We start from the raw sequence: 55,745 nt of genomic DNA on the forward strand, positions 1-55,745 counted from the left end.
CAATGCAACTCTGCCCCTGCTGCTGCCGCGACGCTTACCGCGTCGCAGCCACTCGGCGAGGCTGCGACTAAGGAATTCATCCTCAATCACATCTTCCGCATAAGCCCCTACGTAATCCCTCGTCCTGAGGATTTCTGGCGAGAAGCTCTGCGTCTGCATTACCGCGGATCCGGTCTGCCAAAAATGCTTGCTGACCATGTCGCCGGAATCCTGAGAGACAGCGCACTTGGAGAACTCCCCGTTTCTGAGCTGCTCTCCTCGAAGAGCTACATGGTGCGCATCGTGCAAGAATGCTGGGGGCGATTTCTAGATCGGTTCGGCATTTGCAGCACTCGTGCTGCGGATACAGGATCTCCGGAGGCGCTCGGCGCGATCTCGATCCCGTTCGAGCATCCGGATGTCAGGGTCATCGTCGATACTATGTTCCTTGAAGGTACGCTTCAGCCTGTCACCATCGAAGGCTCTCCCACGGGAATGCCGGCCTGGGTCAAAGTCGGATTAGTTGAGGATCCCGGTACACTCGGCGACCTTGTCCGCGAGGGCATCAAGAAGATCGCTGAGGATCTTCCCGGCATGGATTCGTCCCACCGCAATTGGGCTGACCTCGCGCGCCGTATGGGAGAGGTTAGCTTCCGGTTCCACGGTCTGAACGCAGCCATCGCAGCACCACTTCTACAACAGCTCCGGCAGCTGCAGCGCGACGCCGACGAGCGTTTGAAGGGCTGGCTTTTCGCTCATTTTGCCGATCTGCCGTCTCTCCCAGCCGCGAAGGGGCCAGTCATGGTTCATCACGTGCCTCGGTTTCTTTCGTTGCGCCGCAACGCCGGGGAGGAGCGCATTGCGCTCCTCGTGTTCGACGGCCTCGCGATGGACCAGTGGATCCAGATCCGCGAGTACCTGGCAGGACGCGTTCCTGGATTTGCAGTGGATGAGGGGGCGTGCTTTGCGTGGTTGCCCACACTCACGTCGGTCTCGCGGCAGGCATTGTTCTCTGGCCTTAAGCCGCGTGAATTCGCAAGTTCCATCGAGACCACCTCGCAGGAGGCATCACTGTGGGCGCGCTTTTGGCAAGACAACGGCCTGCGTAAATCGGAAGTCTTCTATCAGAAAAGCCTCAAGCGAACTGAGCAGTTGCCTGAGCTGGAGGCCGCCATTTCCAGGCCGACCACGAAAGTCGCCGGCATAGTCATCGACATGATCGACGAAATCGTCCACGGGGCGATGCTGGGCAAGAGAGGCATCACCGGTCAGATTGGCGCGTGGTGCGACACCGGCTTCGTCGAGACGCTACTCCTCCTGCTGGCTGAGCACGATTATAAGATCTATCTCACCGCCGATCATGGCAACGTCGAGGCCAAAGGGATCGGCCGGCTTAGCCAGGGAGTTATATCAGAGATCAGGGGCGAACGAGTACGAACGTATCGCAGCGAAGCCCTCGCGGCATCGGTGCCAGCAGAATTTGGGGCCTTTCGATTCGATATCCCTGGACTACCTCCCGACTTCTTGCCGCTATACGCCCGCACCGGGGAGGCATTTGTTCCAAAGGATGATCAGATTGTTGCGCACGGCGGACTTTCGGTGGAGGAGCTGGTCGTCCCGTTCGTTAAAATAAATTTCACGCGAGATGCTTCATGAGTCCATCTGTGAGTCAAATTGGATTTGACCGTTTCATTCAGTTGGACTGGGCCGCAGCCGCACTTCGCGTGAGGGCTGGCATTGCGACGCTCAATGACCTTACTGAGCTTCTAGATGCGTCGCATGTAGGTCTCGCTGCCAAAAAAAAGACCCGAACGGTGCTGAATCGGTTGTGGCTAGAACCACGCCAGGACTTGGTTCAGTTCGCAGATCGAGGTGTACAAATCTATCGACAGGAACCCGACACTTCCATTCCCGCTCTCACTTGGGGCATGGCCATCGCCACGTATCCTTTTTTCGGGAAAGTGGCTGAGATCGTAGGTCGGCTGACAGCGCTGCAGGGCGACTGCACGTCTGCAGAGGTTCACAGGCGGATGGCCGAAATCTATGGTGAGCGTGAAGGAACTCGTCGTATGACGAACATGGTTCTCCAGTCTCAGGCGGACTGGGGCGCGATCGAGAGAATGAACCAGGGCAAGCGGATTGTTCGCAGCAATGAGATCGATCTGCACGGATCGGCGGTTGCTGCGTGGCTTGTTGAGGCGTGCCTGAGAAATGCCGGTCATGCGATGAACGTCGCCAAATTCGACTCGGCTCCGATCATTTACCCGTTCGCGCTTGGCAGCTCGACCTCATACGTCCTGTCGATGTCTCGAGAGCTCGAAATGCGGATGGATAGCACCGGCAACCGAGTCATCGGTCTGGCGAACTGACTGAGCGGCCAGGCAAAAACCCGAACTGATTGCAGTGCCAGCATCACCTGGGTGTCGAGTGCAGATCGAATTCTCTGGTTGCAGCATACTACCAATGGCTTGTTATTCCAGGTTCTTCCGTGCTGTCGTTCCGGAGTTGGGACGCCCAACCATCTGATTATATTAAGCAAATCGCTAATCTGGCGATCGTGGAAAGTGGCATAGCATCATTACGAAATAGGTGAGCTGCTTCCTGAGGCGCCTCAACCACTTACCCATTTCCGTTGGGGGTCTGGGAGCACGGAAAGTGCGGGAGAACCTTATTCCAGGACATTTTCGCCCGTGTTAAACCGCCCAAGTCAGGAGGTTCGGATAGAAAGGCGCTCCGGAGAGCGATTTTTCCCCGTCTCCGCGGCAGGTCAGTCAACAGGTCTGCCCTGAAAACCCCACGAAACCTGCCACTCAGCGCGGCGGTTGGTGAGGCGGAGAGCCCGGCTCGTATGGGAACTGGCGGAGCAGCAGCGATTCGAATCGACAGTACGCTTTCATGGCCGCCGCCTCCCGTCGGGTGCACACCCCGTCCCGCGATTGCATCCACGGGCGCTCGAGCGCTGCCGGTCACGAGGTCGTCCGCTTCCAGACGCTGCCGACCGCGCGCTTGCGTTGGGACGAACGTTGGGACGAAGCAGAGGGGACCATCCAGGAGTGTTGCTCTTCTGCGGCTTTCCTGCCGACTACTGGCGGAGAGGGTGGGATTCGAAAATTGCGTAGGGACGCCGCTGAGCCGATCCGCCAAATGTGACTCGCGCCAATCTGAATCTCCGGAGCTCACGATCCAAGCAAAATCAAGGTTAGCTCGAACGGTATATTAGGCGTTATCGCTGCGTCTGCGCGCGCAAACAGACTGATATTTCAGCGGCTTAACGGCCGAAGGCGGTTCCGCCCCTGGGCTCCATTTTGTTTTCATTGAACAATTTGACTTGCACGGCGCCTCGGAAAAGGCGCCATTTTTGCGTCAGATTTTCTGTGCGGACTCATCCAGCCTGATTTGGCTGCCGCGGAATCTCATCATCAAAAATATCAAACCGAGGAATTGCTGGGAAAGCGCCACCCCACAGTCATGCGCTTCGGCCCCCCGTATCTGCCGAAGCCGCGGGGAGGACCCAATGGGGGCGGCTGGCGCAACCTGGGCTTGCAGCCTGAACCGGTTGCTGGGGTGCACTTAACCTGTTGCACCCTTCTGCAACGGCACCCACTAGCGAAGGCGCACGCCTTTGCCTGCCGTACCTCAGGAATAGCCGGAGGGACCCCAGCCCGACGGGCGCCGCGATGCGCTCAGCAGGCCGGCGACCATCCGTCGTTGTTCCGCTTCCATGCGTGCTGCCTCCACCGAACCCGGCGGCGGCAATAGCGGCTCCACCTGAATTGCCTCCCGCTCGGCGACCTCGACAGGATCGACACGATCCGCGTTGGCCTCGCCGCTGGTACAGAATGACACTTCGGCTTGGGCAACCTGGGCACCTTGAGCAATATTAGGTGCAAGACTCTGATATTGTGCAGGAATTTCTAGGCCTTGTCGGTTGCCCTCTGCCTCTCCCGCCTGGGCAACCGGGCAACCCGCGGCCAGCGCGCCCAACAGTGCCGCCGCCCAGGCTGCCGGCGGCACCGGCTCACCCATCGGCGAAGATCGCTGGCAGGATGTGATAGGCGCGGGCACCCTTGGGCCGACCGGGCAGCGAACACCGGCAGGCGGGCTTGCCGTCGCCCGGATCGGCGCGGAGGTACCCCCGCGCCACCATCTCCCGCGCCAGCGCGCCGGCATCGAAGCCGGTGGCGACCTCGGCCTTCCATGTCTCGGGCAGGATGAAGAATTCAGTCCCGTCGCCGGATGGGGCAGGGCGCCGAAAGCCGGCTAGATAGACCCGCTCGGCCCCGGTTGCCGTCTCTCCAGCCTCATCGCTCCCCAGCAGCCGGAAGCGACCTTCAGCATTGCGTTCGAGGAAAGCCCGCACCTGGGCAATCCCGGCCTCGAACTCGGCCGGACCGTCACCACCCCGGCTGCGCCGCCAGTCGACAAAGCATCGCGCCGCCGCCCACACGGCCTCGCTCTCGGGCCAGGGCAAGATGCCCAGCACCCGCGCCAACTCCCCGCCCGCGGCGATGATGGCGAAGCGACCGGCGACCCTGGCAACTTGGCCGTCCGCGCCCTTCGGCACATGGGCGGCGAGGAACACCCGGCGGAACTCCGCCACCGCCGCCGCCGCCGCGCCCGGATCGGCCAGGATACGCCGCAGGAATTCCGGCCCGGCCGTGCCGTAGCAACGCCCCGCATCCGCCTTCATGCGATCCGCGAAGGCGCGGCCATCTGGCGCATCGTGCAGCGCCTCGAACACGCCGATGCCGGCGCCGGCATCGGCGGGAAGATCGACCACGCGCACCGCCATGCCCGCTGCAGCGCGCAGCCGCGTGCCGGCCTCGGCCATCTTATCGGCAATGCCGACTTCACCGGAGGACAGGAACAACACCCGCCATTCCGCCGATCTTCGGCCGCCGCCGTCGCGCTGCGCCCGTGCCTTGCCGCTGCCATTCGCCAGCATGTAGGCGATGGCGCCCACCGCGCGCGGATCGACCTCGCCCATTTCGTCCAAGGTCAAAAGCATGTCGCAATGCGCTGCGGCCAGGGCTTCCAAGCCGTTGTCTGTAGCCCGCCAGCGTTGCAGCCAGCCACGAACCCCGCCGCCGCCCCATACGCTGCCCGCCGCCACCAACGCAGCGGACTTGCCCTTGCTGGATGCGCCCCGGAAATGGACGCCCCCACCCTCCGCCCCAATCAAGCCCAGCAGCGGCGCGGCGAAGGCAGCCGACACCGCCAGCACCAACCGGGAGTTTCCGGCGCTATGCGCGGCGACGCTCGCGCGCCAATCGTCCAGGGTTCCGGCCGCGGCGACCGGCGGCAGCACTTCGGGCCTTTCCGTTTGCAGCCGCACCGGCTCCGATCCGGCGAAGCCGATGGTTTCCCGCGGCAGGACGAATACCCGCCCCGCTGGCGTCTCAAGCCAGCCCAGCCGGGCGACGATGCGGACCCGTGCCGCCGGGCGGGATCGCATGAGATAGGTCGCCAGCCCTTCCCTTGCCCGCCTGGCCGTAGAGATGAACAGCCCGCCGCGCAGCAGCCGCGCGCGGACCTCGGCGCAGTCACCGGCCAGCAGCGCGCGAGGCATCGCCCATTCATGGGTGCGGCCATCATCATCCCGCCAGCGCAGCAGCGCGCCCCAATCCTCGCCCTCCCCGTCGTGGGTGCCGGCGATGACTTCCAGCGGACCGCAGACATGCACTGGCGGCTTGTCCTCATCATCGGCGGCGAGGAACACCCCATCCCGCTGCATGGTGAAGCCGGGCGGCAGCGTCGGCGGCTTCACCGGCTCGGCTGCGGCAGCGGCGACCATGGCGCGCAGCCGATCAGCCGTCACGTCCGGCGGTGGTGCATCGGCCAGGTCCCACTTCGCCGGCCAACTCCCCGGCACGCCGACCACACCGACCCGCCGGGCACCGGCAGTCCGTGCCAGCCGCGCAACCTCCGCGGCATAGGCCGCGCCTTCCGTGTCATTGTCAGGCCAGACGATGACAACCCGCCCGCGCAGCGCCGACCAGTCCGCCTTCGCTGCCGCCTTCGCGCCGCTCGGCGAAGTGATCGCCACATGCTCGGGAAACAGCGCCGCCGCCGCCTCCGCTGCCTTCTCCCCTTCCGTCACCACCACGGGCGCCGCTGGCCGCGCTGCCAACGCATCCAGACGGAATAGCGGGCGCAACACGGGCGGGGCAGCCCATTGCCAGCCCTCCCGCTTGCCGCGCCGCCCAAAGGTGAAGGGCAGCACTTCCTTGCCGGCTTCCGTCTTGAATCGGCACACCGCAAACAGCAGGGCGCCGGCCGCATCGTGGTAACGCCACACCGCGGCCGGCTTGCCCAGCCGATGATGCCGGATCGCGTCCGGCAGCGGTGCCGGCGCGGGAAGGATGGCGGCGAAGGCTTCCCCCCGGCCGGCGGGAGGATCGGCGGCCGTGGGGGGCTTCCCGCCGCCATCTTGGGCACCTGGCAGCGGCGCGAAGGGGTCCGCCTCATCCATGGCCGCGATCCTCCACCGCGATGCCCAGCATGGCGGCGATGCGACGTGCCGCTTCGGCTTGCGGGATGCGGAAGATGGCGGCGGCGAGGCTCACCGGATCGCCGCCCTTCTCCCCCGTAGCGAAGTCCTGCCAGGCGCCGGCCCGCGCGCCGAACAGCCGGACGCCCAGGCTGCCGCCGGCCTCGCCGCCCAGGCTGCCGCAGCGCCATTCCGGGCCGATCCGCCGGCCGCCTGGCAGCCAGCGGGCGCAAAGGTGTTCGAGGTGCGGCAGCGCCGCGGCATTGATCGCGGTGAAGTCCAGGGGGGTGGGCATCAGGCGCCGTCCTCCGAATCGCTCGGCACCACCACTGCCAGCAGGCGCGGCGGGAAGCGATCGGCGCCGGCCGCGCGGATCATGTCGGCGCCCAGGCGGGAACCGTAGGTCTCGAATACCGCCAGCAGGTCCGCGCCGGCCGGGTGGGTTTGGGCGACCTCCGCCACCGCCTCTGCGAAGGCACGAGCGCCCAACGCGTGCAGGCGCGCCGCCGCGCGGTGCCAGCGCATCTGCGACAGCGCGTTCATCGGGCGCCACCGTCGCGCATGGCGGGGGCGGCGATCGATTCCCACGCGCGGACATTCCCACGATACCGGCGCAACAGAGCGCCGGAAGCCATGCCGGCGAAGCGCAGCGCGTAGCCCTCCGCGGGGCTACGGTCGGGCGGGCAGTGCGGCGCGCGGTGCCCGGCCTCGGCGCTATGAACGTGCAGCCCGCCACAGAACGGGCAGGGCACCATCCAGCGCGCGGGATCACCGGGCACGCCGTCGGCGGCGAGGACCGGCGCGCTACGCATCGGCGCTGCCCTTTACCGCCGCGGCCAACTCTGCCGCGCGGTGTGCGAAGGTGCGCCCGGCCGCCCAGGCTTCCACGTCCAGCCGCCGGTAGAGGATGCGCCGGGCACCCGCCCGGATGAAGGCGGGACCCGTGCCTTCGGCCCGCCACCGCTGCGCCGTGCGGGACTTCACCCGCAGCAGTCGGCACAACTCCGCCTCGTCGAGAAAAGCATCGTCACTCATTGTCGGACCTCGCGTTGACGCGGCAAAAGTCGCCGCTGGGCGCAAGGTCAGGGCAGAGAGGACACGGAAATAGCCGACACGATTTAATCGGCGCGGTGATTCGATTTCTTTCGGCCCGGCTTTTTCCAGGCATCGGGCGCCACGGCGCCCCAAGCCCGGTCGAACGCCCGATCCGACGCGCCAATGGGCATTGTCGCTGCCTCGTTCCGCAGGAGAGCCTTGGGCCGCGGTGGCGATTCGGGATGCTGCACCGCCAGGTCATGAATCCATTGGCGGCACCGTGTTTCAGCCGCTGCGGTGCCTACTGAAATGGATGGCGGCTTGCGGACCTCGATCATCGCGTAGTGCGGCAGCGGGCCAGGCGCCCCATCTTCCGGGCGAAGGGCGGCGCCGTACCGTTCCCATTTCAGTAGGTAGCGCGGGTGACGCCATGCGCTGGGCAGTATGTCCACCCGTTGCGCCTCGGCAGTATCATCGCGCACGCCGGATGCAAGCCATTCGCCGGATCGAAGCCGATCGAACATCGCACAAGCCAGCCGATCAACCTCACGCTGCCTCCACCACGCAAGCGCCCCGCGCTTGTTCCGATTGGGTGCATCCTTCCAGTAGCTGCGCGGCTTGGTGCCAGCTTTCGTTTCCCATACCGCGACCGTCCACAACGCTACCGTCATATTGCCGACCAAGCTTGGCTTTGGCAGCGCGAAATTGCCATGCGGGCCATCGGTCGTGGCGTTGAAAGCCGCCACTTCGGGCGCGCAAAAGATCAGCTCACCAACGACGGTTTTGAACGGCCCGCCTGTCCAGTCCGCTGGCATGGCATGGAACACCGGATCGGGAGCAACCTGCTGCGGCGGTTTAGGCCAAGGCACACCCAACCCATAGGCGCGCATTATTGTGAGTGTCTCCGGGGAAACGGGCACAATCGTGCCAACCTCGAAAACGCGGCCATTGTTTCGCCAATCCGCGGTCACCAATACCTGCGGCGCCTCGGCCTCAGGCATTACCCATTGGTTCGGCCCATTGGCGCCGATGATCCGTGCCGCTTCATCATCTGGAAGGTCCAAAACCTCATCCAGCGAATAGCCACGCCTTCCATGCGCGATCTCTCCGCGCGTCACAATGATCCGCACCGCCACCCCATCCGGCAGCCCCATCCTACGGGCGGCGCCGCGGGCCAGGGATGGGGTCCCGGCGTTCGGTCGCGACTCCTAGCGGCGCCGCCGGCAGGCTAGCCCGGCGAGGCATGGCGGCGAAACAATCACGTTAGGCAGCACGCTGCGGCCACATTTGGACCCGCGGCCCGGCCAACGGTCACGCCGTCACACCCGTAACCCTGGCCCATGACGCCTACAATGGCGAAGGCGCACGCCTTTGCCTCCCGTACTTCCCAATCAGCCGGAGGGACCCAAAGCCCGCTCCGGCGGTTGCCCAGGTTGCCCGGCAGCTTCGCCCTCGGGCAACCGGCCGCTTCGCCCTTCAAGCCGCAGCGGGCCGCCATCCGGCCGCCGATGGTTGCCCATATTGCCGAGGTTGCCCGCGCTGCCGGGCAGCCTGTCAGGCGCGCTTGCCGCGCCGTGCCCGATGCTCGGCCATGTCCGCCACCTTGGCCGCATCCTCCGCCGCCTTGGGCTTCGCCTCGGCGCAGCGCAGCAGATGCGCCGACCAGGCTTTCACAGCCTCGGCCTTCTCTCGCTCCCATCCGTGCCGCTGATACACGCCCACAATACCGGACCGGCTGCCGCTCACATGGTTCAACAGGGCTTCGGTCACTTCCAGCCGCACGCCCAACCGCTGCAAGCCGGTGGCGACCGTCCGGCGGATATCATGCAGCGTCCAGGCGGGCAGCTTCCGGCCGCCTTCCTTCGCCGCCTTCACCATGGCCGCATCCAGCCGCGCCTTCGTCTTGCCGAAGCCGCTCGGTACCGTCTCCCGCGCGCCCTCGAACACTAGCACCGCACCGCGCCGCCGCTTCACATCCAGCAGCAGCGCCACCGCCTCCGCTGGCAGCGGAACGCTATGCGGCTTGCCGTTCTTGGTCCGGTTGCCCGGCATCGCCCACATCGCCGCGTCAAGGTGCAACTCATCCCATTGCATCCCGGCGACCTCGCCGCGCCGCTGCCCGGTCAGCAGCAGCAGCCGCACAATGCTGGACATGGGCGCATCCAGCCCGGCCGCAGCCGTCCAAAGGGCGCCGACCTCGGCATCGGATAATACCCGCTCGCGCGCCGTCTCCCGCGCCGGCCGCGGCGTTGCTTCCCAGGGGTTCGAGGCGAGCGCGCCGCGCTTCACTGCCCATCCCCAGCAGGCCCGCGCCACGGCCCGCAGGCGGTTTGCGGCGATCGGCCCGCGTTCGGTCTTGATGGCATCCAGAGTCCGCACCGCATCCGCCTGGGTGAAACCATCGGCCGGTGCCTTCTTCCACTCGGCCAGCGCCCGGCGAAGCTCTGCCGGCACCCGGTTTGCATAGGAGTCCGATCGCTCGGCTAGATGGTCCGCTGCCCAATGGGTGATCATGGCGTCAACCGTGTAGGTCGCCGCGGCGCGCGCAGCCTTCTCCGCTGCCTCGGCCTTGGCGGCGGCGATCCTGACCGCGCGCCGTTCGGCGACCGGATCGCGCGCATCCCGCACCTGGCCGCGCAGCGATTCAGCCTTCTTTCGTGCCTGGGCGGTGGTCAATTCCGCCCCGAAGGTGCCCAGCACCATCCGCCGTACCTTCGCCTCGACCCGATACTGGAAGATGAAGGTCCGCGTCCCGCCGGATGTGACCCGCAGCCCGAAGCCGGGCAACGCGTCATCGAACAGCAGCACATCCTTGCGGCCCTCGGGGCAGCGGGCTGCGCTCACGCTCCGATCGGCCAGGTTCAACGCCATGAGTCCGCGGCTCCGTCACTGCGATTGCGACCCTGCGACGAATCTTGCGGACTCACCGCGGACTCATCACACCGTCGCCTCCCGGCAATCGGTGGCGGGCAGTGTCGCAATGTCGGTAAGGCAAGTCAAGGATTGCCGCCGGTGATGGCGGTTTGCGGACACCTAAAGGCGCCTAATGTCAGGGCAATTTTCGTGACTGAAAATCGCAGTGTCGGTGGTTCGATTCCGCCCCTGGGCACCATTCCATCCTGGCAAGTGCCTTTAATCACTTCAGGATATGGCGGCAGTCACAAGATGCCCCGCAGCGTATCCCACGCGCACTTGTGCTACGGTGATCCGTCCTGAAGCCTGCTGGCGCGAGTCAGCCGAAATCGATCGGCGGCTAATGGACCGTGGAGCCGCCCAATAACCTTGGGTCAGCACCATCGGTGTTACTACTATTCGCGTCGACCGAGCCCCGAGCCGAACTGATGGTCGGCCGTGGCGGCGAGATGGGCGAAGCCCATCGAACTGGGCGTGTCTTGTCGCGTCGCAGGGCGATTCGGGCAAAGTCCTCGAGCCCGGAGAAGAAGTTCTCGACGGGTACCGCCGGGCATAGAGCACGGGATCCCATGCGAATGGATCGACCATGCCTCGCTTGGGTCAGGTGTGGACAATGCAGCCTCGGCGGCGAAGGCCGCACGCAGCGGCATCGAGGCGTAACCGCAGTCAAACGCCGCGTCGCAGGCCGGGACGCCCGGGGCCAGCGCTGCCGCATAGCGCAGGTCCGAGTGGTGTCCGGGGCTGGCGATCAGCCGCAGCATGCGGCTGATCGCCATCGGCGCCGGCATGCAATGTGCGACTTCGTGGCTGCGCAGGCCGGCGCTGACGGTGCTTGCAGGCGAAGCCTGCGCCGGTCGCGAGTCATCGCTGACGGATGCGCCCGCGGCTGACGCCGATACCGCTCCAGGTCAGGAGAAGCTCCATCCCGGGTAGGCCTGGGCGTCACCCCGCCCTCGGCCCCAGCCTCTCCAGCACGGTGAGCGGCCACGCGGCATTCCGCGGGCGGGCCATGCTGCCGCGGCAGGTCCCGCGCGCGGATTGTCTCGCGCTGCGACGGATCGAGACGCTGTGCACAGCCCTGGAACATCCTGCGAATTGCTGCTCCCCCGTACCAACGCATAGGGTCGTATCGCTACCGGTCGGCCCGACTGCAATGTGCTCCGGAGCTTGGCGCCGCGCTGGCGCTGAAGCGTGGCCGATGCGGCACCATGCAGGCAGGACAGGAGAGTTGGATGCGCAAAGTCTTGTTCGCAGCCGCCGGGGCGGCAGCCCTTCTCATCGGCCAGCCGGTGGCGGCCCAGACGCAGACCCGCGGAATCACCACCGCAACCCTCGCCGAGGCCTGCGCCAGCGAGACCCGCGAGGCAGCCGGCGCCATCGCCGTCGGCTTCTGCCGCGGCTTCATGGCCGGCGCCGGCCAGTACCACCGGGAGATGTCGACCGACCGGCCGGTGATCTTCTGCCTGCCCACCCCGTCGCCGAGCTTCGAGGCCGCGCAGGCCTCCTTCGTCGCCTGGGCCCGCGGCAATCCGCAGCTGGGCGGCGAGCAGGCGGTGGACGGCATGCTGCGCTGGGCCGCCGCCGCCTATCCCTGCCCGGCCGCGCCCGCCCCGCGCAGCACCCGCCGCTGAACCGGAGGATCCACAGTGACGCAGCGTCTCCTGAACGCCGGCCTTCTCGCCGTCTGCCTCGCGCTTCCGGCCTGCGCCGACCTCGACCCCACCACCCAGCGCACCATGACCGGCGCGGCCGGCGGCGCCGCCGGCGGCGCGCTGATCGGCGCCCTGGCGGGCAATGCCGGGCTCGGCGCCGCCATCGGTGCCGGCGTCGGCGGCGCCGGCGGCTTCGCCTGGGACCGCCACCAGCAGAGCCGGGAACGGTCCTTCCAGCAGGGCGTCACCGCCGGCCGCGCCTCCACGCCGCGCTGAGGCGGTACGGGCCCGCGCATGCCGTCCGGTACCCGCAGCGCCCGGACCCTGTGCCTCGGCGTCCTCGCCTCGCTCGCCGGCATGATGCCGCCTGCCCAGGCTCAAACCATGGCCCAGGCGCCGGCGGGCGACGCGGCCACGATCGCGGAGCTGCGCCGCCAGCTCGAGGACATGCGCAGGCGGCTCGAGCAGCTCGAGACCCGCTCCGCCCGCCGTCCGCCGGCGGTCGCCGCGGTGCCTGCGCCGCCCCGCCCCGCCCCTGCCCCTGCCCCTGGCCCTGGCCCTGCCCCTGCGGCCGAGGCGCGGGCCGCCCGGGACGCCGCCCGCGAGGCCCGCACCGCTGCCGACCAGGCGCGCGTGGCACAACAGGACGCGGAGCAGGCCCGCCAGGCCGCCGCCGCCGTCACCGCCCCGGTCCAGGGTCTCGACCCGCCGGAGCCCATGGGCCGCCAGAACTTCGCCGGCGAGGGCGGCGATGCCCTGCGCGCCGACCTGCCCGGCATCGCCTTTCGCGTCCCCGGCGCCGCCACCGAGGTGCGGCTCTATGGCTTCGCCAAGCTAACCGCCTTCACCGATGCCAATGGCCGCAACCAGACCGACGCCCCCGCGCCCGCCCTGATCCCGCTGACCGGCAGCGCGGCCGACCGGCAGGGCGGCGAATTCGGCATGGGCGCCCGGTTCAGCCGCTTCGGCGTGGACACCCGCACCCTCACCGGCTGGGGCACGCTGGAGACGCGGATCGAAGGCGATTTCGGCGGCGGCGCCCCGACCTCCCCGAATGCCGTCTTCCGCCTGCGCCAGGCCTGGGCGGAGCTCGGCACGCCGGCGTTCCGCGTGCTCGTCGGCCAGGCGAACAGCCTGTGGAACGAAGGGCTGTTCGAGACCATCATCGACGCGACCAACCTGAACCAGTCCTTCGTCCGCCAGGCCCAGCTGCGCATCACCGGCCGGCTGGCGCCGGGGCTGACCGGCCAGGCCTCGCTGGAGGCGCCGGAGACCAGCTACGTCTCCGGCACCGGCCTGTTCACCCCGGGCAGCTCGCTGAACAACGGGGCGAGCCCCGCCTTCAATGCCTGGCCGGATCTGCTGGGGCGCCTGACCTATGCCGATGCGGGCTGGGAATTCGGCCTGCGCGGCCTGCTGCGCAACCTGCGGGTCGAGACCGCCGGCACCGCCGCCACCGGTGGCCGCCGCGACGCCACGGCCTGGGGCTTCGCCGGGCATGTCCGGATGCCGCTGCGCATCCTCTCGCCGGCCTTCGGGTCGGACGAACTGGTCGGCATGGCCTTCTACGGCGAAGGGATCGGGCGCTACTTCTTCGGCGGCACCGGCGGGCAGGATGCCACCTCCAACATCGGCCTGGCCTCGGCCGGGCTGGGGCTGCGGCTGGACCCGCTGCCCGCCTGGGGCATGACCGCCGCCTGGCGCCGGTTCTGGCTGCCGCCGCTGCGCAGCAGCTTCGCCTATTCCTACGCGCGGCAGGACTACCCGGGCTATGCGCTGGAATTCGCCCCTGGCTCCACCGCCGCCCTGTCGCTGAACCGGGAGCTGCACCAGGCCTTCGCCAACCTGATCTGGAGCCCCTTCGCCGAGGCGCGCAACGGCAGCGTCTCGACCGGTTGGCTCGATATCGGGCTGGAATACCTGTTCACGCGGCGCGACCTCTTCGGCGCCGCCGCCGCTGGGGGTCCGGGCGGCGTCGGGCATGGCATCGCCAATCGCGTCCTGGTCGGCGCCATCGCCCGTTTCTAGGCCGCCGGCGATACGCCGACCCCTGAAAGGATCTGGCCCGGAATGCTGAAGCTGCACCGTCGCCTCGCCTCCGGGCTGCGCGGGTCGGCGCTCATCCTGCTGATGGGGCTGGCCGGCTGCGCCAGCATCCTTCGCCTCGAGGCGCCGCCGACCGAGGCGACGGTGGATCTGCCGATCCTCGGCATCCCCAATGCCCGCTTCTGGCCCGACGGCGCGCCGGAGGCCCTGCGACGCGAGGCGGCGACGATGCTGCAGCGGCAGCGCGCCAGGACGCCCGGCGCCTTGCCGCCGGCCAATTTCCTGGCACTGTCGGGCGGCGGCGACAACGGCGCCTACGGCGCCGGCCTGCTGACCGGCTGGACCGCCGTGGGCTCCCGCCCGGAATTCGATGTCGTCACCGGCATCTCCGCCGGCGCGCTGATCGCGCCCTTCGCCTTCCTCGGGCCGGGCTACGATCCGCACCTGCGGGAGGTCTTCACCGAGCTCGCGCCACGCGACGTGCTGCTGCTGCGCCGGATTCCCTTCGCGCTGCTGTTCAACCTGGCCCTGGCCGATACCTCGCCGCTCTACCGGCTGATCGAGCAGCAGGTCGATGCGGCGATGCTGGCCGCCATCGCGCGGGAATACGCGCGCGGCCGGCTGCTGCTGATCGGGACGACGAACCTCGACCTGCAGCGCCCGGTGGTCTGGAACATCGGCGCCATCGCGGCCAGCGGCCATCCCTCGGCGCTGGTGCTGTTCCGCCGCATCCTGCTCGCCTCAGCCTCCATCCCCGGCGCCTTTCCGCCCGTGCTGATCGATGTCGAGCACGCCAGCCGGCCCCATCAGGAAATGCACGTGGACGGCGGCGCGGCGACGCAGGTCTTCTTCTACCCGCCGGCACTGGATGCGCGCAGCCTGATGGGCGCGGCGGCCGTGCCCCGGCCGCGCACCGTCTGGGTCGTCCGCAACGGCCGCATGGATGTGGAGGGGGCGAATGTCGACCGGGGCCTGGTCAGCATCGCCAGCCGCTCGCTTGCGACCCTGCTGCACTTCAGCGGCGTCGGCGACATCAGCCGCATCTTCCTGACCGCGCAGCGCGACGGGATGGAATTCCGCTTGAGCTTCATCGGATCCAATTTCCGGATGGAACGGCGGGAGCCTTTCGACCGGCCCTACATGCGCGCCCTGTTCGACTATGGCGCGCGCAAGATGACGGATGGCGAAGCCTGGGCGACGGAGCCGCCCGCAGTCGCCACGCTGGGCGGGACGGCGGATCGCCCGGCAGCCCGGTAGAGCGGGGTGCCCGCGGCACCTGGGACGGGACGCACAGCCTCGGCATCCTCCGCTCATGCGGGCCCGTGCCCCCCGACCTATCCTGCCCTGTGCCGCACGCCGCCTGCCGGACCGGCAGCAGGATGCAGGAGGAAACGACCGCGATGCGCCATGTCTCCACCACCGGGGAAGGGTCGCTCCATGAGCAGGCTTGACGACGTCCTCGCGCGGATCGACGGCGATCTGGAGCCTGCGCTGGAACGGCTATTCGCCCTGCTGCGCATCCGCTCCATCTCCACCGACCCGGCCTATGCCGGGGAGTGCCGGGCCTGCGCCGCCTGGCATGCGGCGGATCTGGCCGGCATCGGCTTCGACGCCACGCTGCGCGACACGCCCGGCCACCCGATGGTGGTCGCCCACGACCGGACCGCCAGCGGACCCTCCGCGCTGTTCTACGGCCATTACGACGTGCAGCCGGTGGATCCGCTGGAGCTCTGGGACCACGATCCCTTCGAGCCGCAAATCGCCACGCGGGCCGACGGCACGCGGGTCATCAAGGGCCGCGGCGCGTCCGACGACAAGGGCCAGGTGATGGTCTTCATCGAGGCCTGCCGCGCCTGGAAGGCCGTCACCGGCAGCCTCCCCATCCCCGTCACCATCCTGCTGGAGGGCGAGGAGGAATCCGGCGGCGTCAACCTGCCGTCCTTCCTGGAGCGGAACAAGTCGGAGCTGCAGGCCGACATAGGCCTGATCTGCGATACCAACATGTGGGATGCGCGCACACCGGCCATCCAGACCATGCTGCGCGGCCTCTGCGGCGAGGAGGTCTTCATCCATGCCGCCGACCGCGACCTGCATTCCGGCTTCTACGGCTCGGCCGCGGCCAATCCGAACCGGGTCCTGGCCCGCATCCTGGCCGAGCTGCATGATTCCGCCGGCCGCGTGACGCTGCATGGCTTCTACGACGGCGTGCCGGAACTGCCGCCGTCGCTGAAGGCGCAATGGGATTCGCTCGGCTTCGACCCGCGGGCCTTCCTCGGCGAGGTCGGCCTCTCCGTGCCGGCCGGTGAGGCGGGACGCAGCGCGCTCGAGATGGTCTGGTCACGTCCGACCGCCGAGATCAACGGCATGGGCGGCGGCTACCAGGGCGAAGGCTTCAAGACCGTCATTCCCGCGACCGCCTCGGCCAAGGTCTCCTTCCGCCTGGTCTTCGACCAGGACCCGCATGCCGTCCGCCGCGCGTTCCGCGCGCATGTGCAGGCCCGCCTGCCGGCCGACTGCCGGGCCGAGTTCCGGGAGCACGGCTCGGGCACCGCCATCCGCTTCCCGGTGGATGATCCCGCCTTTGGCAAGGCACGGCAGGCGCTCAGCGACGAATGGGGCAAGCCCGCGGTCTTCATCGGCGGCGGCGGGTCGATCCCGGTGACCGCGGAATTGAAGAAGGCGCTCGGGATGGATGTGATCCTCGCCGGCTTCGCGCTGGAGGACGACCGCATCCACAGCCCGAACGAGAAATACGACGTGACCAGCTTCCATAAGGGGATGCGCTCCTGGGCGCGCATCCTGGACGCGTTGGCGCGGTAGCCTGGTCGGTTCGGCCGCCAGTCGTGGCCGCGTGGAGGCAGCAGCAATGGATACGGGGCAGGCCGTCGTGCCGGATGGAACGCCGGCGACGTTGATGCAACGGATACTGGACGCGATCGAACGGGTAGGCAACCGCGTGCCCCATCCGGTGATGATCTTCGTCTACCTGATCCTCGCGGTGGTCGTCCTCTCGCACCTCCTCTACGCCTTCCGGCTGGGCGTCACCTACCAGGTGATCGACCCGGTGACGGACGAGCTGCAGACGCTGACCGCATTGGCGAACAGCCTGCTGACGATGGACGGCATCCGCTTCATGTTCACCGGCGTCGTCCAGAACCTGATGTCCTTCAACGCGGTCGGCGTCATCATCGTCGCCATGCTGGGCGTCGGCATCGCGGAGGAATCCGGGCTGGTGCGGGCGCTGATCAAGAAGCTGGTCGCCGCGGCGCCGGCCGGCGCGCTGACCTATATCCTGGCCTTCGTCGGCATCGTCTCCTCGATCGCGGCGGATGCCGGCTACCTCGTGCTGATCCCGCTGGCCGCCGCCGCCTATGTCAGCATCGGCCGGCATCCCCTGGCCGGGCTGGCGCTGGGCTTCGCCTCGGTCGCCTCGGCCTTCCTCGTCAATGTCATGATCGTGCCGACCGATGCGATCCTGACCGAGATCACCAATGACGCCATCCATCTGCTGGATCCCAACCGGTCCATCGACCTTGCCGCGAACCTCTGGTTCTCCATCGGGTCGGTCGCCCTGCTGGTGCTGCTGATCGGCCTGGTGAACGACCGCGTGGTGGAACCGCGGCTCGGCGTCTATGCGGGCGAGCGGCCGGACGCGACCGAGGGCGTGCTGAGCCCGGCGGAATCGCGGGGCCTGCGCTTCGCGCTCTATGCCATGCTGGCGGTGCTGGGCTTCATCGCGCTGCTGACCCTGCCGCCCGGCGCGCCGCTGCGCCATCCGGAGACGGGGGCCATCATCGGGGCCTCGCCCTTCATGGGCAGCCTGATCGTCTCCATCGCGCTGATCTTCGGTGTCTCCGGCGCCGCCTTCGGCATCGGCTCGGGCAAGCTGCAGGGCGCCAACGGCATCATCGGCGCGATGCAAAAGGCGATCGGCAGCCTGGCGGGGCTCATCCTGCTGCTCTTCGTCATCGCGCAGTTCCTCGCCTTCTTCAACTACAGCAACATGGCGACCCTGGCCGCCGTCGGCCTCGCCGGCGTGCTGAAGGATGCCAATCTGGGGGCGCTCTGGCTGCTGATCGGCTTCATCCTGGTGACCCTCGTCATCGACCTGATCATCACCGGTGCCGTCGCCAAATGGGCGCTCTTCGCCCCCATCTTCATCCCGCTGCTGATGAAGCTGAACGTCGATCCCGAAGTGGTGCTGGCGGCCTACCGCGTCGGCGACAGCCCGATGAATTCCATCACGCCGCTGAACGCCTATTTCGCGCTGATCGTCACCTTCGCGCAACGCTACCAGAAGGAGGCCGGGGTCGGCACGGTGATCGCGCTGATGCTGCCGCATGTGGCGGTCATGTGCGTCGCCTGGACGCTGTTCTTCGTCGTCTGGTTCGTCGCCGGCCTGCCCTGGGGCCTTTGAGGATGTGCTGCATCACCGCAGGCGCCCGTGCCGGCTCGGGCGCGCGGGTCCGACCTGTCCCGGCACCAGCGCGGCCACACCGGGGGAGACTGCATGACCATGCGCAACCGCCTGGCCGCCCTGGCCGCTGTCTGCACCCTTCTCCTGCCCGGCGCCCGCCCGGTCCGCGGGCAGCCGCGCCCGTCGTCACGGCCGGACCCGAACCCGGACGCCTCGATCGAGATCCAGCAGGTCCGCATCGGCATCCTGGCGGTCGGGGCCGCCGTCGGCGGCGGCCGGCTGCGCTTCCGCGGCGAGGAACTGTCCTTCTCCGTCCGCGGGCTGGAGTTCGGCAGCCTCGGCGTCGCCACCCTTGCCGCGAGCGGGGAGGTCTTCAACCTGCGCCGGTTAGAGGACTTCCCGGGCCGCTACCAGGAACGCATCGCGCCACGCCCGCCGGGCGGCGGGAACGGCCCGGAAACCCGCTTCCTGCGCAACGAGACCGGGGTCGAGCTGCGGCTGCGCGCCGACCGCGCCGGCGGCCAACTGCGCTTCGCCCAGGGCAGCGTCACCATCGAGCTGCGCTGAGTCCTGCCGAGCGCGCGACGCCCGGCCAGGCCCGGCGATGATCGACGGCTTCCTCGTCGCCAGGCTGCTCTCGGACTGGCTGTTCGGCTATTCCGCCCTGATCAGCATCATCAACCCGCTGGGCGGCGCGCTGGTCTTCCACGGCATGACCCAGTGGCTGACGACGCAGCAGCGGGCGCGCCTGGCGCGCGCCATCGCCTTGAACAGCTTCGCCGTGCTGGTCGTGGCGCTCTTCCTCGGCTCCCGCGTGCTCGGCTTCTTCGGCGTGTCGCTCGAGGCCCTGCGCATCGCCGGCGGCCTCGCCGTCGCCGTCTCCGGCTGGCGCATGCTGGACGAGGAGCCGGAGGGGCGCCGCCGGGAGGACCGGGCGCCGGCCGCGCTCGACACCGCGCCGGTGGAGCGCATGGCCTTCTTCCCGCTCACCTTGCCGCTGACCACCGGGCCCGGCTCCATCGCCGCCTCCGTCGCCCTGGGCGCGGAAAGGGGCGCGGCCGGCCTCAGCGACCTGCTGGTCAGCGCCGTCGCCGCCGTGCTCGTCGCCGCCGCGGTCGCCGCTTCGGTCTGGCTCGCCTACGCCTATGCCGCGGCGCTGGTGCGGCGGCTCGGGCCGCAGGGCACGCTGGTCGCCTCCAAGCTCGCCGCCTTCCTGCTGCTGTGCATCGGGGCCGAGATCATGCTGACCGGCATGGCCGGGGTGCTCCGATCGGTGCCGGAACTCCGCGGCTGATGGCCGCGGCCCGCTATCCTCGATCCGGCCGGAGGGCCCCGCGATGACCACCGATCTGCTCCTCGTGCTGCTGCTGCTCGCCGCGGCCATCGCGATGTTCGTCATCAACCGGCCACGCATGGATGCGGTCGCGCTGATCATGATCGTGCTGCTGCCCTTCACCGGCGCGGTGACGGTGCAGGAGGCGCTGGCCGGCTTCAGCGACCCGAACATCGTGCTGATCGCGGCACTCTTCGTCATCGGGGAGGGGCTGGTGCGGACCGGCGTCGCCCGGCGGGTCGGCGACTGGCTGGGCGAGACGGCGGGCAGCAGCGAGACGCGGCTGCTGGTCCTGCTCATGCTGGTCGCCGCCGGCCTGGGCGCGGTGATGAGCAGCACCGCCGTGGTGGCGATCTTCATCCCGATCGTGCTGCGGCTCTGCCAGCGGACCGGGGCCTCGCCCCGCATGCTGATGATGCCGCTCTCGGTCGCGGCGCTGCTCAGCGGCATGCTGACCCTGGTCGCCACCGCGCCCAACCTGGTGGTAAATGCCGAATTGCAGCGCCAGGGGATCGAGGGCTTCGGCTTCTTCGCCGTCACCCCGTTCGGCCTGCCGCTGCTGCTGGCCGGGGTCGGCTACATGCTGTTCGCGCGCCGCCTGCTGGCCGGGGGGGCGGCCCCCGCGCCCCCGGCCCGCCGCGCGCGCCTGGCCGACTGGGTCGAGCTCTATGCCCTGCCGGACCGCGAGTACCGCCTCCTGGTACCCGAGGATTCAGCGCTGGCCGGCCGGACGCTGGACACCCTGTCGCTCCGGGCGGAGGGCATGAACATCCTCGCCGTGGAGCGGCGGCGGCGCTTCGGCCACGACCTGCTGCACCCCTCGGCCACCCTGGCGTTGCAGGGCGGCGACGTCCTGCTGGCCGATGTGCAGGAAACCCGGGTGGAACACGCCGAACTCTTTGCCCGGCACGGCCTGCAGCCCCTGCCCCTGGGCGACGAGACCCGCTACTTCGCCAGCCGGGCGCAGGAGGTCGGCATGGTGGAGGCGCTGGTGCCGGCGGAGTCGAGCCTGGTCGGCCAGACGCTGCTGCAGGCCCGGCTGCGCTCCGAGGATGGGCTCACCGCCGTCGGGCTCAGGCGGGGTCGCGCCATCGTCGGCCCGGATCTGCTGCGGCAGAAATTGCAGGTTGGCGACACGCTGCTGCTGTTCGGATTCTGGTCGGATATCGCCGAGCTGCGGGGCAGCAACGGCGACCTCGTGCTGCTGAACCTGCCGGCGGAATTCGACGAGGTGCTGCCGGCACCGAGCCGGGCGCTGGCGGCGGTGGCGGCGCTGCTGGTCACCGTGGGGCTGATGGTGGGCGGCGTGCTGCCCAATGCCCATGCCGCGCTGATCGGCTGCCTGCTGATGGGCCTGGCCGGCTGCGTCGACCTGGCCAGCGCCTATCGCGCCATCAGCTGGAAGAGCCTGGTGCTGATCGTCGGCATGCTGCCCTTCTCGGTGGCGCTGCAGCGGACCGGCGGCGTCGACCTCGCGGCGGAGGGCGTGCTGGCGGTGGCGGGCAATGCCGCGCCGCACCTTTTGCTCGGCATCATCTTCGTCGTCACCGCCGGGCTCGGGATGTTCATCTCGAACACGGCGACGGCGGTGCTGATGGCACCCGTCGCGCTGGCGGTCGCCACGGATATCGGCGCCTCCCCCTATCCCTTCGCCATGATCGTCGCCCTCGCCGCCTCCTCCGCCTTCATGACGCCGGTCTCCTCGCCGGTGAACACGCTGGTGGTGGCGCCCGGCGGCTATGGCTTCGGCGACTTCGTCAAGCTGGGCGTGCCCTTCACCCTGGTGGTGATGGCGATCAGCCTGCTGCTCGTGCCCTGGCTGCTGCCGCTGCGCTGACCGGCCCGGGGCAGCCCCCGGATGGGGTCGGGCGACGCTTCATCCCCCGCCGGTTCACGGCCGCAGCTGCAGTTGCAGCAGGTCCGTGAGACTGGCCACCGCGACCGCCCCGCGCGGCCGCGGCGACCGCTGCGGCGAGGCATCGCTCAAACCTGCGACGGCCGCGGAGCGCACCTCGCTCGGCGTGCAGCCGTACTCCCGGCGGAAGATCCGGCTGAATGCCGAAGCGTCGAAGAAGCCCAGATCCTCCGCGACCTCGTGGATGCCGCGCTGGTTGTCCGGATTGGCGAGCGCGCGATGCGCTTCGCGCAGGCGCTCCGCCTGGATATAGCGGGCGACGCCGCCGATGGGCTCGAACAGCCGGTAGAGCTGCGAACGCGACATGCCGACCAGCCGGCAAATCCGCTTCGGCGTCAGCGTGGGCGAGCGCAGGTTATGCCGGATGGCCTGGCGCACCCGCTCCATCCTGGTATGGTTGAGCAGCGGCGCCGCGGCCTCCCGGATGCCCGGCGCCGGGGCGATGCAGGCCGCGACCATGGCCCGCGTCGCCGCAACCAGGCGCGGCAGCTCCGCCTCCGTCATGGTGCCGAGCTGTGCGTTGATCATCTCGAGATAGCAACCGAGCAGCAGGCCGAGGCTGCCGTCGAGCCCGACGTGCAGGCTGCGGTCGATGGTCGGGGCGATGCTGGGAAACAGGTCGCGCGGCACCACGAGGCTGACCCAGTCGAGGTCGGACCTTTCGCCGTCGAAGGCGCTGCCGAGCGACATGATGCAGGGGATACCCGGCGCCATAACGGCCGCGCCGGTTTCGTTCCACAGGCTTTGCGTGCCGCGGCGTGCCATCCGGATGACCCAATGATCGATGGCGTCACGCCGTATCTGCGCCGGCGTGCGACGATAGCGCGCCGCCGCGGCGGACACGCTCGTCAGCGCGAAGGGGCCGAGCTTCCAGGCGGTGCAATGCGCGCGATACCCGAAGGCCGGTCCGGGCGGCGCGCCGAGGTCGAGCACGGGACCGCATTGCGCCTGCCAGGCGTCGAACTGCCGCGCCGGCGGCACCGATGCCGTCGAGAAGACATGCACCGGCCGCAGCCTCGAATCCAGCGTGGCATGCTCGAACCCGGGCTGCGGGAGAAACCGGGCGTCATGGACGCGGGCAAGACCTGAGGTCTGCATTCCTGGTGCCTCCCATGCGGTTGCTGCCCGCGGCGGCAGACCCCCTTCGGTGGGCGCGCGCCTCAGCAGAACCCGACCCATGCACGGAAACCGTTTCGGCAGCCCACGGCAAGCAATGCGGATCCATTTGGGACAGCAGGTTCAAACCGGGGATGCCAGGCCAATCCTTTCGCTGGCCTCGGGGGCTAGCGTCGGCACCGCACGCCATGGCGCCGGTCTTCCGCAGTCCAGCGAAGGTCCCGGGGAACCGCGTCGCGGCAGCCAGCAGGAGAAGAGATACGATGTCGTTCCGTCGTTCCAGGATCGCCTCGCCGGCTCTGGCCGGCCTCGTGGTCGCGGCCTTCGCGCTGCCGGCCGCGGCGCAGTCCAGCATGGGGTCGCGCGAATTCCAGGCTGCCGAACTCAACGAGCTGGCACCCGACCTCCGGGCCGAGGTGATGCGCCGCGCAGGCGAGGGCAATACCCCACGCGGGGTGCTCGAGGTCATGCTGCTGAACGCGATGCAGACCCGTTTCCCGGCCAGCAGGATCGTGGCGGTCGACATGGGGCGCGGCGTCGCCGTCATCCAGACACCCGAGAAGCAGCTGAAGGCGCTGACCTTCAACAAGCAGCAGGGGCTGCAGCTCGTCGGCGAGGTCACCCTCCAGTAGCCACCCGGAACCGGCCGGAGACAGCGCGCATGCATCGCCTTCTGCACCTGGAGGAAGCGGCCGGCCCCACGGCCGTCTCCACCGGCCAGCTGCCCGGGGCGGCAGCGGTCGAGGGCCTGGTCCGCGCCGCCTGGGAACGCTATGCCCCGGTCACCGACGGCAAGGTTGCCGACTATATCCCGGTCCTCGCCGCGGCCAGGCCGGACTGGTTCGGGCTATGCGTCGCCGCGGTGGACGGGACGCTGCATGCGGCGGGAGAGGCGGACCGCGCCTTCTCGATCCAGAGCATCTCCAAGCCCTTCGTCTTCGCCCTGGTCTGCCAGGCGCTGGGCGGCGGGCGGGCGCGGGAGTGCATCGGCGTCAATGCGACCGGCCTGCCGTTCAACTCGGTCATGGCGATCGAGCTGAACCGCGACCGCACCATGAACCCCATGGTGAATGCGGGTGCCATCGCCACCACCAGCCTGGTCCCGGGTCGGACCCATGCCGAGAAGTGGCGCTTCCTGCTGGAGGGCCTGTCCCGCTTCGCCGGGCGCGACCTGGCGATGGATGCGGCCGTCTATGCCTCGGAGGCGGCGACCAACCAGCGCAACCAGGGCATCGCGCGGCTGCTGCAGGGCTATGGCCGGATGTACTGCGACCCGGATGAGGCGACCGACCTCTATACCCGGCAATGCGCCGTCAACGTCACGGCCCGCGACCTGGCGGTGATGGGCGCCACGCTGGCCGATGGCGGCGTGAACCCGGTGACGCGGGATCGGGTGCTGGATGCCGACCGCTGCCAGCGCGTGCTGGCCGTGATGGCCACCGCCGGGCTCTACGAGCAATCCGGCGATTGGCTCTACGAGGTCGGCCTGCCCGGCAAGAGCGGTGTCGCCGGCGGCCTCGTCACCATCGCGCCGGGCAAGGGCGGCCTCGGCACCTTCTCGCCGCCATTGGACGAGGCCGGCAACAGCGTCCGTGGCCAGCTGGCGACCCGGTTCCTGTCGGAGCAGCTGGGGCTGAACCTCTTCGCCTCCGCGGCCGGTCCAGGCTGAGCGGAACCGCAGGGAAGGAAACCCGTCCATGAACGTCCAGGCCACTCCGCCGGCACCGCCGCCCGCCGGCACGGCACCCGAGAGCTGGGTCCCGATGATCGCCATCGCACTCGGCCAGGCGATCATGTCCTTCAACGTGGCCGCGCTGCCGGTATCGCTGTCGGGGATGGTGGCGAGCTTCGGCGTCCCGCCCACCACCATCGCGACCGGCATCGTGATGTATTCCCTCGCGGTGGCGGGCTTCGTGATGCTGGGCGCGAAGCTGGTGCAGCGCTTCGGCGCCACCACCGTCTTCCGCTACGTGGTGCTGGCCTTCGGCGCGGCGCAGGTGCTGATGACCTTCGCGCCCGCGGCGCCGGTGATGCTCGCCGCGCAATTGCTGGCCGGCCTCGCCGCGGCGGTGAACGTGCCGGCCCTGGTGGCGCTGATCGCCCATCACTACCGCGGGGCGCAGCAGGCGACCGCGGTGGGGGCGCTGGGCTCGGCCCGCGCCGGTGCCGGCGTCGCCGCCTTTCTCATCGGCGGCATGCTCGGCACCTTCATCGGCTGGCGGCCGGTCTTCGGCCTGCTCATCCTGGTCTGCGCCCTGGTCTTCGTGCTCAGCTCCCGGCTGAAGCCGCAGGCCGGGCGGCCGGAGGTGCGGATCGACCTGGTCGGCGTGGTGCTGGCCGCGGCGGCCATCATCCTGACCGTCTTCGGCGTCAACAACCTGAACCGCTGGGGCCTCGGCACCGCCCGTCCCGGCGCGCCCTTCGACGTGCTGGGCATGTCGCCGGCGCCGCTGATGATCGTCACCGGCCTGGCGCTGCTGCAGCTTTTCGTCGCCTGGTGCCGGCGGGTGCAGGCGCGGGGCGGCACCCCGCTGCTGGACCTGCGGGTCATCACCTCGAACCAGGAGCGCGCGGCGGTGATCGCCATGTTCAGCGTGGTGGCGCTGGAGGCGATGCTGAACTTCGCCGTGCCGCTCTATATCCAGATCGTCCAGGGCCGGACGCCGATCGAGACGGCGATCGCCATGATGCCCTTCAACCTGACGGTCTTCTTCACCGCCATGCTGGTGGTCAGGCTCTATCGCCGGTTCACCCCGCGGGTGATCGGCATGGTCGGCTTCGCCCTGTGCACGCTGGCGCTGCTCTGGCTTGCATTCGTCATCCGCAACGACTGGGGCGCGCCGGTGGTGATGACCGGGCTGATCCTTTTCGGCATTGGCCAGGGGGCTTTGGTCACGCTGGTGTTCAACGTGCTGGTCAGCGCCGCGCCGAAGGAGCTGGCCGGCGATGTCGGCTCGCTGCGCGGCACGGCGCAGAACCTGGCCGCCGGCGTCGGCACCGCGGTGGCGGGCGCGCTGCTGGTCGGCCTGCTCAGCGCCAATGTGCTGCGCGCCGTCGCCGAGAATCCGCGCCTGCCGCCGGAGATCCAGTCCCAGCTCGATCTCGACAGCATCAACTTCGTCTCCAACGATCGGCTGCGCGACGTCATGGCCCGCACGACGGCCTCGCCCGAGCAGGTGGCGGCGGCGGTCGAGGTCAATACCGCGGCCCGGCTGCGGGCGCTGAAGATCGGGCTGCTGATCATGGCCTGCGTATCCCTGCTGACCATCCTGCCCGCCAGCCGGCTGCCGGGCTACAAGCCGGACGAGATCCCGGACGGGGTCCCCGATGAGGCTCCCGGCGGGGTCCAGCATGATATCCCGGACGAGGCGGCACTCGGCCCGACCTTCGCGCGGCCGGTGCGGGCGGGGGTGCGGGCGGGGGGGCCGGCGTGATGGCTCGGCCGCGCATCCTCGTCCTCTCGCTCGGGGGCACCATCACCATGCTGCCGGGCGAGGCCGGCGGCATCGCGCCGCGGCTCGGCGCCGAGGACCTCGTCGCGGCCGTCCCGGCGCTGGCCGATATCGCGGAGGTGGTGGCGCAATCGCCCTTCCGCCTGCCGAGCCCCTCCCTCTCGCCGGCCAACCTGCTCGAGGTCGCGCAGCGGATCGAGAAGGCCTTCGCCCAGGACTTCACCGGGGCGGTGGTGGTGCAGGGTACCGACACCATCGAGGAATCCGCTTTCCTGCTCGATTTGCTGTTGGGCGGCGACCAGCCGGTGGTGGTCACCGGGGCGATGCGCGGCGCCGATGCGCCGGGTGCCGACGGGCCGGCGAACCTCCTCGCCGCGGTCCGCACCGCGGCATCGGCCGAGGCGCGCGGCCTCGGCACGCTGGTGGTGCTGAACTACGAGATCCACGCCGCGCGCTTCGTGCGCAAGGCGCATACCGCGCTGCCTTCGGCTTTCGCCTCGCCGCTCGCCGGACCGATCGGCGTGGTGGCGGAAGGCCGTCCCCGCATTCATGCCCGGCCGCCGCGGCTGCCCGGCCTGCCCAGCTACGGCGGCCCGCCCAGTCGTGTCGCGCTGCTGCACTGGGGCATGGGCGAGGACGGGCGGCTGCTCGAGGTGCTGCTGCAGCTCGGCTATGCCGGCGCCGTCATCGAGGGCATGGGGGCGGGCCATGTCCCGGCCGAGGCGGCGCCGCTGCTCGGCGAACTCGCGACAGCCATGCCGGTCGTCCTCGCCAGCCGTTGCCTGGCCGGCCCGGTCTTCACCGGCACCTATGGCTATGCCGGCGGCGAGATCGACCTGCTCGGCCGGGGCCTCATCCCGGCCGGCATCCTCTCCGGCCTCAAGGCGCGGCTGCTGCTGGGCCTCGCGCTCCGCAACCGCCGCGGCCTGGCCTGCGCCGCCGCGGCCTTCGCGCCTTACCAGTAACCCACAGCGCCCAGGAATGGACCGATCATGGCCGATCTCCTCGTCATCGCCTATCCGACCGAGCCCCAGGCCGAGCAGGTGCGCAGCCGCCTCCTTGGCATGCAGAAGGAATACCTCATCGAACTCGGCGATGCCGTCGTCGCGGTGAAGCAGCCGGACGGGCAGGTGAAGCTGAACCAGCTGTTCTCCCCGGCTGCGGCCGGCGCCGCGTCCGGTGCGCTCTGGGGCTCGCTGCTCGGGCTGATCATCCTCTCGCCCCTGCTCGGGGCCGCGATCGGCGCGGCCTCGGGCGCGCTCGGCGGCAAGCTTGCCGATGTCGGCATCAACGACAAGTTCATGCTCGATGTCGCCAAGAGCCTCGAGGCCGGCCATGCCGCCCTGTTCCTGCTGATACGCAAGATGACGGCCGACAAGGTCATGGCCGAGTTGCAGGGCTCCGGCGGCAGCATCATGCGCAGCTCCTTCGACGAGACCAAGGAGGAAGCGCTCCGCGAGGCGCTGGCGGGGGCGCAGGCCGTCGCCACCGCCGCCTGAGCCGTGGCTGCCGGGCATCCGCTGTCGGCGCCGGAGGTTGTCCGATGCCGGCACGAAGCCCGGCGGGGATCCCGGCCGCCGGACACCCGGCACAGGCATCGGACGCTGCACCCATGCGTGCCCGCTGGCGCCGCGCCGCATCCGTACCCAGCGCTGCCGCGGGCAATCCTCGCCACCTCCCAGTCACCAGGAGTACCACCCATGCGCCGCCCATCCCGCCGCCGCCTGCTGCTGCATCACGGGCCCCTGCTGGGGGCAGCGGCGCTGCTCAACGCCTGCGCCCGAAGCGGTGCGGTCGGACCCGCCGTGATCCGCGACCAGGCACCCGACGCCACGGTGACGATGCGGCTCGTGCAGGCCGGCTTCCTCGGCAGCGGGGGCGGGGGCAGCGGCGTCCTCAGCATCCGTGGGCAGGAGGTGCCCTTCGGCGTGCTCGGCCTCGGGGTCGGCGGCATCGGCGCCTCGACGGTGGATGCCGACGGCGAGGTGTACAATCTCAGTGACCCATCACGCTTCGGCGGGACCTACGCCCGGGCGCGGCTCGGCGCCGTCGCCGGCACCCAGAGCATCGGCGAGATGTGGCTGCAGAACCAGGCGGGGGTGATCATGCGGCTGCGGACGCGCCGCACCGGGCTGATGCTGGCGCTCGGAGGCGATGTCGTAAGGATCACGCTGCGCGAGGCCGGCTGAGCCCGCCCGGGCACAGCGGGGAGGACCTGCGCCGGCGGATCTCCGCGCCGTCATCCGCGGCTGGGGGTGGCTGCCGCCGCCCTCGGCATCGGGTGCGGCGGTGTCAGCGTGCCGCGGCCAGCATCGTGCCGAACAAGGCCAGGATCAGGGCCAGGAGCGCCATCCCCGCCACCGGCCAGGCGCGCAACGCCGCCTCCAGCCGCGCGACCGCCGCGCCGATGGCCTCGCCAAGGCCTCCGGCCCGGCCGGTGAGCACCAGCAGGTCGCCCTCCGGCACGCGCGGCAACCGCCCGCCCCAGCGGGCCAGCGCTATGGCGAGCAACGCCCCCGCCAGCACCGGCCAGAGCGCCATGGCGAGGTCCTTGCCCAGGACGTCCCAGGGATTGCCGAGGCCCAGCGGCCGGTACAATGCCCAGGGCAGCAGCAGGGCCGCCGCAGCCATGCCCAGCCAGGCCGCCAGCAGGACCGGCGCCAGGATTGGCACGGACCGCGCCGCCGCCGGCCGCACGGCCGCGAGGCGCCGCGTGAAATGCAGCATCAGCAGCGTCGAGCCCATGGCCGAGAGCGCCGCGAGCAGGCCGGGCAGCCCGTCGCCGAGCTGCGGCTTCACCGCCGCCTTGGCCAGCGCCCCGCCCGTGCCCGGCATGCCGCCGAAGCCCAGGGCCAGCACCAGCGCCGGCAGCAGCACCAGCGTCCGGCGGCGGGCGCCACCCAGGACGGCGCCCACCCCCACGGCGAGGAACAGGGCCCCCTTCGCCAGCACATGATGGGCGGCATAGAAGGCGACGGCCATGGCGGTGCCGGGGACTGCCAGCGCCAGGCCCATGCCCAGCGCGGCGACGGTGACGCCCATCTGGCTGACGGTGGAATAGGCCAGCACCGTCTTCGGGTTGTCCTGGGTGATGCCGCAGCCGACCCCCCAGAAGGCGGTCGCCAGCCCGAGCCCGGCCAGCACCCCGCCCCAGTCCGCCGCATCCGGCGGCAGGAAGCGCAGCAGGCCGATGATGCCGGCCTTGACGATGGCGCCGCTGAGCACCGCCGAGGCCGGCATCGGCGCCGCCGGATGCGCCAGCGGCAGCCAGACATGCAGCGGGACCAGCCCGGCCTTGAGGCCGAAGCCGGCGACCAGCAGCCCCACCACCATGCTCCGCGCCGGGCTGTCCGGCAGCGCCGCCAGCGCATCGGCGATGGCAAGGCTCGGCCCGGGCACCGCATCGCCCAGCAGCGCGAAGCCGAGCAGCAGCGCGACCTCGCCGAGCACCGCCAGCAGCAGCGTCACCTCGCCGGCCCGCCGGGCGCGCGGCGTGCCGTCCTGCACGATCAGCCCGAAGGCGGGCAGGCTGACCAGGGCGAAGGCCAGGTAGAAGCTGACGAGATCCGCCGCGACGAAGACGCCGAGGCTGCCGGACAAGGTGACCAGCCACCACAGGGCGAAGCGCCGCGCCCCCGGCTTGCCGCCGAGATAGCCATGCGCATAGGCGCCCGCCGCGCTCCACAGCAGCGCCACCGCGCCGAGCAGCAGCGCCGAAGGCGCGTCCAGCGCCAGGGTGAAGCGCAGCCTGGCGGGATCGAGGACCAGCGGCGGGCCGTCCGCCGCCAGCAGCGCCGCGGCCAGCGCGGGCAGCGGCGCCAGCCAGAGCAACCCGGGCAGGCGCCGCCGCGGCGCCTCCCACAGGCAGGCAATCAGCAGGCCGAGCGGAGCGCCGAAGCTGGCCAGCAGCAGGTACTGGGACCCGGTCACGGCGCGGCCCCCAGCCGCCCCACCTGCACCAGCCCGAAGGAGGCGAGCGGCAGCAGGCCCAGCCCGACCGAGACCAGCGCCAGCGCCAGCGCCACCAGCTGCGGCCCGCGCGACGCCGCTGCCGGCAGCGGCGCATCGCCAATTGGCGCATCGGTCACGGGCGGCGCCGTCAGCGACCCGGCCAGCACCCGGTAGACATAGCCGCCGGTCAGCACGCCGCCGCCGACGATCACCAGCGCCCACCACCACTGGCCGGTGGCGACGGCTGAGGTCAGCAGCAGCCATTTCGCGGTGAAGCCGCCGCTCGGCGGGATGCCCATCAGCGACAGGCCGGCCAGCCCGAAGGCGACGACGCAGACCGGCACCGCCCGTCCCGCCCCGCCCAGCGCCGCGATGCGGTCGTGCCCGAGCGCGCCGGCGATCAGCCCGGCCGCGAGGAACATCGCCGCCTTGGCGAAGGCATGCGAGGACGCCTGCAGGATGCCGCCCAGCCAGGCACGGGCGGCGACCTCGGCATCGCCGGCCAGGGCCAGCGGGAACATCAGGAAGAGGTAGCCGATCTGCGCGACGGTCGAGTAGGCGACCAGCAGCTTCAGCCGCGCCTGCCGCAGCGCCACCAGGCTGCCGGCCAGGATCGCCGCGGCGCCCAGCGCCGCCAGCAGCGGTGCCGCGGCCGCGGCGGCGAGCGGCGGCATCACCCAGAACCACAGCCGCAGCAGCAGCACGAAGGACGCCTTGACCACCAGCCCCGACAGCACCGCCGAGGCCGCCGGCGGCGCCCCGGCATGCGCCGGCGGCAGCCAGAGATGCAGCGGGAACAGCGCCATCTTGGCCGCCAGCCCGGCCGTCATCAGCGCCGCCGCCAGCAGGGTCGGCGCATCCGCCCGCGCCCGGCCGGCCAGCAGGGCGATGTCCAGCGTGCCGTAGCCGCCGTAGAGCAGCACGGTGCCGAGCAGGTAGAGCACCGAGCCGATCAGCGCGAAGAGCAGGTAGCGCAGCTCGGAGCGGAACTGGCTCGGCTTGCCCTCGAGGCAGGCGAGGGCGAGCGCCGCGAAGGTCAGCATCTCCAGCGCGACGAAGAGATTGAACAGGTCGCCGCCCAGGAAGGCCGCGGCGAGCGCGGCCGAGAGTGCCAGCAGGAAGCACCAGAAGGCGAAGGGTGCCCGGGCCTCGGCGAGGCCGGGCGGCGTCGCATGGCCGGTCCGGCCGAACAGCGCGACGGCGAGGAGGACGAGGGCCGCGGTGAGCAGCATCGCCGCCGTCACGCCATCGGCGCGCAGGGCGAGGCCGAGCGGCGGGGCCCAGCCGCCGACCGCATAGGCCAGCGGCGCCCCGGCCCGGTACACCGCCGCGGCGACCAGCATGGCCAGCAGGGCGCCGAGGCCGAGCGCGGCGAGCGCCAGGCGCTCCGCCGCCCGGCCGCCGAGGACGAAGGCGACCAGCATGGCGGCGACCGGCAGGATCAGCGCCAGCACCAGCAGGCTGCCGCCGGGCGTCGCCGGGCTCATGCCGCGTCCGACCCGCCGGGCTCCGCGCCGTCGGATTCCGAGATCGTCGCCGCGCCGGTGATCTGGTGCATGCGCAGCGCCACGACCACGGCCAGCGCGGTCGCGGCGAAGGCGACCACCAGGCCGGTGATGACCATGGCCTGCGGCACCGCATCCGCGCCGCCGCCCGCGGTGCCGCCGCGCTGCGCCACCACGCCGAACAGCAGGAAGACGCCGGCGCCCAGCAGGTTGAAGGCGAGGATCTTCCGCAGCACCGCCGCCTGCACCAGGAGGCCGAACAGCCCGAGGCCGACCAGCGCCGCTCCGGTGAGGCCGAAGATCGGCGCGCCGCTCATGTCACGCGTTCCGGGGGGTGTTCCGGCGGGCCGGCGATCAGCAGGGCCAGGGCGGCGGCGACCGAGAGGGTCATCGCCGCCTCGATCACCAGGATCAGCGGCTTGGCCAGCGCCGGCGGATAGGCGAGGAAGCCGTCGGCGATGCCGAAGCCGGCGAGCCCGACCAGGACGAAGACCAGCGGCCCCGCCACCAGCATCAGCCGCACCCGGCGGTCGGCGACGGAGGGCGCCTGCACCAGCCCCGCCGCCCAGGCCACCACCCACATGGCGGCCAGGATGGTGCCGCCCTGGAATTTCCCACCCGGCGCGTCGGTGCCGACCCAGGCGATGTAGATGCCGATGACGAGGCCGACCGGCGGCAGCAGCCGGGCCAGCAGCGCCAGCGGTCCGTCGTCCTGCCGCGGGAATTCCGGCCCCGGCCGGCCGCCCCAGTGCCGGTCCGGCGCCATGGACCAGACGGCCAGCACGGTGAAGACCAGCACCACCGATTCGAGCAGCGTGTCGAGGCCGCGGAAGACCATCAGCACCGCCGCCACCGGGTTGCCGAGGCCGAGCGGGGCGGTGCGCGCCGCCGCCTCCGCCGCCAGCCCGGGCGCGGGGTCCGGCAGCGCCAGCACGGCCAGCGCCAGGGCCAGGCCGACCGCACCGGCCAGCAGCCCGGCGGCCAGGACCAGCGCGCGGCCGGGCGTGGCGGCCGAGACTTCCTCCTCCCCGCCGCGCAGCCGCACCACCGCCAGCAGCAGGATGACGCCGGTGGCGCCGGTGCCGATCGCCGCCTCGGTCAGGGCGACGTCCGGTGCACCCAGCCGCACCCAGGCCAGCGTCAGCAGCAGGCCGAAGCCGACGAAGCCGATGGTGGCGGGGAAGGCGGCAGGCGCCGCCAGGGTCCAGCCGGCGGCCGCCAGCACCAGCGCGGCCAGGAGACCGTCAAGCACCCCGGCCAGCACCCCATCCAGGGTCATGCGGGCGGCTCCGGCCCGCGCACCCGCTCGGCGATCAGCTGCGCCGCGGTGGCGCCGGACAGCAGGACCAGGGCCCAGACCAGCAGGAGCTTCAGCGCGAAGAACCAGCCGGGCACGAAGGGCAGCAGCCCCAGCACCACCAGGCCGAGGCCGAGGTTGTCCGCCTTGGTCAGGGCGTGCAGGCGGCTCGGCGTATCCGGGAAGCGGATCACCCCGGCGGTGCCGGCCACGAAGAAGCCGGCGCCGGCGGCGACCGCCAGCAGGCCGAGGAACGCCAGGACGGCGCTCATCGGGAGCCGACCAGCCGCGACGCCAGCACGAAGGCAACCGAGGCGAAGGCGCCGAGCAGCGCCAGCACCAGCGCCACGTCCAGCAGCGCCGGCTGCCGCGTCGCCGCGCCCAGCAGCAGCAGGACGGCGATGCCGCCGGTGCCGAGCAGCTGGGTCGCCATCAGCCGGTCCGCCGGATCGGGCCCGCGCAGCACCCGCCACAGCCCGCCGGCGACCGAGGCGAGGATGACCAGGGCCGCCAGGATCAGGGCGACCAGGACCGGCGCCTCAGCCATGCCGCACCGCCTGGCCCGCGGCGGCGGCAAACAGCGCCTCCGCCGCGTGCATCTCCGCCGCCACCGGCAGGCCGGTATCGAGGGCATGGACCAGCAGCCGCCCCGCCCCGTCCAGGCCGCAGGGCAGCGTGCCCGGCTGCAGGCTGGCCAGCAGCCGGAAGCCGTCGCGCGCCGGGCCGGGCGGCATGCCGAGGGGCACCGCGACCACGCCGGGCCGGACGCCGCGGCGCGGGTCGAGCGCGCGCCGGGCGATGTCGATGCCGGCGCCGACCGAGGCCTGCAGCACCGCCGCGCCCAGGCGGAGCGCCGGCCGCAGCCGCGGCGCCCGGCCCGAGGCGGGTAGCAGGCGGAGGCTCATCCCGGCGGCAAGCGCCGCGGCCGGCAGGCCGAAGGCCAGCCCGGACGGGTCCGGCCCGGCCAGCACCAGCCAGAGGCCGAGGAAGGGCAGGCCGCGCCGGACCACTGCCGCCATGCTCATTCGGCCACCACCCCGGCCGGCGCCCGTGCCGTGGCGTGGCTGCGGTCCGGCGCCCGGGCGCGGAACAGGGTGACATAGAGCACCGGCAGCACCACCAGCGTCAGCAGCGTCGCCACCAGCAGCCCGCCCATGATGGCGAAGGCCATCGGCCCCCAGAAGACCGTCGGCGCGATCGGGATCATCCCCAGCACGGTGGACAGCGCGGTCAGGGTCAGCGGCCGGAAGCGGGAATTGCTGGCCGCCACCACCGCGTCCCAGACCGACAGGCCGGCCTCGCGGTCGGCCTCGATCTGCACCAGCAGGATGACGCCGTTCTTGGCGATCATGCCGAGCAGCGCGAGGATGCCGAGGATGGCGACGAAGCCGAGCGGCTGGCGGAACAGCAGCAGCGCGCCGACCACGCCGATCAGGCCGAGCGGCAGGGTCGCCACCACCAGGGCCAGCCGCTGGAAGCCCTGGAGCTGGAACATCAGCACGGTGACCATGATGGCCAGCATCAGCGGCACGACCGCCAGCACCGAGCCGCGCGACGCCGCGCTCTCCTCGGCGATGCCGCCGAGCTCGACGCGGTAGCCCGGCGGCAGGCCGGCGGCGATGGCGGCGATGGCCGGCTCGAGCCGCGCCACCGCCGCTTCCGGCAGGTTGCCCGGCACCACATCCGCCCGCACCGTCAGCGTCGGGACCCGGTCGCGGCGCCAGATCAGCGGGAATTCCTGCTCGTAGCCGAAGCTGGCGAAGGTGCCGAGCGCGACCGTCCGCCCGCCCGGCACCGAGACCTGCAGGCTGCGCAGTGCATCGAGCGACAACCGCTGTTCGGGCAGGGCGCGGGCCACCACCTCGATCAGGTAGATGTCGTCGCGCAGCTGGGTCACGGTGGTGCCGGTGATGGCGGCATGCAGCGTGGCGGCGAGGCCCGCCGAGCTCAGTCCGAGCTGGCGCGCCTGGTCCTGGTCGATCCGCACGCGGAGCTGCCGGGCCGGCTCCATCCAGTCGAAATTCACCCCGCGCGCGTCGCTGTCCGCGGCCACCGCGCCGGCGACGCGGAAGGCGATCTCGCGCACCCTGTCCACCTCCGGCCCGGTGACGCGGTACTGCAGCGGCCAGCCGACCGGCGGGCCGAGCTCGAGCGGATAGACCCGAGCGACGGCCTGCGGGAATTCCTCGGCCAGCAGCACTTCCAGCCGGCGGTGGAGGCCCTCCCGCGCCGCCAGATCCTTCGCCACGACGACGACCTGGGCGAAGAAGGGGTTGGGCAGCTGCGCGTTCAGCGGGAGGTAGAAGCGGATGGCGCCGCGGCCGACGTAGGCGCTCCAGCGCTCCACCTCCGGATCCCGCTCCAGCACCGCATCCAGCCGCTGCACCGCGGCCTCGCTGGCATGGATGGAGCTGCTCTGCGGTAGGGTCAGGTCCACCAGCAGTTCCGGCCGGTCCGAGGCCGGGAAGAATTGCTGCGGCACGAAGCGGACGGCCCATAGCGAGAGCAGGAACATCCCGACCGCGAGGGCGAGCGTCAGCCAGCGCGCCCGCATGGCACCGAGCAGCAGCGCGTTGTACAGCCGCAGCGTCAGGCCCGGCGGCTTCGGCGCCTCCCCCTCCGGCCGGTCCGGCCGCTTGAGGATCGCCATGCCGAGCACCGGCGCGAAGAGCACGGCGCTGACCCAGGACACCATCTGGGTGACGGCGACGACGGCGAAGATGCCGAAGGTGTATTCGCCGGCCGAGCTGGCGGCGAAGCCGATCGGGATGAAGCCGGCGATGGTGACCAGCGAGCCGGTCATCATCGGCGCCGCCAGCGTGCGATAGGCATAGGTCGCCGCCTGCTGCTTGGTGTCGCCGGCGGCCAGCCGCCGGATCATGGCGTCGATCGCGGTCATCGCGTCGTCGACCAGCAAGGCCAGCGAGATGATCAGCGCGCCGAGCGAGACCCGGTCGAGGTCGATGCCCCAGAGCCCCATGAGCGGGAAGGAGATGGCCAGGGTCAGCGGGATGGACAGCGCGACCACCGAGCCGGGACGGAGGCCGAGCGACACGAAGCTGGCCACCAGGGTGATCAGGATCGCCTGCCACAGCGATTCCATGAACTCGCCGATGGCGTCGTCCACCGTGCGGGCCTGGTCCGCCACCAGCACCGGCTCGATGCCGATGGGCAGCTCCGCGGTGATCGCCGCCATCTCCCGCAGCACGGCCTTGCCCAGGGTCAGGATGTCGCCGCCCGCCCGCATCGCCACCGCCAGGCCGATCGCCGGCTGCCCGTTCACCCGGAACAGCGGCTGCGGCGGGTCGGCGGTGCCGCGGCGGATCTCGGCGATGTCGCCCAGCCGGACCATCCGGCCATCGGCGACGAAATTCACCGCCAGCAGGTCCTGCTCCGTCCCGAAGGCCCCGGAGACACGGATCGACAGGCGCTCGTCGCCGGTCTGCACCAGCCCCGCCGGCCGCACCAGGTTCTGCGCCTGCAGCGCCGCGGCCAGCGCCTGCAGGTCGAGCCCGAGGCCGGCCAGGCGCTCGGTCGAGAATTCCAGGAAGATGCGCTCGTCCTGCGCGCCCAGGATCTCGACCTTCGCCACATCGGGCACGCCGAGCAGGCGGGAGCGCACCGCCTCGACCTGGTCGCGCAGCTCCCGGTGGGTGAAGCCGTCGGCGGTGAAGCCGTAGATGATGCCGAAGGTATCGCCGAAATCATCGTCGAAACCCGGGCCGATCACGCCCTGCGGCAGGGTGTGGCGCATGTCGCCGACCCGCTTGCGCACCTGGTACCACATGTCCGGCACCACGGCCGGCCTGGTCGAGCCCTTGAGGTCGACGAAGATCGTGGTCTGGCCGGGCACGGTGTAGCTGCGCAGCGTGTCGAGGTTCGGCACCTCCTGCAGCGTGCGCTCCAGCCGCTCGGTCACCTGCAGCAGCGTCTCCTCGATCGAGGCGCCGGGCCAGGCCGCCTGCACGACCATGGTGCGGAAGGTGAAGGCCGGGTCCTCGTTGCGGCCGAGCCGGAAGAAGGAAAGGCTGCCGGCCACCACGGCCACGATCATCAGGTAGATGGTGACCGACCGGCGGCTGACCGCGACGGCCGAGAGATTGGGGCCGATCATCGCGCCGCGGCCTGCTGCCCCAGCAGCCGCACCTTCTGGCCCGGCCGCAGCGCCTGCACCCCGGCGGTGACCACGGTCTCGCCACTCTCGAGCCCCTGGCCGACCAGCACGCGGGCGGGGTCGAAGCGCACCACCTCGATCACCCTGAGCGACACCGTCTGCGTCGCCGGATCCACCACCCAGACCGCCGGCTGCGCCTGCGACCGGGTCAGCGCCCCGGCGGGGATCTCGATCAGCGCGCTGCCGCCGATCTCCATCCGGCCGCTGACGGTGGAGCCGAGCCGCATGGCCGGCGGCGGGGCGTCCAGCCCGACGCGGACGCGGAAGGTGCCGGTCATCGGATCGGCCCGCGGCGAGACCTCCCGCACCCGGCCCGTGGCCCGCACCGTGGGGTCCATGGTCAGCATCACCTCGATGATCGGGTCGGCCGGGGCCTGGTCCTTCATCGCCGGCGGCACGTCGAAGACCGCGTCGCGACCCTCCTCCCGCGCGATCTGGACGATCATGCGGCCGGGCTGCACGACCTCCCCCGGCTCGGCGCCGCGGGCGGTGACCGTGCCGCCCGCATCGGCGTGCAGCTCGGTATAGCCGAGCCGGTTCTCGGCGATGTTGACCTGGGCCTGGGCGGCGTCGAGCCCGGACTCGGCCCCGCGCAGGGTGCGCGTCGCCTCGTCGTAGCGGACGCGGGTGGTGAAGCCGGTCTGCAGCAGGTCGCGTTGGCGCTGGTAGTTGTTGCGCGCCTCGGTCAGCTGGGCGCGGGCGGCGGAGGCCTGGGCGCGGGCGGCGCGCAGCGAATTCTCCTCGTTCTGCCGGTCCAGCCGGGCGACGAGCTGGCCGGCGGTGACGCGGTCGCCGACATTGACCAGGCGTTCGACCATGCGGCCGTCGATCCGGAAGGCGAGGTTGACCTCGGTCTCCGCCGCCACGGTGCCGGTGATCGAGACGCTGTCGCCGCCGCTGCGCGGGGCGACGGTCACGACCCGCACCGGCCGGATTTCCGGCGCCGGCGGCGGCGCCGGGTCGTCGCAGGCGGCCAGCAGCATCGGCAGCAGCAGCGCGGGCAGGGCACGCGGCCGCTTGCGGAAGGGGATGTTCGCCGTGCGGCCCGGGCGGCGCATGTGGTGTCCCTCATCCCGGTCTGCACGCAAGTCGGGGCAGCGCCGGGCCGCCGCCGGGATGCAGGCTAATGACCCGGCCAGGGGGTTGGGATCAGCCCGGCGTCCCGGCCCTGCCCCATGCGTCCCAAAGCGCCCCGCCGCGGGCCGGCCGCATCAGCGGGCCGGCGCCAGCCCCTCGTCGATCCGTGCCAGCAGGTAGGGAAAGAAGGGGTTGGAGGAGAGTCGCGTCACCGCCTCGGGGCTGACCGTCAGCACCCCGCGCTCGCCGCGCACCGCGAGGGCGCCGAGCCGCACCCCGAGGTCGTCGGCCGGGTCGGGGTCCAGGCCGTAGAGCCCGTCGCTGACGGGAAAGGGCAGCGCGACATGCGAGAGGGAGAAGATGTCGCGCGGCCAGGCGAGGCCGATCGGCCGGACCCGTTCCGCCGTGGACCCGGCTTCGGTCACGCGCTCCACCGCCTCGGCCTGGTCAGGCCCGGCATTGGCGATGATGGTCGTGCGATAGGCCCGCGCCCCCGGCGGCAGCAGCCGGTCGAGCGCCGCGGTGGTGGCCGGCGTCAGCAGCGGGCCGAGCCGGGCATTGCGGTTGATGTCGAACAGCACCAGCTCGCTGCCCTTCGCCGGCAGCTGGTCGTAGAGCGCGGTCACCACCGCCCGGGTGCTGACGGTGAAGTCGACCACCGACTGGAAGGTGAGGATGGGCGGCAGCTGCGCCAGCCGCCCATCCGCCGCCTGCCGCAGCACCTGCGCCTGCAGCGCCGCGGTGAGCCGATGCGACTGCCAGGCGCCGTTCACCGGGAAGGAGTTGTACTTGAAGGGGATGAACTCCGGCACGATGCCGAGCCAGGCGGTCTTGGCGAAGCGCGGGAAATAGGCGGGCAGCGCGGCCAGGCCGACGAAGCGGGCGAAGGCGGTGATACCGACCATGGGGGAGACGAGCACCAGCCGCTCCGCCCGTGGCAGGCCCGGGTCCTCGGCCGCGTCCAGCGCGTATTTCATGGCCAGCGCCCCGCCGTTGGAAAACCCGACGATGTGCAGCGGCCGGCCCGGCCCGGCCCGCCGGCGGGCCTCCCGCATCGCCAGGCGGGTCGCCGCCTGCCAGTCCTCCCAGGTCACGTCGGTCAGCGCGGCCGGCACCGTGCCATGCCCGGGCAGGCGAAGCCCGATGACGGCCCAGCCGCGGTCCCGGTAGCGCGCGCCGATATGGCGCAGGCTGAAGGGCGCGTCGGTCAGCCCGTGCAGCAGCACCACCGCGCCCCGCGCCTCGCCCCCATCCCCGCCGGGCTCGAGCACGAAGGAGCGATTCCAGTCCTGCGCGAAATGCGCGGGATGCAGCGGGCTGCCGGCGAAGTAGCGGTTGGCCGGGATCTGGTCCTGCGGCTCCAGCGCCTCGGTCACCTTGCGGCGCACCGTGGCGAAGGCCTCGTCCTCGGCAGCGAGGTAGCCTGGCCAGTCCGCGGCATCGAGCGCCTTGGCGCCCAATTCCTCCGGCACCACAAGATGCCAGGGCGAGAGCGGCGGGCCGCGCTGGCTGTCCCAGATGCGCAGCACCAGCAGCGCGACGACGAGCATCGCGGCCCCGAGGGCAAGGCGGCGCGCCAGGCGCCGGATCCAGGCAGGCATGCGCATCACGTCCCCTTTGCGGTCCTTCCGTCCCAGCCGCCGCGGATTCCGGGACGCCCAGCTTGCGCCCTCGCACCGGCTGCACAAGCCTGTCCGGAATGGAAAGGCGGGTGGGATGCCGGATCATGCTTCACGCTGGATGCTCGGCCTCTGCACCGGCATCCTCGTCGCCGTGGCGCTCCACCTCGCCGAGGCGGTGCTGGCGCCGGTCGCCTTCGCCCTGTTCGCCATCGCGCTGGCCTGGCCGGTGCAGCGGGCGATGCAGTCGCGGGCGCCGCAGCTGGTGGCGCTGCTCGCCGCGGTGCTCGTCACGCTGGTCGTGCTGGTGCTGCTCGCGCTCGCCATCGGCTGGGGCTTCGGGCGCGTCGCCCGCTGGGTGATCGCCAATGCGGCGCAGCTCCAGGCGCTGTACGCGGCCAAGCTCGACTGGCTGGAGGCGCGGGGCATCGGCGCCGCGGCCGCGCTCGCCGGCGAATTCGACATGCGCCAGCTGGTCCGCATCGCCCAGGCGGTGATCCTGCAGTTGCAGGGCGTCCTCGGCTTCCTCGGCCTCACGCTGGTCTTTGTCATCCTCGGCCTGCTGGAGGTCGCCGTCGCGGGGCGGCAGCTGGCGCGGCTCGGGCGGCACAGCGCGGCCGCGGCCGGGGTGCTGCGGGCGCTGACGCGGACCGCCGCCAGGCTGCGGGCCTACATGCTGGTGCGCACGGTGATGAGCATCGCCACCGGCATCGCGGTCTGGGGCTTCGCCCGCCTGATGGGGCTGGAGCTGGCGGCGGAATGGGGCGTGATCGCCTTCGTGCTGAACTACATCCCCTTCATCGGCCCGCTGCTGGCCATCCTGTTCCCGACCTTCTTCGCCGCCCTGCAGTTCGGCAGCTGGCAGGCGGCGCTGACCGTCTTCGTCGTGCTGCAGGCGATCCAGTTCCTGTCGGGCAGCACCCTGGAGCCGCGGCTGGCAGGGGCGCGGCTGGCGCTCTCGCCCTTCATGGTGCTGGTCGCGGTCTTCCTCGGGGCGCTGCTCTGGGGCATCCCCGGCGCCTTCATCGGCGTGCCGGCGCTGATCCTGGCGCTGGCCCTGTGCCAGGAGTTCCCGGGCAGCCGCTGGGTGGCGGAGCTGCTGTCGGGCCGGGTGCCGGCCGAGGGCGCGCCGCCGCCCGGCTGACCGCATCCGGCACCTGGCCCCGCGCCGGGTCAGAAGGACCCCACCAGCCCGCCGAGGAGGATCACCGCCGCCAGCGCCGCGACGGAGCTCACGATCGCCACCATGACGATGTCGAGGTAGCTCTCCTTGTGGGTGCAGCCGCAGACCGCCAGCAGGGTGATCACCGCGCCGTTGTGCGGCAGGATGTCGAGCGTGCCGGCGCCGATCACCGCGATCCGGTGCAGCAGGCCGGGATCGATACCCTGCGCCGCCGCGATCGCCATGTAGGTCGGGCCCAGCGCCTCGAGCGCGATGGTCAGGCCGCCGGACGCCGAGCCGGTCAGCGCCGCCAGCAGGTTGGTGGCGACGGCCAGCGACACCAGCGGCCCGCCGCCGATGCCGAGCACCCAGTCCCGCACCGCCTCGAAGGCCGGCATGGCGGCGACCACCGCGCCGAAGCCGACCAGGCTGGCGACGCTGAGCACCGGCAGGACGGAGGCATTGGCGCCGGCATCGACCGAGGCGCGCAGCTCGGGGATGCGCCGCCCGCCGGTCGCCAGCAGCGTCAGGATGCCGGCCAGCAAGGCGGTTGCCACCGCCCAGACCCCGCCGACGGCCGCGAGCGTGATGCCGCCCCAGCGCGGCCCCTTCAAGAAGGCGGTGTCGAGATTGGGCAGTACCAGGAAGGACATCGCCAGGTTGGTCAGCACCACCACCAGCAACGGCAGGAAGGCGAGGGCCGGCGGCGGGCCGCTCGGCGCCTGCGCGCCGTGGCGGATCTCGGCCGGGTCGAATTCCCGTGCCGCGACGGCGCGCTCGCGCACCAGCGGATCGGCCGCCGCGGCCTCCGCCGCGCCGGGCCGGTCGTCGCCGAAGCCCTCGCCGCGGACGCGGGCCTGCGCCTCCGCCCGCCGCAGCCACCACAGGCCGATCGCCAGCATGATGGCGGAGGCGACGATGCCGAGGCCGGGCGCGGCGAAAGGTGTGGTGCCGAAGAAGGGCATCGGGATGGTGTTGGGGATGGCGGGCGTGCCCGGCAGCGCCGACATGGTGAAGGTCGAGCTGCCGACCATGATGGCGGCCGGCATCAACCGGCGCGGAATGTCGGCGGCGCGGAACAAGGCCATCGCCATGGGCCCGAGGACAAAATAGGCGACGAAGAGGCTGACGCCGCCATAGGTGACGATCGCCCCGGCCAGCACCACCGCCAGCACCGCCCGCCGCATCCCGAGCCGGGCGGTCATGAATTCGGCGATGGCGCCTACCGCGCCGCTGTCCTCCATCAGCTTCCCGAACAGGGCGCCGAGGAGAAAGATCGGGAAGAACTGCGCGACGAAGCGCGCCGCCGCCCCCATGAAGGTCTCGGTCCAATGCGCCAGCAGCGGCTCCGCCGCGAAGGCCGCCGCGACCATCGCCGCAGCCGGCGCCAGCAGCAGCACGCTCCAGCCGCGATAGGCCAGCCAGACCAGAAGGCCCAGGCCCAGCAGGATGCCGAACAGCCCCACCGCCTCAGACCCCGGCCAGCAGGCGGTCGAAGTCCACGGTGGAGCGCTGGCCGATCGCGGCCCCGTGCTCGTCCAGGAAGAGGCCGGCCGCCTTGCGGCCCTCATCCCGCAGCATCGCCAGGAAGTCCCATTCCGCGTTCAGCTTCGAGGAAGCACCGAGCTCCACCATCACGTCGTTGCGCACCATGTGCATGCGCATCCTGGCCCAGCCCTGCCCCTCGCCGCCGCCGGCATCGGCCACCTGGCGCAGCAGGGCCAGCATCTTCAGCTCCTTCAGGGCGACGGCGTTGAAGGAGATCTCGTTCACCCGGTCGAGGATGTCGCGCGCGCTGCGGGGCGTGCCGGGCCGCTCGATGGGGTTGATCGGGATCAGGATGGTGTCGTCCGACTCCAGCTCGGTGATCAGGGGCACCAGGGTCGGGTTGCCGGCGAAGCCGCCGTCCCAGTAGGATTCGCCGTCGATCTCGATGGCCTGGAACATCTGCGGCAGGCAGGCCGAGGCCATCAGCGCCGCCGGCGTGATCTCGGCGTTGCGGAAGATCCGCCCGCGGCCGGTACGCACGTTGGTCGCGGTGACGAAGACCTTGATCGGTCCCTCGGCCAGCGCCTGGAAGTCCACGCTTTCGCGCAGCACCTGCTCCAGCGGGTTGCCGCCGAAGCTTGGCATGTCATAGGGCGAGATCAGCCGCGCCAGCAGGTCCACCATGAGGTAGGCCGGCGAATTATCGAGCGTCCAGCGGCCCAGCATCCGGTCGAGCGGCCCGCGCTGGAAGGGGCTGTAGCGCGCGGCGTCGGCGACGCGCTTCCAGAAGGCCTCCAGGTCCGCCAGCGCCCCGGCCGCACCGCCCTTGGCATAGCCGCTGGCCAGCACCGCCGCATTCATCGCGCCGGCGGAGGTGCCGGAGATCCCCTCGATCTCCAGCCGTTCCTCCTGCAGCAGCCGGTTGACGACGCCCCAGGTGAAGGCGCCATGGGACCCGCCGCCCTGCAGCGCGAGGTCCACCAGCACGCGGCCGCGCGATGCCTGGGCCGGGGATTTCGCCATGGGGTGCCCTCCGTGCTTCGGTCTGGTCAACCACGCGCGTCGCGCCGGGCCTGGGCGTTGCGGCCGGCCTGCGAGACGCTGCCGATCCGCGCGCCATGGATGGTCGGGCGTGGCTTCCGGCTGGGCTTCGGCTGGGCCTCGCCCTGCCCACCATGGCCCGCCGCCGGATGATTTGGCGCCTGGGCCTGCCGGCGGGCGAGCGCGCCGCGCAGGCGCTCGGTGTCGCGGGCGCGCTTCTCCGCCGCTAGCAACGCGTCCAGGCGGGCATTCACGCGCCGCAGGCCATGGGCGAAGACCTGCTTCTTCGCGGCGAGGCCGCGGTCGGCATCCGCGATGGGCGTTGCCGCGGCGGACTTGCCGCGCTTGGCGCGGCGGTGGTCGGACATCAGGTCGCGCGCGCGGTTGCGGCGGGCGCGCAGCCAGCGTGCCAGTTCCAGCAGCGCCTCGCGCGGCAGCTCCTCGAGCAGCGGGAAATGGCTGCGCCGGATCGGCTCCAGCTCCTCCTCCGAGAGCAGGCGGATTTCCGTGGCGAAGGTCATGCTCATCGGCCAATGCTCCCTGCGATCCTGCAACTGAGACGGCGATCGCCGCCCCGACGGGGAGCGACAGGAAGCGCGGACACCATGGCCGGCCCCTTGGGGCGGGACGGCACGGCCCGCTGCACCGGCGAGATGCCCGGGGCGCCAGCGCCGCGCATCCGTCGACCGGCATGCGGCGGCGCCCGCGATACCGCGGCACCATAAAAGCCGGTCCCGGGAGCGGAAACCGGCGATCCGTCCCGCGACTGGTCCGTGCGTCCCAGAACGAGTCGGCGGAGTGTCAGTCCTGGGGACGGATGGCGCCCGTTGCCGCACCCAGGCGACGGAGGATGCCCGCGAAATCGGCGGCGTGCAGGATGTCGTTGCAGAGGGGCGCTTCGGGCAACCACCTGCCGAAGGTGGCGCGGGCTTCGCTCGGCGTGTAGCCGAACTCCTGGCGGAAGGCGCGGCTGAAGGCGGAGGCATCGAAATGCCCGACCCGTTCGGCGATGGCGGCGACGGTCAGCCGGCACTCCGGATCGCCCAGCATGGCATGCGCGAGCCGCAGCCGCTGCGCCTGGATGTAGCGCGCGACGCCGCCATGTGGCTCGAACAGGCGGTAGAGCTGCGAGCGCGAGACGCCTCCCAGACGGGACAGCTTTTCCGGGGCGAGGGTCGGCGAGGCGATGTTCCGGCGGATGACCTGGCGGAGCCGTCCAAGCCGCGTCACCTCCACGTCGTGCCGCGCCATGGCGCTTCCGCCTGCCTCATTGAGCAGGCAGGCGGAGACCATGGCCCTTGTCGCCTCCGCGAGGGATGGCAGCTCGGCCAGCGTGACGCCCGGCATCCGGCGTTCGAGCATGGTCATGTAGTCGACCAGCAGGCCCGTCCCGGGACCATCGAGGATACGGCTGCCCAGGCGGTCGAGCCCGGCCGCCAAGTCGGGGAAGCTGTCACGCGGGACATAAAGCGAGATCCAATCCGCCATTGAACGGTCACCCTCATGCGGCAGGCCGAGCGTGAACAGGATCGGCTGCAGGCGCCCGGTGCGGATCACCGCATCGCCGATGCGCAGGCGAAACTGCCCGCTGCGCGCCACACGGATGACCCAGTGATCGACGCAGTCGCGGCGGATCTGCCGCAGGCTGCGTTCGAAGGCCACGGCGGGTGCCAGGTTGCGCATCAGCGCCAGCTGGCCGAGGGACCAGATCTCGTTGCAGGCCTTGAATTCATCGGCCACCCGCGTCAATGGCCGGAGCGTATTGAAGGAACTGTACTTGCTGTTCCAGACATCAAATTGATGCTGCTTCTCGACGTCGCCTGTCGAGAACACCATCGGCAGCAGCCTGCCGGCACCACCGGCTGCTGCGTCCGGCAGGGCAGGAATGTCAGGCATCCGAGCGGTTGGCCGGACATCGGCCAGGGACACTGTCGACATCGCGCTAGGCAACCTCCCGGTCGCATGGCATCGGAATGCACTTCCGGAGATGCCGATGGCATTAACTTGGTCGCGAGCAGATTTGGAATAATTCCGAAACCGCGCATTGCGTGGGCGATACGGCTATGCCGGATGCCTTGACGTGGTCACGCGATGATCCATTCCCGCGCGCCACCATCGCCGGGTATCGCGGTGCGATCCATAAGCGCCGCCATCGTGACATGCCGGCTGTTATGGACCAGCACAGTCCGGTTGCCTGACCGGACCATGGAGAGCGACCGTCCACCGGCCCTGCTGCCCGGCGCTGGAGACCGGCACCGCAATGCACCTGCGGATGTCGCCATGCATTTGTCCCCGCGTGCTGCGGGCCACCCGACACCGGGCACTCGCCTGTGCCAAAAACGGATAGCGATTGCGCACGGAAGGCCGGGGCCGATTGGGCTAGATCATCCGCTGCTAAACAGCATCCCGTGCGGCGAGAGCGGATGGAGCGCGCCGCTGCGTCAGGACCATGGGTGCACGCACATCCCAGAACTCAACACGGATGATGGGCAGAAGCGTGCATCGGCGGGGCCGGCGTGTCACGCGGGTGGCCGGCCATCAGGGGCAGCGGCGCGCACCGCTTACCGGACAGTTGCCATCGCGTGCTCCACCCTTCTGGCCACGGCGTGCAGTCTCGGCAGCGACCCTGCTACCGTCCAACCACGCAGTCTGGTACCCACCCCCCCGGCCTTTCAGGGCCACCGCTGCTCGACCCTTTCGTCCCCCCCCGCGAAACAATCATCGCGTGGGTTTAAAGGAGGCGAGCGGCCTGCATATTCCGGTGCCCCTGGTCTGCTCGGCGTGAATGGCGCTGAAGCCTTGCGCCTGACGCAGGCCGCCCGGCATGATCGAGCGACGTGGCGCTGCAATCCGGAGCCGAAGGCTATCGACGATCAGCGCACCAGAGGGCATCGCTGCAACGTTTGGTCGATTTACGCATTTTTGCGGCTACTTAAATTACCTATCGCAATGCACCAATGAAGGGAGCCTCGAGCGGCATGCCCTGACAGATGCCGAATTTGGATACGGATTGCGATTCATCGGATCACACGATACCCCATTGAACTCCAAGAGTTGCCAGTTCGGTTCCACGCCGGATGGGATTGACCCGACTACAAATGCTCCGTGTCGGGAGGTCGCCGATGTCCCAATTCCGTCCAGCCCGGCCGGCAGTCCTGCCATCCCGACGATTCCTGTTGGCCCTGGTCGCCGGAGGAGGGCTGGCCACCAGCCTGCCCGCCTGCTCCCTCCCGACCCGGCTCGCCGCCGTGCCGCGCGGCGGCGCCAGCACCGCGACGGTGCTCGGCTTGCCGGATGAGCGGTTCTTCCCGACCGAGGCGGCAGGCCAGACTGCGCTGCAGCGGGAGTTCGTCGCCGCCCTCGAGCGCCAGCTGGCGGCGCGTGGCCTGCCTTCCTCCGCGCCCTTGCCGGAGTCGGACCTGCTCGGCATCTCGGGCGGCGGGGAGAACGGTGCCTTCGGCGCAGGGCTGTTGAACGGTTGGACGGAGCGCGGTGGCCGTCCCGGCTTCTTCCTGGTAACCGGCATCAGCACCGGCGCGCTGAGCGCTCCCTTCGCCTTCCTCGGCAGCGCCTGGGATGCCAAGCTGAAGGACGTCCATACCAACATCACCCTTGCCGACATGCTGGTGCAGCGCAACTTCACCGCTGCGGTGTGGGACGACGGCATGGCGGACAACAGCCCGCTCTTCAGCACCATCTCCCGCTACATCGACGAGGCGCTGCTGGCCGAGATCGCCCCCGCCTACGACGATGGGCGGTTGCTGCTGATTGGCACCTCGAACCTCGATGCCCAAATGCCGGTGATATGGCGAATCGGCGCCATCGCGCGGAGCGGGCACCCGAAGGCGCTGGACACGATTCGACGCATCCTGCTGGCCTCCTCCGCCATTCCCGGCGCCTTCGCACCGGTGCTGGTCGACGTGACGCTGGACGGCAAGCCCTTATAGGAATTGCATGTCGATGGCGGCGCCTTCGCCCAGGTCTTCCTCTACCCCAACAGCGTATCGCAGTTTCGCCGGAAGCGGCGGGTGAAGCGTCTGCCGGTGGCGCCGGCCCGGGCCTGGGTCATCCGCAACGGCCGTCTCGATCCTGAATGGGCCTCGGTGGACCGGCGAACGATGAGCATTGCCGGCCGCGCGGTCGCTTCGATGATTGCCTCCGCGGGGTATAACGACGTATGGCGGATCTATTCCGCCACGGAACGCGACGGCGTCGACTACAACCTGGCCTTCATCGGGCGGGATTTCACCTTGGTCTACGACAAGCCCTTCGCGCAGTCCTATATGCGCCCGCTGTACGAGTATGGCCGGCAGCGGGCATTGGCGGGTAACACCTGGGTGGCGCGGCCTCCGATCTAGGGGGAAGCCGCTATCGCAGTGATGCCGGACAAACGCCGCGCGTACTGCTTCCCTGTTGCGACACCTCAATTCCCGTAAGCCGCAACTCTGCAGCCTGATCCCCGTCGACGGCGATCAGGGCTATCGCATGTCACGTTGACGCGCTGCCGGTCAGTGCGGCGATCCTGTTGGTCGGCAAGGCGATCACGGCCGCCATGGGGACCAGCAGCCAGAGCAGGAATGCCAGGGCGAACAGCGCAAGATCCAACTTGAGCCGCCAGCCGACTGCGTCAGGCCGCGTCTCAGCCGCAGGTCCGTGCGCCATCGGCCGGTCCTCCACGCGCCGTCGTGGTCACTGCGCCCCATCAAGGATGGAGTGCTGCCCGCAGGTAGAAGCTGGCAGCCAATCCCCGGGAAGCGAAGGGGCAGGTCCTACGCGGCCCCGGAGGTCTTCAGCGTGGCGCGGGTTCGACACTGATTGCGACAGCTTCGGTGAAGGTAACATCGACTTCGTCACCGATTTTCAAGGTGCGCAACAACTCCTGCATCGCGGGCTGCCGGACCGTCACGGTGCGCGGTACGCGATCTGGACCAATAAAGGCTACCGTGTTGTTGACGGTGTTCACCCCCTCAACGGTCACCCGCATGCGTTCGCGGTCGATGATGACGCCCGCCGGTCTTTCGCCGGGATTGGCCCTTGCCATGGAGGTGGTTGATTCTGCCTGCGGCTCGCCCGGCCGCACGATTTGCGCGGCGATTGCCTCGGCGTAGCGAATCACCACCCGGTCGCCAGACTTGACCTGCGCAAGGTTCCGCACTTCCGGGCCCGCATGAATGGTGAGGAGGGCGCCTGTGGGACCACGCAGCAGGACCATGCGCTTCTGCTGATCGACCGTTTCGATAATGGCCCTTACCTCGTTCGTGCCGATAAGGGCGGATGACTGAGCGGCCGCGCCGTTGAACAGTGCCGATGCGCCAACCAGAACAAGTCCGGCGGCACTCCGCAAGAATGTCGAACGCATCCTGTGTCTCCTCCCGACATGATGGCCACCGATTGAGGTGGGATGCGCATTGCCTCGATGTGCCCATGTGGAGGCAGTCCGGCATCGGGTCGAAGGCTGCTACCGGTTTGACCGCCTTCGCAATCCGACCATCGGCCTTGTAGTCGAATGCCGTGCCGTGCCTGTTCGCTAGGAGGCAGGCTCGTTGGCACATGGTGGCAGCAGCGCCAGCCAAGGTGCCGCTGTGGGATACTCTCATCCCCATCCGCACGTCACGCCAACCGGGTCTCGCTTGAATAGGCGCGATGACAGGCCCGAGGTTCAGCCAAGCCCGCTTGTTCCCCATGATCGACTTCTTCGTACAGGCTGCCCGTTCACGCCGTCAGCCGCGTCGGCTCCCTGTGCGATCGATGTCGGGTCCATGACCACACCTGCCAAAGCGCCAACCATCACGGCCGAGCCCACCGTCCGGATCGGAGTTGGCGTTGATTCCGGCCGCATCCTGATCGGGATCAGCCTACGCCTGGCCCGGTGCGAGCGTGACCACCAACGATATCCATTTTCGGCAATGGACCGCCCCGCATCGGACGTCTTCCGCAGGCGGCGGTGTCAGGTCGGGCGGGTCGCCGCCTGACCGCATGCCGATTGCGCCGCCCTTCACCAAGGGCCGGTCACGCATCCAGGCTCCACTCACTTCTGTCGGGTGCAGTGCCCCTTAACCGCGGCCACAAAGATCGTTGTGGATCCTGGGCGCGTTCGGGCGGCCTGCTCGAGCTTGATGCCTATCAAGGTGACGAGGGGCAGATCGGCGAGGGTGCCGGTGTGCCTTCGATGGTCCTGCGCTCGACGCCGCGGCGGCAGCACGCAGCCATTTGTGGCTTCGGGCAGTTTCGCCACGTGCGGTGCGACGCCATGCGCTTCTGCCACGCCATCGGCCTTCTGGCCGATGTCTCCCGCTGGCTGCAGCCCGCCGCTGCCCAGATCCCATGCGGAGTCGCGGCCAGAGCCCCCTCATCGTCGGACACTCCGAAGAGGTATGGTCTTCAGGCGCCCCAACCTCATCGTTATTTATTCGAACAATCATAACGTTATAGTTTTGTCATGATCACATTTAGTCGGAAAACCCGTTCATAAAGTGATTATCAAGAAATGAAATTCCCGCATCAGGTTATTTTGTGGATTTGTAAGTACCGGCTTCAAATAATGACTCCTTGTACTCAGCTGCACGGTGCTACACGCACAAGCAACGAACTCGGCGAATGGGCGCTGCAATGTCGGCTCCGGCTCCAGGACAGAAGGCGGGATACGCGCAGTCACTGCATTTCGACGACATGGACGCGATGGCCTTTGCGCTGAACGGCGACATTCTCCAGTTCATCCCGATTGGGACTGGACGGTTTCAGGGTCGGGTTGCACGGCTCAAGCTCGATGGTGTCGATATCAGGCGGGTGGTTCATGCGCCATTCCTGGTCCATGGGGAGGTACCATCCGATCAGGTCGCACTGAACCTGCAAGTAAGCCCCAGCGAAGGCCTGACCCTCAATGGCGATACCTTCGAGTTGCCGACGCTCGCGGTCCTGCCGGAAGGTGCGGCGATCCAGGCGGTTTGCCCGACCGAACAGGATCGCATTGCCCTGGTATTTCGCGCGGAGGAATTCGATCGATTGATCGAGGTATGCGGCATCCAGGCCTTCCCGCGGGGGCGGCACCACATGCTTCGCCTCGGCGAGGAGCAGTCCGGCCGACTGGTGCGTACCGTCACGGCGATGACCGACCTCGCCGAAACCACGCCAAGCCTGTTCGCCGTCCCTGGCCTCGACGCCGCACTGGCCGAGGAATGCCACCGCGTGTTCGCGGACGCCCTGCTTGGCAGCGAGCACCATTCCGGATGCGCCCGGAAAACCGGGGACATGCTCCGGCAGGTACGGGAGGCTGACGACTTCCTGCACGCCAACATCGACCGCCCGATCTACACGCGCGAGCTCTGTGCGGCCCTCCAGGTCTCGGCCCGTACGTTGCACCAAAGCTTCTCCGCAGTGTACGGGATGAGTCCGCAGGCCTATCTCAAACGGCGACGATTGGTTCTGGTCCACCGGGCGCTGCGCTCGGCCCGACAGAGCAGGGCGATGGTCAAGTCGATCGTGCTGGCCCATGGTTTTTTTCATCTTGGACGCTTCGCACAGGAATACATGGCCATGTTCGGAGAGATGCCGTCCGAAACGCTCGCCAGGTATCACGACCGGACAGCACCGGTCATGGCGTGACCTGCGGATCCCCGCGCAAGCGGATGCCATCTCTTTGCGATTCTGCCACGGATCGGCGCCTGGCTTCCTGCCGCAGTGCCGCTGCGATGTCGAGCAATGCGTGAACCAAGGCATGCGGCAGACAAGGATCGCGGATGACCAGAGCCTCGCAATCATAGGCAAGGTCGGAAAGGATTGGAGGCTGCTTCACCGAAGCCGGCCTCTGGTCGTCCGGTTCCGGCTGAAGCGTGGCAGGATCGATCACAGTGGGGCGGGGGCGGCTCATGCAGGGTTCCGATCCTCTTGGCGACGGCTCGGTCAGCAACGCATGTGACGCGGCACCGTTGTCGTTCGCCGCGCCATCCGTCCACTTGGCAGGCGTCCCGCTCGCGCCAGCGCGGTCTCGCTTGCACAGGAGCGGGCTTCCGGTTGATCCTCTGGCGCAGCGGCCATCACCGGTCGGATATGGCGTTGCTGCGAGCCTTCCACCGGGCAACGCCGCACGGCATCCAAGATCGATATCCTGTCGGCGGGCGCCACTTCGCCAACGCGCCTCCAAGACGGTATGGCTTGCACGTTCGAATGCCAAATTTGGATAGCGTTTCGATGCGCCGGACGCGGCCTTCCGCGCCATGATCTCCAGCCTCCAGCGAGCGTCTTTCCCCGGGGCCCTAGTCTGACGAAAGGATACGTCATGCAGTTCATACGCAGGCTTAGGGGCGTTGCCCTCATGTCGGCCCTCGTCGCTGGCTGCAGTTCGGTTACCCCGGCGCAGAATACCGGCCCGGTTGCACTCACGCCGGGCACGGTCGAGTACCAGCTCCGGCAGCAACAACTGCAGAACGCGCAGTCCGGCGTTAACACCGGCATGCAGAATCCGGTGGTGACCAATGTGAACCCGGGTGCGGGCGGCATCGAGCGTGCGACGGTCGGCGGCGCCGGCAGCTCCGGCGGCAATCTTGGCGGCCTGCGCACCGACGGCACAGTCGAGCGTCCAGGCGCGGGAGCGCCTGCGACACAGAGCGTGCCGACGCCGCGGCGACGCGCCGGAAGCTGAGCCATCGATCGTCCGGCGATCCCGCGCGAACTCCATACTATCGCGAAGCGCGTCGGGCCGCATGGCCGGTGTTCTTCACCCTTGCCTGGGCTCGCATGCAGAAGTCCGGCCGGGCATCATTGTCCGATGGTGACTGCGGATCGAAGGCTATCCTGGGGATGGCCGTCGGTGGCGCGGTCGTCACCTCAAACCACCGGCGGCACCTTTTGCCACGAGGCGTGATCCGGGGCCTCCCGGATCACGCGCGATGCCTCGCACGGCGCCAGGCCAGCACAGCGGCCAGAGCACCGCCTCGGCGAAGCGGTTCAGCGCGGTCCGCGGCCCGTGCCGACGCTGCGGGCATGCACCATCATGTTCAGCCCGTCGGCATCACGCACGGTGTCGTTCACCGGACAGACCGGCTCGCAGGGCGCCCTGCCGCTGGCCGACATGGTCGATGCCGGAAATCGCAGACGGTCGCGGCTTCTTTGACTTATCAGCCCTGAGTGGTTCGGAGTGGACTGAATGCCGGGAAACCGGCGCCCCGTGCGCCGCCGCCAGATCCGGCGCGGCGCGCCGGGTGCCGTGCTTGCCCGCCAGCACCGCCGCAAAGGCCTGATCCGCCGTGGTGAAGTCACCGCTGCGCGCGCCTGCTACAAGCTCGCCAGCGCCTCGCGGATGCGGGCGAAGTCTTTGGCCAGGGGCGAGGTCGGGGCGATCGGCTTGGCCGAGGCCACCTCGCCCAGGTGCGCCACCGCCTCCTCGATCAGCATGCCCCGCGCCGCGGCATCGCCGCGGGTGATGCCGTTCAGCCGGCGCCGGCAGGCCTCGTTCGTAGCCTCCCCGGACTTGGGCTGGGCGCCAGGGCGCGGCCGGTCGGCCCTCGGCGCCTGGGCCAGCCGGCGCGCCGCCGCGCCCCGCAGGGTGTCCGCTCGGCCACGCTGAGGGGCGATACATTCGGGTCCATCAGGGCATGGGTGACTTCGTGGAGGGCGCGCGAGGTCATCAGCGCCGGATCGGTGTAAATCGCAATGCGGATCAGCCCCTCAGCGATTCCGCCTCGGCCGCGCAACCCTCGATGGCGTCCACCACCTGCACCGCCACGCCGGCCGGCAGGCGCAGGGCGTGGGCCCTGAATATGCTGGGGGCGAAAATGCGGACCGATGCCTTGGCTGCGATCATCCCCGCTTGGAGAATTCCTCGCCTCCCTGGTCTTTCAGATGGGTCGCGCGCACGCGCGGATGAGAGACTCGAAATTACTATTCGGGTCTTTACGGGGACAGGCCAATGGCGCCCGCTCGATCCGGGCCATCCGCGCTCCGGCGCCGGCCGCATGTGCAACGGCGACAGCTGAACGCTCGGCCAACCGATCACGGCGGCTTAAGTGATCCCCTATTTAGTTATGAGTGCGCATTCTTCCGCCCCTGAATGGACCCCCGGTTGTAGCGCCAGGCGGCAGCGGCGTCAGCCAGGGCGAACCAAGCCTTGGAGGGGATGCATGGCTCAGTGGTCCCGTTGCGTCTCCGCCATGGCCCTGGCGGAGGCGGGCGGCGTCCCGGCCGACCGGCTGCCCTACCTCACCCGCAGCTTCACGCCCGAGGCGCTGCGCCGCGGCAGCGGCCGCGCCGACCTGCCCGGCGCGCTGGAACGCGAACTCGGCGCGGTCTCGGTGAACGAGGCGCAGTCCAATCCCTTCCAGCCGGACCTCCAGCTGCGCGGCTTCACCGCCTCGCCGCTGCTCGGCACGCCGCAGGGCCTGGCGGTCTACCAGGATGGCGTGCGCATCAACGAGGCCTTCGGCGACGCCCTGCACTGGGACATGATCCCGGAGAATGCCGTCCGGGAGGTCGACCTCGTCGGCTCGAACCCGGCTTTCGGGTTGAACGCGCTGGGCGGCGCCATCGCCCTGCGCATGAAGGACGGCTTCACCGCGCCTGGGGCGCGGCTGCAGGCCCTCGGCGGGTCTTTCGGCCGGCGGTCCTTCAGCGGCGAATACGGCGTGCAGGCCGGCAACGCCGCCGCCTATCTCGCGGCCGAGGGCCTGGACGAGGATGGCTGGCACAACCGCTCGCCCTCGCGCCTGCGTCGCCGCTACGGCGATATCGGCCTGCGCGGCCGGACCGGGGAGTTGCACCTCAGCCTGACCGCCGGGCACAGCCGGCTGGTCGGCAACGGGCTGCTCCCGGTCGAGTTGCTGGCGGCCGACCGGCACGCCGTCTTCACCCACCCCGACCGCACGGTGAACGACCTCGTCATGCTGAGCCCGCGCGGCACGACCGAGCTCACCGAGGCGGTGTCGCTGCAGGCCGTCGGCTATGTCCGCAGCTTCCGGCAATCGACCTTCAATGCCGACATCGCCGAGTTCGCCGCCTGCGACGACGGGGCGGGCGCCCTTTGCACCGAGGACGGCGCCCGGGTGACCGGCCGCGGCTCCGGCCAGCCGATCCCGGCGGCGGTGCTGGGCGGCGCCCCGGCCGGCGTGCTCAACCGGACCAGCACGCACAGCACCAGCACCGGCGGCACGGCGCAGGTGACGGTCGCCGCGCCGGTGCTCGGCCGCGGCAACAGGCTGGCCGTCGGCCTGGCGCTGGACCACGCCGCCAGCGACTTCGCCGCCAGCACCGAGCTCGGCGCGCTGACCGCCGGCCGCAGCGTGTTCGGCCTCGGCGAGGACATCGCCCAGCCCGACGGCTCCATCGCGCCGGTGCGGCTGCGCAGCACGACCACCACCTGGGGAGTCTATGCGACCGATACGCTGGAGGTGTCGGACCGCCTGGCGGTGACGGCGGCGGCGCGGTTCAACAGCACGGAGCTGGCCCTGCGCGACCGGCTCGGCACGGCGCTCGACGGCACCCACCGCTTCAGCCGCACCAACCTGTCCGGCGGGGCGAGCTACCGGCTGGCGGAAGGGCTGGCGGCCTTTGCCAATTATGCCGAGGCGAGCCGGACTCCGACGCCGGCCGAACTGTCCTGCGCCGACCCGGCGCGGCCCTGCGCCCTCGGTGCCTCCTTTTTGTCGGATCCGGCGTTGCGCCAGGTGGTGAGCCGCACGGTCGAGGCCGGCCTGCGCGGCAGCCTGCCGGGGCCGGGCGGCGAAGGCCGGCTGCGCTGGCATCTCGGGGCGTTCCGGGCCGATCTCGAGAACGACATCCTGAACCTGGCCAGCGACATCCAGGAGCGTGGCTTCTTCCGCGATGCCGGCGGCACGCGGCGGCAGGGGATCAAGGCCGGGGCGGCGACACCTTGCCCGGCGTTCCCCGCCATCGGCTGGGCCTCAGTGCCGATGTTGCCGCCACGGCATGGTGACGCCTTGGCGGCACCCTGTCCTGGACCAGCGCCAATACCTGCGCGGCGACGAGGCGAACCGGCTGCCGAAGCTGCCCGGCTACACCCTGGTCGGGCTGCAGACCAGCCTGCAGGTGGGGCCGGGGGGCGAGTTCCGGGGCGTCGCCGGCAACCTGCTGAA

Annotated in this window: 50 protein-coding genes, 1 tRNA gene and 1 pseudogene; 24 read left to right on the plus strand and 28 right to left on the minus strand. The window is 70.3% G+C overall.

The genetic code is table 11. The annotated features are described in order from the left end of the window. Positions 1–1,635 (plus strand): BREX-3 system phosphatase PglZ (gene pglZ / locus QWZ14_RS31620; RefSeq protein WP_290321073.1); only part of this gene is annotated, 1,635 nt, incomplete at its 5' end. Beyond that, entirely contained in the window at positions 1,632–2,348 is a 717-nt protein-coding gene (locus tag QWZ14_RS31625; RefSeq protein ID WP_290321074.1) for a hypothetical protein, read from the plus strand. The genes pglZ and QWZ14_RS31625, both read left to right, overlap by 4 nt. 1,267 nt (positions 2,349–3,615) lie before the next feature. On the opposite strand, the gene QWZ14_RS31630 is transcribed toward QWZ14_RS31625, so the two are convergent. The 8 genes from QWZ14_RS31630 to QWZ14_RS31665 form a co-directional block, all read right to left on the minus strand. Then, a complete protein-coding gene (locus QWZ14_RS31630; protein ID WP_290321075.1) occupies positions 3,616–4,005 on the minus strand; it encodes a hypothetical protein in 390 nt (129 codons plus the stop codon). Further along, positions 3,998–6,451 (minus strand): DUF927 domain-containing protein, encoded by a 2,454-nt coding sequence (locus QWZ14_RS31635; protein ID WP_290321076.1) that lies wholly within the window; start codon positions 6,449–6,451, stop codon positions 3,998–4,000. The genes QWZ14_RS31630 and QWZ14_RS31635 overlap by 8 nt, the downstream gene beginning before the upstream one ends. Continuing rightward, complete coding sequence (locus tag QWZ14_RS31640; RefSeq protein ID WP_290321077.1) at positions 6,444–6,764, minus strand: hypothetical protein; 321 nt, start codon at positions 6,762–6,764, stop codon at positions 6,444–6,446. The genes QWZ14_RS31635 and QWZ14_RS31640 overlap by 8 nt, the downstream gene beginning before the upstream one ends. Next, positions 6,764–7,012, minus strand: a complete 249-nt coding sequence (locus tag QWZ14_RS31645; RefSeq protein WP_290321078.1) for a hypothetical protein — start codon at positions 7,010–7,012, stop codon at positions 6,764–6,766. Before QWZ14_RS31645 ends, QWZ14_RS31640 begins: the two co-directional genes overlap by 1 nt. Further along, positions 7,009–7,281 carry a hypothetical protein gene (locus QWZ14_RS31650; protein ID WP_290321079.1) on the minus strand — a complete coding sequence of 91 codons (273 nt, stop codon included), beginning with the start codon at positions 7,279–7,281 and terminating at the stop codon, positions 7,009–7,011. The genes QWZ14_RS31645 and QWZ14_RS31650 overlap by 4 nt, the downstream gene beginning before the upstream one ends. After that, a complete protein-coding gene (locus QWZ14_RS31655) occupies positions 7,274–7,504 on the minus strand; it encodes a helix-turn-helix transcriptional regulator (RefSeq protein WP_290321080.1) in 231 nt (76 codons plus the stop codon). Before QWZ14_RS31655 ends, QWZ14_RS31650 begins: the two co-directional genes overlap by 8 nt. A gap of 83 nt (positions 7,505–7,587) precedes the next feature. After that, the gene (locus tag QWZ14_RS31660; protein ID WP_290321081.1) at positions 7,588–8,634 is read right to left on the minus strand and encodes a hypothetical protein; all 1,047 of its coding nucleotides are present in this window, start codon (positions 8,632–8,634) and stop codon (positions 7,588–7,590) included. Positions 8,635–9,058: 424 nt separating this feature from the next. After that, positions 9,059–10,375, minus strand: a complete 1,317-nt coding sequence (locus QWZ14_RS31665; protein WP_290321082.1) for a tyrosine-type recombinase/integrase — start codon at positions 10,373–10,375, stop codon at positions 9,059–9,061. A 169-nt stretch (positions 10,376–10,544) separates the two neighbouring features. On the opposite strand from QWZ14_RS31665, the gene QWZ14_RS31670 reads away from it, so the two are divergent. Then, positions 10,545–10,616 (plus strand) — tRNA-Phe (locus QWZ14_RS31670). 196 nt (positions 10,617–10,812) lie between these two features. Here the strand turns inward: QWZ14_RS31670 and QWZ14_RS31675 are convergent. Next, positions 10,813–11,193, minus strand: coding sequence for a hypothetical protein (locus QWZ14_RS31675; RefSeq protein ID WP_290321083.1), 381 nt, complete (start codon positions 11,191–11,193; stop codon positions 10,813–10,815). A 456-nt stretch (positions 11,194–11,649) separates the two neighbouring features. Between QWZ14_RS31675 and QWZ14_RS31680 the strand changes: the two genes are divergently transcribed. The 9 genes from QWZ14_RS31680 to QWZ14_RS31720 all read left to right on the plus strand — a co-directional run bounded on the left by QWZ14_RS31680 (position 11,650) and on the right by QWZ14_RS31720 (position 21,702). After that, complete coding sequence (locus tag QWZ14_RS31680) at positions 11,650–12,048, plus strand: Rap1a/Tai family immunity protein (protein WP_290321084.1); 399 nt, start codon at positions 11,650–11,652, stop codon at positions 12,046–12,048. Positions 12,049–12,063: 15 nt separating this feature from the next. Continuing rightward, entirely contained in the window at positions 12,064–12,345 is a 282-nt protein-coding gene (locus QWZ14_RS31685) for a YMGG-like glycine zipper-containing protein (protein WP_290321085.1), read from the plus strand. 18 nt (positions 12,346–12,363) lie between these two features. Next, positions 12,364–14,097, plus strand: coding sequence for a hypothetical protein (locus QWZ14_RS31690; RefSeq protein ID WP_290321086.1), 1,734 nt, complete (start codon positions 12,364–12,366; stop codon positions 14,095–14,097). A gap of 42 nt (positions 14,098–14,139) precedes the next feature. After that, the gene (locus QWZ14_RS31695; protein WP_290321087.1) at positions 14,140–15,372 is read left to right on the plus strand and encodes a patatin-like phospholipase family protein; all 1,233 of its coding nucleotides are present in this window, start codon (positions 14,140–14,142) and stop codon (positions 15,370–15,372) included. 180 nt (positions 15,373–15,552) lie between these two features. Next, a complete protein-coding gene (locus QWZ14_RS31700; protein WP_290321088.1) occupies positions 15,553–16,935 on the plus strand; it encodes a M20/M25/M40 family metallo-hydrolase in 1,383 nt (460 codons plus the stop codon). A 94-nt stretch (positions 16,936–17,029) separates the two neighbouring features. Next, a complete protein-coding gene (locus QWZ14_RS31705; protein WP_290321089.1) occupies positions 17,030–18,532 on the plus strand; it encodes an AbgT family transporter in 1,503 nt (500 codons plus the stop codon). A gap of 93 nt (positions 18,533–18,625) precedes the next feature. Beyond that, positions 18,626–19,099 (plus strand): hypothetical protein, encoded by a 474-nt coding sequence (locus QWZ14_RS31710; RefSeq protein WP_290321090.1) that lies wholly within the window; start codon positions 18,626–18,628, stop codon positions 19,097–19,099. Between the two features lie 37 nt (positions 19,100–19,136). Further along, complete coding sequence (locus QWZ14_RS31715) at positions 19,137–19,826, plus strand: MarC family protein (RefSeq protein WP_290321091.1); 690 nt, start codon at positions 19,137–19,139, stop codon at positions 19,824–19,826. A 43-nt stretch (positions 19,827–19,869) separates the two neighbouring features. Next, on the plus strand, positions 19,870–21,702 hold the full coding sequence (locus tag QWZ14_RS31720) for an SLC13 family permease (protein ID WP_290321092.1): 1,833 nt from the start codon (positions 19,870–19,872) through the stop codon (positions 21,700–21,702). Positions 21,703–21,756: 54 nt separating this feature from the next. On the opposite strand, the gene QWZ14_RS31725 is transcribed toward QWZ14_RS31720, so the two are convergent. Continuing rightward, positions 21,757–22,959, minus strand: coding sequence for a helix-turn-helix transcriptional regulator (locus tag QWZ14_RS31725; RefSeq protein WP_290321093.1), 1,203 nt, complete (start codon positions 22,957–22,959; stop codon positions 21,757–21,759). A gap of 200 nt (positions 22,960–23,159) precedes the next feature. Here QWZ14_RS31725 and QWZ14_RS31730 point away from each other — a divergent pair, with 200 nt between their 5' ends. The 6 genes from QWZ14_RS31730 to QWZ14_RS31755 all read left to right on the plus strand — a co-directional run bounded on the left by QWZ14_RS31730 (position 23,160) and on the right by QWZ14_RS31755 (position 28,537). Then, positions 23,160–23,528 carry a hypothetical protein gene (locus QWZ14_RS31730; RefSeq protein ID WP_290321094.1) on the plus strand — a complete coding sequence of 123 codons (369 nt, stop codon included), beginning with the start codon at positions 23,160–23,162 and terminating at the stop codon, positions 23,526–23,528. Between the two features lie 29 nt (positions 23,529–23,557). Further along, positions 23,558–24,565 carry a glutaminase A gene (glsA, locus tag QWZ14_RS31735; protein ID WP_290321095.1) on the plus strand — a complete coding sequence of 336 codons (1,008 nt, stop codon included), beginning with the start codon at positions 23,558–23,560 and terminating at the stop codon, positions 24,563–24,565. Between the two features lie 28 nt (positions 24,566–24,593). Then, positions 24,594–26,330 (plus strand): MFS transporter, encoded by a 1,737-nt coding sequence (locus QWZ14_RS31740; protein ID WP_290321096.1) that lies wholly within the window; start codon positions 24,594–24,596, stop codon positions 26,328–26,330. Beyond that, entirely contained in the window at positions 26,330–27,313 is a 984-nt protein-coding gene (locus QWZ14_RS31745; protein WP_290321097.1) for an asparaginase, read from the plus strand. Before QWZ14_RS31740 ends, QWZ14_RS31745 begins: the two co-directional genes overlap by 1 nt. A gap of 27 nt (positions 27,314–27,340) precedes the next feature. Next, entirely contained in the window at positions 27,341–27,847 is a 507-nt protein-coding gene (locus QWZ14_RS31750) for a DUF1269 domain-containing protein (protein WP_290321098.1), read from the plus strand. A gap of 201 nt (positions 27,848–28,048) precedes the next feature. Further along, entirely contained in the window at positions 28,049–28,537 is a 489-nt protein-coding gene (locus tag QWZ14_RS31755) for a hypothetical protein (protein ID WP_290321099.1), read from the plus strand. Positions 28,538–28,640: 103 nt separating this feature from the next. On the opposite strand, the gene QWZ14_RS31760 is transcribed toward QWZ14_RS31755, so the two are convergent. From QWZ14_RS31760 to QWZ14_RS31805, 10 genes are all read right to left on the minus strand, one after another. Beyond that, a complete protein-coding gene (locus tag QWZ14_RS31760; RefSeq protein WP_290321100.1) occupies positions 28,641–30,278 on the minus strand; it encodes a complex I subunit 5 family protein in 1,638 nt (545 codons plus the stop codon). Next, positions 30,275–31,786: a complex I subunit 5 family protein gene (locus QWZ14_RS31765; protein WP_290321101.1), complete on the minus strand. Its 1,512-nt coding sequence runs from the start codon at positions 31,784–31,786 to the stop codon at positions 30,275–30,277. The genes QWZ14_RS31760 and QWZ14_RS31765 overlap by 4 nt, the downstream gene beginning before the upstream one ends. Further along, positions 31,783–32,121: an NADH-quinone oxidoreductase subunit K gene (locus QWZ14_RS31770; RefSeq protein WP_290321102.1), complete on the minus strand. Its 339-nt coding sequence runs from the start codon at positions 32,119–32,121 to the stop codon at positions 31,783–31,785. The genes QWZ14_RS31765 and QWZ14_RS31770 overlap by 4 nt, the downstream gene beginning before the upstream one ends. Continuing rightward, positions 32,118–33,083, minus strand: a complete 966-nt coding sequence (locus tag QWZ14_RS31775) for a hydrogenase subunit MbhD domain-containing protein (RefSeq protein WP_290321103.1) — start codon at positions 33,081–33,083, stop codon at positions 32,118–32,120. The genes QWZ14_RS31770 and QWZ14_RS31775 overlap by 4 nt, the downstream gene beginning before the upstream one ends. Continuing rightward, positions 33,080–33,373 (minus strand): monovalent cation/H(+) antiporter subunit G, encoded by a 294-nt coding sequence (locus tag QWZ14_RS31780; RefSeq protein WP_290321104.1) that lies wholly within the window; start codon positions 33,371–33,373, stop codon positions 33,080–33,082. Before QWZ14_RS31780 ends, QWZ14_RS31775 begins: the two co-directional genes overlap by 4 nt. Continuing rightward, positions 33,370–33,648 carry a monovalent cation/H+ antiporter complex subunit F gene (locus QWZ14_RS31785; RefSeq protein WP_290321105.1) on the minus strand — a complete coding sequence of 93 codons (279 nt, stop codon included), beginning with the start codon at positions 33,646–33,648 and terminating at the stop codon, positions 33,370–33,372. The genes QWZ14_RS31780 and QWZ14_RS31785 overlap by 4 nt, the downstream gene beginning before the upstream one ends. Then, the gene (locus tag QWZ14_RS31790) at positions 33,641–34,126 is read right to left on the minus strand and encodes a Na+/H+ antiporter subunit E (RefSeq protein ID WP_290321106.1); all 486 of its coding nucleotides are present in this window, start codon (positions 34,124–34,126) and stop codon (positions 33,641–33,643) included. The genes QWZ14_RS31785 and QWZ14_RS31790 overlap by 8 nt, the downstream gene beginning before the upstream one ends. Continuing rightward, positions 34,123–37,215 (minus strand): efflux RND transporter permease subunit, encoded by a 3,093-nt coding sequence (locus QWZ14_RS31795; RefSeq protein ID WP_290321107.1) that lies wholly within the window; start codon positions 37,213–37,215, stop codon positions 34,123–34,125. Before QWZ14_RS31795 ends, QWZ14_RS31790 begins: the two co-directional genes overlap by 4 nt. After that, on the minus strand, positions 37,212–38,333 hold the full coding sequence (locus tag QWZ14_RS31800; protein ID WP_290321108.1) for an efflux RND transporter periplasmic adaptor subunit: 1,122 nt from the start codon (positions 38,331–38,333) through the stop codon (positions 37,212–37,214). Before QWZ14_RS31800 ends, QWZ14_RS31795 begins: the two co-directional genes overlap by 4 nt. A 153-nt stretch (positions 38,334–38,486) precedes the next feature. Next, positions 38,487–39,953: an alpha/beta hydrolase gene (locus tag QWZ14_RS31805; RefSeq protein WP_290321109.1), complete on the minus strand. Its 1,467-nt coding sequence runs from the start codon at positions 39,951–39,953 to the stop codon at positions 38,487–38,489. A 115-nt stretch (positions 39,954–40,068) separates the two neighbouring features. Here QWZ14_RS31805 and QWZ14_RS31810 point away from each other — a divergent pair, with 115 nt between their 5' ends. Then, positions 40,069–41,115, plus strand: a complete 1,047-nt coding sequence (locus QWZ14_RS31810) for an AI-2E family transporter (RefSeq protein ID WP_290321110.1) — start codon at positions 40,069–40,071, stop codon at positions 41,113–41,115. Between the two features lie 29 nt (positions 41,116–41,144). Here the strand turns inward: QWZ14_RS31810 and QWZ14_RS31815 are convergent, their stop codons facing one another. From QWZ14_RS31815 to QWZ14_RS31830, 4 genes are all read right to left on the minus strand, one after another. Beyond that, positions 41,145–42,599: a GntP family permease gene (locus QWZ14_RS31815; protein WP_290321111.1), complete on the minus strand. Its 1,455-nt coding sequence runs from the start codon at positions 42,597–42,599 to the stop codon at positions 41,145–41,147. A gap of 4 nt (positions 42,600–42,603) precedes the next feature. Next, positions 42,604–43,644 (minus strand): patatin-like phospholipase family protein, encoded by a 1,041-nt coding sequence (locus tag QWZ14_RS31820; protein WP_290321112.1) that lies wholly within the window; start codon positions 43,642–43,644, stop codon positions 42,604–42,606. Positions 43,645–43,670: 26 nt separating this feature from the next. Continuing rightward, positions 43,671–44,189, minus strand: a complete 519-nt coding sequence (locus QWZ14_RS31825) for a hypothetical protein (RefSeq protein WP_290321113.1) — start codon at positions 44,187–44,189, stop codon at positions 43,671–43,673. Positions 44,190–44,463: 274 nt separating this feature from the next. Beyond that, positions 44,464–45,498 carry a helix-turn-helix domain-containing protein gene (locus tag QWZ14_RS31830; RefSeq protein WP_290321114.1) on the minus strand — a complete coding sequence of 345 codons (1,035 nt, stop codon included), beginning with the start codon at positions 45,496–45,498 and terminating at the stop codon, positions 44,464–44,466. A gap of 1,286 nt (positions 45,499–46,784) precedes the next feature. On the opposite strand from QWZ14_RS31830, the gene QWZ14_RS31835 reads away from it, so the two are divergent. Both QWZ14_RS31835 and QWZ14_RS31840 read left to right on the plus strand, forming a co-directional pair. After that, entirely contained in the window at positions 46,785–47,609 is an 825-nt protein-coding gene (locus tag QWZ14_RS31835; RefSeq protein WP_290321115.1) for a patatin-like phospholipase family protein, read from the plus strand. Positions 47,610–47,612: 3 nt separating this feature from the next. Next, positions 47,613–48,020 (plus strand): hypothetical protein, encoded by a 408-nt coding sequence (locus tag QWZ14_RS31840; protein ID WP_290321116.1) that lies wholly within the window; start codon positions 47,613–47,615, stop codon positions 48,018–48,020. 130 nt (positions 48,021–48,150) lie between these two features. Here QWZ14_RS31840 and QWZ14_RS31845 read toward each other — a convergent pair whose 3' ends face one another. Together QWZ14_RS31845 and QWZ14_RS31850 are read right to left on the minus strand one after the other, a co-directional pair. Then, a complete protein-coding gene (locus QWZ14_RS31845) occupies positions 48,151–48,324 on the minus strand; it encodes a hypothetical protein (protein ID WP_290321117.1) in 174 nt (57 codons plus the stop codon). 127 nt (positions 48,325–48,451) lie between these two features. Beyond that, a complete protein-coding gene (locus QWZ14_RS31850; protein WP_290321118.1) occupies positions 48,452–49,021 on the minus strand; it encodes a preprotein translocase subunit YajC in 570 nt (189 codons plus the stop codon). 1,310 nt (positions 49,022–50,331) lie between these two features. Between QWZ14_RS31850 and QWZ14_RS31855 the strand changes: the two genes are divergently transcribed. Then, on the plus strand, positions 50,332–51,264 hold the full coding sequence (locus tag QWZ14_RS31855) for a helix-turn-helix domain-containing protein (RefSeq protein WP_290321119.1): 933 nt from the start codon (positions 50,332–50,334) through the stop codon (positions 51,262–51,264). Here the strand turns inward: QWZ14_RS31855 and QWZ14_RS31860 are convergent. After that, positions 51,254–51,529 carry a hypothetical protein gene (locus QWZ14_RS31860; RefSeq protein ID WP_290321120.1) on the minus strand — a complete coding sequence of 92 codons (276 nt, stop codon included), beginning with the start codon at positions 51,527–51,529 and terminating at the stop codon, positions 51,254–51,256. The two genes, QWZ14_RS31855 and QWZ14_RS31860, sit on opposite strands and share 11 nt — an antisense overlap. Before the next feature lie 408 nt (positions 51,530–51,937). Between QWZ14_RS31860 and QWZ14_RS31865 the strand changes: the two genes are divergently transcribed. Further along, positions 51,938–52,300 carry a hypothetical protein gene (locus QWZ14_RS31865; protein ID WP_290321121.1) on the plus strand — a complete coding sequence of 121 codons (363 nt, stop codon included), beginning with the start codon at positions 51,938–51,940 and terminating at the stop codon, positions 52,298–52,300. 1,017 nt (positions 52,301–53,317) lie between these two features. On the opposite strand, the gene QWZ14_RS31870 is transcribed toward QWZ14_RS31865, so the two are convergent. Further along, positions 53,318–53,461, minus strand: a complete 144-nt coding sequence (locus tag QWZ14_RS31870) for a hypothetical protein (protein WP_290321122.1) — start codon at positions 53,459–53,461, stop codon at positions 53,318–53,320. Between the two features lie 346 nt (positions 53,462–53,807). Here QWZ14_RS31870 and QWZ14_RS31875 point away from each other — a divergent pair. After that, a pseudogene (locus QWZ14_RS31875) lies at positions 53,808–55,502 on the plus strand (TonB-dependent receptor); the annotation flags it as partial. Positions 55,503–55,745 lie beyond the last annotated feature (243 nt).

It is taken from the genome of Paeniroseomonas aquatica, assembly GCF_030409335.1.
Classification (GTDB): Bacteria; Pseudomonadota; Alphaproteobacteria; order Acetobacterales; family Acetobacteraceae; genus Belnapia; species Belnapia aquatica.

What these genes read in the sequence shown, in the direction of transcription:
- QWZ14_RS31625 (WP_290321074.1), top strand. Translation starts at nt 1,632, where the DNA reads ATGAGTCCATCTGTGAGTCAAATTGGATTTGACCGTTTCATTCAGTTG.
- QWZ14_RS31630 (WP_290321075.1), bottom strand. Translation starts at nt 4,005, where the DNA reads ATGGGTGAGCCGGTGCCGCCGGCAGCCTGGGCGGCGGCACTGTTGGGC.
- QWZ14_RS31635 (WP_290321076.1), bottom strand. Translation starts at nt 6,451, where the DNA reads ATGGATGAGGCGGACCCCTTCGCGCCGCTGCCAGGTGCCCAAGATGGC.
- QWZ14_RS31640 (WP_290321077.1), bottom strand. Translation starts at nt 6,764, where the DNA reads ATGCCCACCCCCCTGGACTTCACCGCGATCAATGCCGCGGCGCTGCCG.
- QWZ14_RS31645 (WP_290321078.1), bottom strand. Translation starts at nt 7,012, where the DNA reads ATGAACGCGCTGTCGCAGATGCGCTGGCACCGCGCGGCGGCGCGCCTG.
- QWZ14_RS31650 (WP_290321079.1), bottom strand. Translation starts at nt 7,281, where the DNA reads ATGCGTAGCGCGCCGGTCCTCGCCGCCGACGGCGTGCCCGGTGATCCC.
- QWZ14_RS31655 (WP_290321080.1), bottom strand. Translation starts at nt 7,504, where the DNA reads ATGAGTGACGATGCTTTTCTCGACGAGGCGGAGTTGTGCCGACTGCTG.
- QWZ14_RS31665 (WP_290321082.1), bottom strand. Translation starts at nt 10,375, where the DNA reads ATGGCGTTGAACCTGGCCGATCGGAGCGTGAGCGCAGCCCGCTGCCCC.
- QWZ14_RS31675 (WP_290321083.1), bottom strand. Translation starts at nt 11,193, where the DNA reads ATGGCGATCAGCCGCATGCTGCGGCTGATCGCCAGCCCCGGACACCAC.
- QWZ14_RS31680 (WP_290321084.1), top strand. Translation starts at nt 11,650, where the DNA reads ATGCGCAAAGTCTTGTTCGCAGCCGCCGGGGCGGCAGCCCTTCTCATC.
- QWZ14_RS31690 (WP_290321086.1), top strand. Translation starts at nt 12,364, where the DNA reads ATGCCGTCCGGTACCCGCAGCGCCCGGACCCTGTGCCTCGGCGTCCTC.
- QWZ14_RS31695 (WP_290321087.1), top strand. Translation starts at nt 14,140, where the DNA reads ATGCTGAAGCTGCACCGTCGCCTCGCCTCCGGGCTGCGCGGGTCGGCG.
- QWZ14_RS31700 (WP_290321088.1), top strand. Translation starts at nt 15,553, where the DNA reads ATGAGCAGGCTTGACGACGTCCTCGCGCGGATCGACGGCGATCTGGAG.
- QWZ14_RS31705 (WP_290321089.1), top strand. Translation starts at nt 17,030, where the DNA reads ATGCAACGGATACTGGACGCGATCGAACGGGTAGGCAACCGCGTGCCC.
- QWZ14_RS31710 (WP_290321090.1), top strand. Translation starts at nt 18,626, where the DNA reads ATGACCATGCGCAACCGCCTGGCCGCCCTGGCCGCTGTCTGCACCCTT.
- QWZ14_RS31715 (WP_290321091.1), top strand. Translation starts at nt 19,137, where the DNA reads ATGATCGACGGCTTCCTCGTCGCCAGGCTGCTCTCGGACTGGCTGTTC.
- QWZ14_RS31720 (WP_290321092.1), top strand. Translation starts at nt 19,870, where the DNA reads ATGACCACCGATCTGCTCCTCGTGCTGCTGCTGCTCGCCGCGGCCATC.
- QWZ14_RS31725 (WP_290321093.1), bottom strand. Translation starts at nt 22,959, where the DNA reads ATGGGTCGGGTTCTGCTGAGGCGCGCGCCCACCGAAGGGGGTCTGCCG.
- QWZ14_RS31730 (WP_290321094.1), top strand. Translation starts at nt 23,160, where the DNA reads ATGTCGTTCCGTCGTTCCAGGATCGCCTCGCCGGCTCTGGCCGGCCTC.
- glsA (WP_290321095.1), top strand. Translation starts at nt 23,558, where the DNA reads ATGCATCGCCTTCTGCACCTGGAGGAAGCGGCCGGCCCCACGGCCGTC.
- QWZ14_RS31740 (WP_290321096.1), top strand. Translation starts at nt 24,594, where the DNA reads ATGAACGTCCAGGCCACTCCGCCGGCACCGCCGCCCGCCGGCACGGCA.
- QWZ14_RS31745 (WP_290321097.1), top strand. Translation starts at nt 26,330, where the DNA reads ATGGCTCGGCCGCGCATCCTCGTCCTCTCGCTCGGGGGCACCATCACC.
- QWZ14_RS31750 (WP_290321098.1), top strand. Translation starts at nt 27,341, where the DNA reads ATGGCCGATCTCCTCGTCATCGCCTATCCGACCGAGCCCCAGGCCGAG.
- QWZ14_RS31755 (WP_290321099.1), top strand. Translation starts at nt 28,049, where the DNA reads ATGCGCCGCCCATCCCGCCGCCGCCTGCTGCTGCATCACGGGCCCCTG.
- QWZ14_RS31765 (WP_290321101.1), bottom strand. Translation starts at nt 31,786, where the DNA reads ATGAGCCCGGCGACGCCCGGCGGCAGCCTGCTGGTGCTGGCGCTGATC.
- QWZ14_RS31770 (WP_290321102.1), bottom strand. Translation starts at nt 32,121, where the DNA reads ATGAGCGGCGCGCCGATCTTCGGCCTCACCGGAGCGGCGCTGGTCGGC.
- QWZ14_RS31775 (WP_290321103.1), bottom strand. Translation starts at nt 33,083, where the DNA reads ATGACCCTGGATGGGGTGCTGGCCGGGGTGCTTGACGGTCTCCTGGCC.
- QWZ14_RS31780 (WP_290321104.1), bottom strand. Translation starts at nt 33,373, where the DNA reads ATGAGCGCCGTCCTGGCGTTCCTCGGCCTGCTGGCGGTCGCCGCCGGC.
- QWZ14_RS31785 (WP_290321105.1), bottom strand. Translation starts at nt 33,648, where the DNA reads ATGGCTGAGGCGCCGGTCCTGGTCGCCCTGATCCTGGCGGCCCTGGTC.
- QWZ14_RS31790 (WP_290321106.1), bottom strand. Translation starts at nt 34,126, where the DNA reads ATGAGCATGGCGGCAGTGGTCCGGCGCGGCCTGCCCTTCCTCGGCCTC.
- QWZ14_RS31795 (WP_290321107.1), bottom strand. Translation starts at nt 37,215, where the DNA reads ATGATCGGCCCCAATCTCTCGGCCGTCGCGGTCAGCCGCCGGTCGGTC.
- QWZ14_RS31800 (WP_290321108.1), bottom strand. Translation starts at nt 38,333, where the DNA reads ATGCGCCGCCCGGGCCGCACGGCGAACATCCCCTTCCGCAAGCGGCCG.
- QWZ14_RS31805 (WP_290321109.1), bottom strand. Translation starts at nt 39,953, where the DNA reads ATGCCTGCCTGGATCCGGCGCCTGGCGCGCCGCCTTGCCCTCGGGGCC.
- QWZ14_RS31810 (WP_290321110.1), top strand. Translation starts at nt 40,069, where the DNA reads ATGCCGGATCATGCTTCACGCTGGATGCTCGGCCTCTGCACCGGCATC.
- QWZ14_RS31820 (WP_290321112.1), bottom strand. Translation starts at nt 43,644, where the DNA reads ATGGCGAAATCCCCGGCCCAGGCATCGCGCGGCCGCGTGCTGGTGGAC.
- QWZ14_RS31825 (WP_290321113.1), bottom strand. Translation starts at nt 44,189, where the DNA reads ATGAGCATGACCTTCGCCACGGAAATCCGCCTGCTCTCGGAGGAGGAG.
- QWZ14_RS31830 (WP_290321114.1), bottom strand. Translation starts at nt 45,498, where the DNA reads ATGGTGTTCTCGACAGGCGACGTCGAGAAGCAGCATCAATTTGATGTC.
- QWZ14_RS31835 (WP_290321115.1), top strand. Translation starts at nt 46,785, where the DNA reads ATGTCCCAATTCCGTCCAGCCCGGCCGGCAGTCCTGCCATCCCGACGA.
- QWZ14_RS31845 (WP_290321117.1), bottom strand. Translation starts at nt 48,324, where the DNA reads ATGGCGCACGGACCTGCGGCTGAGACGCGGCCTGACGCAGTCGGCTGG.
- QWZ14_RS31850 (WP_290321118.1), bottom strand. Translation starts at nt 49,021, where the DNA reads ATGCGTTCGACATTCTTGCGGAGTGCCGCCGGACTTGTTCTGGTTGGC.
- QWZ14_RS31855 (WP_290321119.1), top strand. Translation starts at nt 50,332, where the DNA reads ATGGACGCGATGGCCTTTGCGCTGAACGGCGACATTCTCCAGTTCATC.
- QWZ14_RS31860 (WP_290321120.1), bottom strand. Translation starts at nt 51,529, where the DNA reads ATGAGCCGCCCCCGCCCCACTGTGATCGATCCTGCCACGCTTCAGCCG.
- QWZ14_RS31865 (WP_290321121.1), top strand. Translation starts at nt 51,938, where the DNA reads ATGCAGTTCATACGCAGGCTTAGGGGCGTTGCCCTCATGTCGGCCCTC.
- QWZ14_RS31870 (WP_290321122.1), bottom strand. Translation starts at nt 53,461, where the DNA reads ATGATCGCAGCCAAGGCATCGGTCCGCATTTTCGCCCCCAGCATATTC.